Annotated in this window: 55 protein-coding genes, 5 tRNA genes, 1 pseudogene and 1 riboswitch; of the genes and pseudogenes, 28 read left to right on the top strand and 33 right to left on the bottom strand. The window is 37.1% G+C overall.

Annotation, left to right across the window (positions count from 1 at the left end; translation table 11 throughout):
* A pseudogene (locus tag HBN50_RS17490) lies at positions 1-842 on the bottom strand (hypothetical protein); the annotation flags it as partial.
* A 197-nt stretch (positions 843-1,039) separates the two neighbouring features.
* Between HBN50_RS17490 and HBN50_RS17485 the strand changes: the two are divergent.
* Positions 1,040-1,633, top strand: coding sequence for a hypothetical protein (locus tag HBN50_RS17485; RefSeq protein ID WP_273872211.1), 594 nt, complete (start codon positions 1,040-1,042; stop codon positions 1,631-1,633).
* A gap of 15 nt (positions 1,634-1,648) precedes the next feature.
* On the opposite strand, the gene HBN50_RS17480 is transcribed toward HBN50_RS17485, so the two are convergent.
* The 4 genes from HBN50_RS17480 to HBN50_RS17465 are packed head-to-tail and all read right to left on the bottom strand — an operon-like array spanning position 1,649 to position 4,828.
* Positions 1,649-2,155 carry a DUF507 family protein gene (locus HBN50_RS17480; protein WP_273872210.1) on the bottom strand — a complete coding sequence of 169 codons (507 nt, stop codon included), beginning with the start codon at positions 2,153-2,155 and terminating at the stop codon, positions 1,649-1,651.
* A 28-nt stretch (positions 2,156-2,183) separates the two neighbouring features.
* Complete coding sequence (gene murJ / locus HBN50_RS17475) at positions 2,184-3,746, bottom strand: murein biosynthesis integral membrane protein MurJ (RefSeq protein WP_273872209.1); 1,563 nt, start codon at positions 3,744-3,746, stop codon at positions 2,184-2,186.
* A 20-nt stretch (positions 3,747-3,766) separates the two neighbouring features.
* Complete coding sequence (locus HBN50_RS17470; RefSeq protein ID WP_273872208.1) at positions 3,767-4,135, bottom strand: CoA-binding protein; 369 nt, start codon at positions 4,133-4,135, stop codon at positions 3,767-3,769.
* A 9-nt stretch (positions 4,136-4,144) separates the two neighbouring features.
* Entirely contained in the window at positions 4,145-4,828 is a 684-nt protein-coding gene (locus HBN50_RS17465; protein ID WP_273872206.1) for a hypothetical protein, read from the bottom strand.
* A 75-nt stretch (positions 4,829-4,903) separates the two neighbouring features.
* Between HBN50_RS17465 and HBN50_RS17460 the strand changes: the two genes are divergently transcribed.
* The 5 genes from HBN50_RS17460 (at position 4,904) to HBN50_RS17440 (ending at position 10,178) form a co-directional block, all read left to right on the top strand.
* Positions 4,904-5,464 carry a deoxycytidylate deaminase gene (locus HBN50_RS17460; protein WP_273872205.1) on the top strand — a complete coding sequence of 187 codons (561 nt, stop codon included), beginning with the start codon at positions 4,904-4,906 and terminating at the stop codon, positions 5,462-5,464.
* A gap of 110 nt (positions 5,465-5,574) precedes the next feature.
* Positions 5,575-5,808 carry a FeoA family protein gene (locus tag HBN50_RS17455; RefSeq protein ID WP_273872203.1) on the top strand — a complete coding sequence of 78 codons (234 nt, stop codon included), beginning with the start codon at positions 5,575-5,577 and terminating at the stop codon, positions 5,806-5,808.
* A gap of 6 nt (positions 5,809-5,814) precedes the next feature.
* Positions 5,815-7,791: a ferrous iron transport protein B gene (gene feoB / locus HBN50_RS17450; protein WP_273872202.1), complete on the top strand. Its 1,977-nt coding sequence runs from the start codon at positions 5,815-5,817 to the stop codon at positions 7,789-7,791.
* Positions 7,792-7,957: 166 nt separating this feature from the next.
* On the top strand, positions 7,958-8,905 hold the full coding sequence (locus tag HBN50_RS17445; protein ID WP_273872201.1) for a hydroxyacid dehydrogenase: 948 nt from the start codon (positions 7,958-7,960) through the stop codon (positions 8,903-8,905).
* Position 8,906: 1 nt separating this feature from the next.
* Positions 8,907-10,178 carry an adenylosuccinate synthase gene (locus HBN50_RS17440; RefSeq protein ID WP_273872198.1) on the top strand — a complete coding sequence of 424 codons (1,272 nt, stop codon included), beginning with the start codon at positions 8,907-8,909 and terminating at the stop codon, positions 10,176-10,178.
* A 30-nt stretch (positions 10,179-10,208) separates the two neighbouring features.
* Here the strand turns inward: HBN50_RS17440 and HBN50_RS17435 are convergent, their stop codons facing one another.
* Positions 10,209-10,820 carry a hypothetical protein gene (locus tag HBN50_RS17435; RefSeq protein ID WP_273872196.1) on the bottom strand — a complete coding sequence of 204 codons (612 nt, stop codon included), beginning with the start codon at positions 10,818-10,820 and terminating at the stop codon, positions 10,209-10,211.
* Between the two features lie 191 nt (positions 10,821-11,011).
* On the opposite strand from HBN50_RS17435, the gene HBN50_RS17430 reads away from it, so the two are divergent.
* Positions 11,012-11,569, top strand: a complete 558-nt coding sequence (locus HBN50_RS17430; protein ID WP_273872193.1) for a hypothetical protein — start codon at positions 11,012-11,014, stop codon at positions 11,567-11,569.
* 284 nt (positions 11,570-11,853) lie between these two features.
* Positions 11,854-12,225 carry a hypothetical protein gene (locus tag HBN50_RS17425; protein ID WP_273872191.1) on the top strand — a complete coding sequence of 124 codons (372 nt, stop codon included), beginning with the start codon at positions 11,854-11,856 and terminating at the stop codon, positions 12,223-12,225.
* On the opposite strand, the gene mtaB is transcribed toward HBN50_RS17425, so the two are convergent.
* A complete protein-coding gene (gene mtaB, locus HBN50_RS17420; RefSeq protein WP_273872190.1) occupies positions 12,222-13,529 on the bottom strand; it encodes a tRNA (N(6)-L-threonylcarbamoyladenosine(37)-C(2))-methylthiotransferase MtaB in 1,308 nt (435 codons plus the stop codon). The two genes, HBN50_RS17425 and mtaB, sit on opposite strands and share 4 nt — an antisense overlap.
* A 194-nt stretch (positions 13,530-13,723) precedes the next feature.
* On the opposite strand from mtaB, the gene HBN50_RS17415 reads away from it, so the two are divergent.
* A tRNA-Lys gene (locus HBN50_RS17415) sits at positions 13,724-13,800 on the top strand.
* Positions 13,801-13,838: 38 nt separating this feature from the next.
* Positions 13,839-13,916 (top strand) — tRNA-Glu (locus HBN50_RS17410).
* A 438-nt stretch (positions 13,917-14,354) separates the two neighbouring features.
* On the opposite strand, the gene HBN50_RS17405 is transcribed toward HBN50_RS17410, so the two are convergent.
* The 6 genes from HBN50_RS17405 to HBN50_RS17380 all read right to left on the bottom strand — a co-directional run bounded on the left by HBN50_RS17405 (position 14,355) and on the right by HBN50_RS17380 (position 18,646).
* Positions 14,355-15,017, bottom strand: coding sequence for a hypothetical protein (locus HBN50_RS17405; RefSeq protein WP_273872188.1), 663 nt, complete (start codon positions 15,015-15,017; stop codon positions 14,355-14,357).
* 447 nt (positions 15,018-15,464) lie between these two features.
* Positions 15,465-15,833: a cupin domain-containing protein gene (locus HBN50_RS17400; protein ID WP_273872185.1), complete on the bottom strand. Its 369-nt coding sequence runs from the start codon at positions 15,831-15,833 to the stop codon at positions 15,465-15,467.
* Positions 15,833-16,864 (bottom strand): GNAT family N-acetyltransferase, encoded by a 1,032-nt coding sequence (locus tag HBN50_RS17395; RefSeq protein WP_273872183.1) that lies wholly within the window; start codon positions 16,862-16,864, stop codon positions 15,833-15,835. The genes HBN50_RS17400 and HBN50_RS17395 overlap by 1 nt, the downstream gene beginning before the upstream one ends.
* Before the next feature lie 100 nt (positions 16,865-16,964).
* Positions 16,965-17,240, bottom strand: a complete 276-nt coding sequence (locus HBN50_RS17390; RefSeq protein ID WP_273872180.1) for a hypothetical protein — start codon at positions 17,238-17,240, stop codon at positions 16,965-16,967.
* A gap of 37 nt (positions 17,241-17,277) precedes the next feature.
* Complete coding sequence (locus tag HBN50_RS17385) at positions 17,278-18,162, bottom strand: hypothetical protein (RefSeq protein WP_273872178.1); 885 nt, start codon at positions 18,160-18,162, stop codon at positions 17,278-17,280.
* 82 nt (positions 18,163-18,244) lie between these two features.
* Positions 18,245-18,646 (bottom strand): response regulator, encoded by a 402-nt coding sequence (locus HBN50_RS17380; protein ID WP_273872177.1) that lies wholly within the window; start codon positions 18,644-18,646, stop codon positions 18,245-18,247.
* 322 nt (positions 18,647-18,968) lie between these two features.
* On the opposite strand from HBN50_RS17380, the gene HBN50_RS17375 reads away from it, so the two are divergent.
* Entirely contained in the window at positions 18,969-22,850 is a 3,882-nt protein-coding gene (locus HBN50_RS17375; RefSeq protein WP_273872176.1) for a hypothetical protein, read from the top strand.
* A 148-nt stretch (positions 22,851-22,998) separates the two neighbouring features.
* The gene (locus tag HBN50_RS17370) at positions 22,999-23,649 is read left to right on the top strand and encodes a hypothetical protein (RefSeq protein ID WP_273872173.1); all 651 of its coding nucleotides are present in this window, start codon (positions 22,999-23,001) and stop codon (positions 23,647-23,649) included.
* Here HBN50_RS17370 and HBN50_RS17365 read toward each other — a convergent pair.
* From HBN50_RS17365 to HBN50_RS17355, 3 genes are all read right to left on the bottom strand, one after another.
* Positions 23,629-24,240 (bottom strand): hypothetical protein, encoded by a 612-nt coding sequence (locus HBN50_RS17365; RefSeq protein ID WP_273872172.1) that lies wholly within the window; start codon positions 24,238-24,240, stop codon positions 23,629-23,631. The genes HBN50_RS17370 and HBN50_RS17365 overlap by 21 nt on opposite strands.
* Before the next feature lie 70 nt (positions 24,241-24,310).
* Positions 24,311-24,712 carry a hypothetical protein gene (locus HBN50_RS17360; protein ID WP_273872171.1) on the bottom strand — a complete coding sequence of 134 codons (402 nt, stop codon included), beginning with the start codon at positions 24,710-24,712 and terminating at the stop codon, positions 24,311-24,313.
* Positions 24,713-24,779: 67 nt separating this feature from the next.
* Positions 24,780-26,177 (bottom strand): hypothetical protein, encoded by a 1,398-nt coding sequence (locus tag HBN50_RS17355; RefSeq protein WP_273872169.1) that lies wholly within the window; start codon positions 26,175-26,177, stop codon positions 24,780-24,782.
* Positions 26,178-26,351: 174 nt separating this feature from the next.
* On the opposite strand from HBN50_RS17355, the gene HBN50_RS17350 reads away from it, so the two are divergent.
* From HBN50_RS17350 to HBN50_RS17340, 3 genes are all read left to right on the top strand, one after another.
* Positions 26,352-26,428 (top strand) — tRNA-Lys (locus tag HBN50_RS17350).
* 34 nt (positions 26,429-26,462) lie between these two features.
* Positions 26,463-26,540 (top strand) — tRNA-Glu (locus HBN50_RS17345).
* A gap of 367 nt (positions 26,541-26,907) precedes the next feature.
* Positions 26,908-27,519: a 2OG-Fe(II) oxygenase gene (locus HBN50_RS17340; protein WP_273872166.1), complete on the top strand. Its 612-nt coding sequence runs from the start codon at positions 26,908-26,910 to the stop codon at positions 27,517-27,519.
* Here the strand turns inward: HBN50_RS17340 and HBN50_RS17335 are convergent.
* Genes HBN50_RS17335 through HBN50_RS17320 form a run of 4 tightly spaced genes read right to left on the bottom strand, consistent with a single transcriptional unit; the run spans position 27,516 to position 30,179 of the window.
* A complete protein-coding gene (locus HBN50_RS17335) occupies positions 27,516-27,971 on the bottom strand; it encodes a copper chaperone PCu(A)C (RefSeq protein WP_273872164.1) in 456 nt (151 codons plus the stop codon). The genes HBN50_RS17340 and HBN50_RS17335 overlap by 4 nt on opposite strands.
* Positions 27,971-28,564, bottom strand: a complete 594-nt coding sequence (locus tag HBN50_RS17330; protein WP_273872162.1) for an SCO family protein — start codon at positions 28,562-28,564, stop codon at positions 27,971-27,973. Before HBN50_RS17330 ends, HBN50_RS17335 begins: the two co-directional genes overlap by 1 nt.
* Positions 28,554-28,991 (bottom strand): hypothetical protein, encoded by a 438-nt coding sequence (locus HBN50_RS17325; protein WP_273872161.1) that lies wholly within the window; start codon positions 28,989-28,991, stop codon positions 28,554-28,556. Before HBN50_RS17325 ends, HBN50_RS17330 begins: the two co-directional genes overlap by 11 nt.
* A gap of 48 nt (positions 28,992-29,039) precedes the next feature.
* On the bottom strand, positions 29,040-30,179 hold the full coding sequence (locus HBN50_RS17320; protein WP_273872160.1) for a sensor histidine kinase: 1,140 nt from the start codon (positions 30,177-30,179) through the stop codon (positions 29,040-29,042).
* Between the two features lie 151 nt (positions 30,180-30,330).
* Between HBN50_RS17320 and HBN50_RS17315 the strand changes: the two genes are divergently transcribed.
* A complete protein-coding gene (locus HBN50_RS17315; protein ID WP_273872159.1) occupies positions 30,331-31,113 on the top strand; it encodes a dienelactone hydrolase family protein in 783 nt (260 codons plus the stop codon).
* Here HBN50_RS17315 and HBN50_RS17310 read toward each other — a convergent pair.
* From HBN50_RS17310 to HBN50_RS17295, 4 genes are read right to left on the bottom strand one after another with little or no spacing between them, the layout of a single operon-like run.
* The gene (locus HBN50_RS17310) at positions 31,110-32,099 is read right to left on the bottom strand and encodes a hypothetical protein (protein ID WP_273872158.1); all 990 of its coding nucleotides are present in this window, start codon (positions 32,097-32,099) and stop codon (positions 31,110-31,112) included. The genes HBN50_RS17315 and HBN50_RS17310 overlap by 4 nt on opposite strands.
* The gene (locus HBN50_RS17305) at positions 32,100-32,825 is read right to left on the bottom strand and encodes a phosphatase PAP2 family protein (protein ID WP_273872156.1); all 726 of its coding nucleotides are present in this window, start codon (positions 32,823-32,825) and stop codon (positions 32,100-32,102) included.
* Entirely contained in the window at positions 32,822-33,715 is an 894-nt protein-coding gene (locus tag HBN50_RS17300; RefSeq protein ID WP_273872153.1) for a hypothetical protein, read from the bottom strand. The genes HBN50_RS17305 and HBN50_RS17300 overlap by 4 nt, the downstream gene beginning before the upstream one ends.
* A 47-nt stretch (positions 33,716-33,762) precedes the next feature.
* Entirely contained in the window at positions 33,763-34,119 is a 357-nt protein-coding gene (locus HBN50_RS17295; RefSeq protein WP_273872151.1) for a response regulator, read from the bottom strand.
* A gap of 225 nt (positions 34,120-34,344) precedes the next feature.
* Between HBN50_RS17295 and HBN50_RS17290 the strand changes: the two genes are divergently transcribed.
* Entirely contained in the window at positions 34,345-36,069 is a 1,725-nt protein-coding gene (locus HBN50_RS17290; RefSeq protein WP_273872149.1) for an ABC transporter ATP-binding protein, read from the top strand.
* A gap of 119 nt (positions 36,070-36,188) precedes the next feature.
* Positions 36,189-37,184 (top strand): YheT family hydrolase, encoded by a 996-nt coding sequence (locus HBN50_RS17285; RefSeq protein ID WP_273872148.1) that lies wholly within the window; start codon positions 36,189-36,191, stop codon positions 37,182-37,184.
* Here the strand turns inward: HBN50_RS17285 and HBN50_RS17280 are convergent.
* Both HBN50_RS17280 and HBN50_RS17275 read right to left on the bottom strand, forming a co-directional pair.
* The gene (locus HBN50_RS17280) at positions 37,170-38,642 is read right to left on the bottom strand and encodes a potassium/proton antiporter (RefSeq protein WP_273872147.1); all 1,473 of its coding nucleotides are present in this window, start codon (positions 38,640-38,642) and stop codon (positions 37,170-37,172) included. The genes HBN50_RS17285 and HBN50_RS17280 overlap by 15 nt on opposite strands.
* A 15-nt stretch (positions 38,643-38,657) precedes the next feature.
* Positions 38,658-39,611, bottom strand: coding sequence for a LysR substrate-binding domain-containing protein (locus HBN50_RS17275; protein ID WP_273872146.1), 954 nt, complete (start codon positions 39,609-39,611; stop codon positions 38,658-38,660).
* 211 nt (positions 39,612-39,822) lie between these two features.
* Here HBN50_RS17275 and HBN50_RS17270 point away from each other — a divergent pair, with 211 nt between their 5' ends.
* From HBN50_RS17270 to HBN50_RS17250, 5 genes are all read left to right on the top strand, one after another.
* Positions 39,823-40,140 (top strand): 5-fold beta-flower protein, encoded by a 318-nt coding sequence (locus HBN50_RS17270; protein ID WP_273872145.1) that lies wholly within the window; start codon positions 39,823-39,825, stop codon positions 40,138-40,140.
* Positions 40,141-40,204: 64 nt separating this feature from the next.
* Positions 40,205-40,313, top strand: a riboswitch (TPP riboswitch).
* A complete protein-coding gene (locus HBN50_RS17265; protein ID WP_273872144.1) occupies positions 40,307-41,725 on the top strand; it encodes a sodium:solute symporter family protein in 1,419 nt (472 codons plus the stop codon). Its footprint overlaps the riboswitch before it by 7 nt.
* A 101-nt stretch (positions 41,726-41,826) precedes the next feature.
* Positions 41,827-44,124, top strand: coding sequence for an NADP-dependent malic enzyme (locus tag HBN50_RS17260; protein WP_273872143.1), 2,298 nt, complete (start codon positions 41,827-41,829; stop codon positions 44,122-44,124).
* 11 nt (positions 44,125-44,135) lie between these two features.
* Positions 44,136-44,519, top strand: coding sequence for a RidA family protein (locus HBN50_RS17255; RefSeq protein ID WP_273872140.1), 384 nt, complete (start codon positions 44,136-44,138; stop codon positions 44,517-44,519).
* A gap of 7 nt (positions 44,520-44,526) precedes the next feature.
* Positions 44,527-45,177 (top strand): YdcF family protein, encoded by a 651-nt coding sequence (locus HBN50_RS17250; RefSeq protein ID WP_273872138.1) that lies wholly within the window; start codon positions 44,527-44,529, stop codon positions 45,175-45,177.
* On the opposite strand, the gene HBN50_RS17245 is transcribed toward HBN50_RS17250, so the two are convergent.
* The 5 genes from HBN50_RS17245 to HBN50_RS17225 all read right to left on the bottom strand — a co-directional run bounded on the left by HBN50_RS17245 (position 45,174) and on the right by HBN50_RS17225 (position 50,606).
* Positions 45,174-47,360: a RelA/SpoT family protein gene (locus tag HBN50_RS17245; RefSeq protein WP_273872133.1), complete on the bottom strand. Its 2,187-nt coding sequence runs from the start codon at positions 47,358-47,360 to the stop codon at positions 45,174-45,176. The genes HBN50_RS17250 and HBN50_RS17245 overlap by 4 nt on opposite strands.
* 12 nt (positions 47,361-47,372) lie before the next feature.
* Positions 47,373-47,948: a guanylate kinase gene (gene gmk, locus HBN50_RS17240; RefSeq protein ID WP_273872131.1), complete on the bottom strand. Its 576-nt coding sequence runs from the start codon at positions 47,946-47,948 to the stop codon at positions 47,373-47,375.
* Positions 47,949-47,965: 17 nt separating this feature from the next.
* Positions 47,966-48,841, bottom strand: coding sequence for a YicC/YloC family endoribonuclease (locus HBN50_RS17235; protein ID WP_273872129.1), 876 nt, complete (start codon positions 48,839-48,841; stop codon positions 47,966-47,968).
* Between the two features lie 10 nt (positions 48,842-48,851).
* Entirely contained in the window at positions 48,852-49,826 is a 975-nt protein-coding gene (locus tag HBN50_RS17230) for an acetyl-CoA carboxylase carboxyltransferase subunit alpha (protein WP_273872128.1), read from the bottom strand.
* Positions 49,827-49,967: 141 nt separating this feature from the next.
* Positions 49,968-50,606, bottom strand: a complete 639-nt coding sequence (locus HBN50_RS17225) for a hypothetical protein (RefSeq protein WP_273872127.1) — start codon at positions 50,604-50,606, stop codon at positions 49,968-49,970.
* A 223-nt stretch (positions 50,607-50,829) separates the two neighbouring features.
* On the opposite strand from HBN50_RS17225, the gene HBN50_RS17220 reads away from it, so the two are divergent.
* A complete protein-coding gene (locus HBN50_RS17220; protein ID WP_273872125.1) occupies positions 50,830-51,696 on the top strand; it encodes a hypothetical protein in 867 nt (288 codons plus the stop codon).
* Here the strand turns inward: HBN50_RS17220 and HBN50_RS17215 are convergent.
* Positions 51,682-52,986: a sigma-54-dependent transcriptional regulator gene (locus HBN50_RS17215; protein WP_273872122.1), complete on the bottom strand. Its 1,305-nt coding sequence runs from the start codon at positions 52,984-52,986 to the stop codon at positions 51,682-51,684. The two genes, HBN50_RS17220 and HBN50_RS17215, sit on opposite strands and share 15 nt — an antisense overlap.
* Positions 52,987-53,134: 148 nt before the next feature.
* Here HBN50_RS17215 and yihA point away from each other — a divergent pair, with 148 nt between their 5' ends.
* Positions 53,135-53,824: a ribosome biogenesis GTP-binding protein YihA/YsxC gene (yihA, locus tag HBN50_RS17210; RefSeq protein ID WP_273872120.1), complete on the top strand. Its 690-nt coding sequence runs from the start codon at positions 53,135-53,137 to the stop codon at positions 53,822-53,824.
* Between the two features lie 11 nt (positions 53,825-53,835).
* Here the strand turns inward: yihA and HBN50_RS17205 are convergent, their stop codons facing one another.
* Positions 53,836-54,180 (bottom strand): hypothetical protein, encoded by a 345-nt coding sequence (locus tag HBN50_RS17205; RefSeq protein ID WP_273872119.1) that lies wholly within the window; start codon positions 54,178-54,180, stop codon positions 53,836-53,838.
* 155 nt (positions 54,181-54,335) lie between these two features.
* Between HBN50_RS17205 and HBN50_RS17200 the strand changes: the two genes are divergently transcribed.
* From HBN50_RS17200 to HBN50_RS17190, 3 genes are all read left to right on the top strand, one after another.
* Positions 54,336-55,193, top strand: a complete 858-nt coding sequence (locus HBN50_RS17200) for a lysophospholipid acyltransferase family protein (RefSeq protein WP_273872116.1) — start codon at positions 54,336-54,338, stop codon at positions 55,191-55,193.
* Entirely contained in the window at positions 55,193-56,155 is a 963-nt protein-coding gene (locus HBN50_RS17195) for an NAD-dependent epimerase/dehydratase family protein (protein WP_273872113.1), read from the top strand. The genes HBN50_RS17200 and HBN50_RS17195 overlap by 1 nt, the downstream gene beginning before the upstream one ends.
* 105 nt (positions 56,156-56,260) lie before the next feature.
* Positions 56,261-56,346 (top strand) — tRNA-Leu (locus HBN50_RS17190).
* Positions 56,347-56,478 lie beyond the last annotated feature (132 nt).

Below are 56,478 nucleotides of genomic sequence, written 5' to 3'. Positions count from 1 at the left end.
CCACCGCCGATTCCGATTCCAATTCCAGGATATCCACCACCGATTCCACCAGGGTAACCGCCGATTCCGATTCCAGGATATCCACCTAAACCTCCACCGATAGTAATACCGCCAGAGATTCCAATACCATTACCGTAACCACCAAGACCTCCAAGAGATCCACCGATTCCAATTCCAAGTCCAGGATACATTCCACCTGAGCCAGAGAAATATGGCCCCATCATTCCACCTAAGAATCCAGGAGTGTAGCCGGCGCTAAGAAAAGGATTTCCACCCAGTCCACCAAAACCACTTCCATAGATTCCACCAAAGCCAGCGAAGTCTCCGCCGCCAACAAAGTTACCATTACATTGCATCATGCTCTGAGCATCTTCAGCAACAATTGGAGTGGCTCCTCTTTCGATAGAATAATCAAGATATGAGTTAAAATTTGATTTACATGCTTCGTAACCAGAGTTGTAGTAACCCTCGTAGGCATTGGCCCATGCTTTATTTGACTTGTATCCGAGATAAGCTGATCCAAGTAAACCAACTACAGGCATGACTGCATTTAATCGTTCAGACCAAACGTCATTCTTCGGTGGCTGCATCATCAAACATTCCACGCAAACTTCCCCACCAATCGAAGCAGATTGTCTTAGCAGATAACAACGATCTCTACTATCTGAGTCTGCGATAAACTGACAGTCGTTTGATGCTTGTGCGTTTGGAGCACTCGATCCCGAATCATTATAATAGTCTTCAAAGCTAGAGTCCGAGTATGGATCATTTGCAAGAGTTCCTCCCACAAGTGACGTCATCAACCAGACAACAAATAAAAGCTTTTTAGTACCAAATTGCATAAGGTCCTCTCATCTTATGTATCTTAACCCGAGTTCATTAAATATTTTAAACAGGCCAAGATTTTTTATCTCATTCGCTTTACGGTGATTACTTGATAAAACTTTAACTTTATTTGATGAAAATCCTTAAACTCTTGAAATTACGTCAAACATGATCAGAATGAGTATTTACTGGAAAGTACTTTAAAGCTATCTTCATGCCTATGAATGGATATGGAACACTATTTGAATGGCTTATCGTAATTGGGGTTATCCTCGCTCTTATTTACACGAGCTTCATTATAAAAAATGAAAAAAATACGTTTTTAGAAACGGCATTGCCGATAGATTTTCATGGCTACCGTTTTCTCATCCCCTCTTGGTGGGATAAAACTTTAGATGAAGTAGACACGCTTACATTTGAAAGAACTGACACTCGCTACGACTGGAAGGCCACCTTTACATGGATGCCATTTGAAGGTGAAGGAATGCTCATTGAAGATAAATTCAAATCTCTTATGAAAGAGAGAGAAATCCTCTTTGATCCCGATACAGGAGACATCCTTAACCCGGCTGACTTTTGCGATCACCCTCTAAGCACGAGTAGCCCCTCAACAGAAATGGTACGAATAGAAGGCATGGCAACTCAGGAACAAGTTGATAGAATCTACTACGACGCCTTCCTTCTTAAAGATAAAGAGCAAAAAGCTTTTCTATTGTGTGAATCGAGAAGTTCTATTTTGAATGGCCTCGTAGAAGGGCCCTATTTTGAAGAGGCAATTTTAAGACTAGACATAAAAAAAGCCACCTAAGAAGGTGGCCTTTAATTAATTCTTTTTAGAAGAGAATTGACGAATCTTTCTAATGAGAAAAGCTTGAAGCTCTTCATCACTTCCAAAAACATCATCAATAAAATCGCTACTCAAAACGAAATCATTCATTCTTTTAGAAATCTGATTAAGAGACTCTACAAGGTAAAGTCCACTAATATTCTCACCACTGAAAGACTTAATAATTTCTTTTCTGGCGTGGTTGAACATTTCAGTTTCAGTAATGTCTTCAGGAAGATAATCATCTCCCATTTTCTCTTGCACTTCTTCTACAGCTTGCTCACGAATATCTTCATCAGTAGCAAAACTAACACCATATTCAGTGGCCATTGAATCAATTAAAGCTTCACGGTTAGCAATGTCGAATTCGATCATCCCTTTGGCCTTAAGATTATCAATTGTGTAACTCGCAAGAGTTTTTAGTGTTTCAAAATCAGTTCTCATATTGAAAAACTCCAAATACTTGTAAAATCTGTCTTTTAGTGTACCCCATAAATCTTGCATCTAACAAGTAACTTTACAGAATTCCTCACTATTTACGCTTAATTAATTTTAAAAGGCTTTTAAATTCTCCTAGAACCCCTAGAATTAACGCATAAGCCAAAACACCAGAGATCCCACTTAAACAGAAATAAAGGGCCCTTTCTAAATAAATTGCCTCTCTATCATAAAATAGTTGAGAAACATTCTCAGCTGCTAGATAGCATCCAATCGCAGCAATGAAGATTTTAAAAATTCTTGGATAGAGAAAGAAGCGAATCCCTATGTCGAGATACTTATTTAAAAAGATCGATTGTAAAAGAGTGATGACAAGCATCGAAAGACTTGTCCCTAGAGCAAGAATCTTAAAACCGTAAACAGGAGTTAAACTCACACAAAAGATGATATTGCAAAAGATGGCCAGCACAGAAATAAGAACCGGAACTTTTGGTTTATCTAAAGTAAAAAACGTTGGAGAAAAGATTTTATAAAGTCCATAAAAAGGAAGTCCAACTAAATAGTAATTCAGAGCACTCGTAACCATGGCCGTATCTTGACCACCAAAACGACCACCTTCAAAAATCAATTGAACCGTTTCACTTGCAAGTGCAAATAAAAGAGCAAAGGCAGGCATCACAGTGAGAAAAGAAAAGAAGTAACCCGTTTTCAAATGCTCAATACTTCCGATGCGATCGCCCTTTTTCCAGGTTTCAGAAAAATGGACAAGATTCGAGTTAGCAATCGAAACGCTCAAAATTCCAACAGGAAATTGAAAAAGGCGAAAAGCATAATTTAGCCACGTCACTGCTCCAACCATTGTTGAAGTAGCAAGCATTGTCGTGATTAAAATGTTGATCTGAGTTGCAGCAATACCGATCGTACCAATACTAATTCGGTTCATGATCTTAGTCGTTGCTTTGCTAAAGAGCTTCACTGGACCTAGTGGTCCATAGGCCTTTTTAAATAAAATCGGAAGCTGAATAAGCATTTGAACAGCACCACCGATTAATACACCGAAACCTAGAGCATAAGCTCCATTCATTCCAAAGTTCTCCATAACACTTGGACCAAAGAGGATGGCAAGAATCATCACTACATTGAAGAAAGCCGGGGCCATTGCTGGAATGAAAAATACTTTAAGTGTATTGAGCGCACCCATAAAAAGTGCCGCAAGAGAAACAAATGTAAGAAAAGGAGCCATGATGCGAATGAGCATCACTGTAACCTCTACCCTCTGAGGGTCTGATGTAAATTTCTCATCAGTCATAAGATGAAGAATTTCACTGGCAAAACCCATAATAAAGAGAGAGATGAACCCAGTAACTGTTCCAAGAAGGAGAAACATCGACCATAGAAGTCTTCTTGCTTCCTCGTCACTAATCGTACGAATTTCTGTAAAGACGGGAACAAATGCCGATGAAAAGGCACCTTCAGCAAAAAGGTCTCTCAGCATATTGGGCAATCGATAAGCGATGGAATAAGCATCAGTGATACCAGAGGCACCAAAGACATGGGCAAGGGCTTTTTCTCGAACAAGTCCAAGAACTCTAGATGAAAATGTAGCCAGGGCCATTTTTAAGGCCGAAAGAATGAATGACTTTTTATCTTTACTCATAGAGCTCTATCATAAAGCTCTTAAAACTGGTCTGTCGATAGAAGAACGAGAGTACAAGCTCTTTCAGTAGAAATATTATTCTTAGTGAGTTCACTTTCTAAAAAATCATTTTCAGTGCCTGGATTAAAAATAACTCTTCCTACATCCAACTTTAATATTTCATCTTTTAACTGCGAGCTAATTTTAGAATTTACATAAACAGTAAGAGTGTCGTACTTTCCTTTCAGTTCACTCAGAGAAGAGAATACTTTTCTCCCTTCAATCTCACTGAGTTTTGGATGGACTAAAATCGTCTCATGCCCATGGTCTTCAAGCATCTTCATCGCTTTATAAGAATAGCGATCAACACAGTCCGAAGCACCAAGAATAATAACTTTTTCACTACTCACATGAACTCCCTAATTAAAAACACATTGAGTAACTCCATTTGGAGTTGTAATTTGTGCCTCTTTTATTTTACCACCAATCTTTTTAATGAAGACCTCGCCTCCATCAAATTTAAGAGATTCTGCAAGTTCATCATATAAGACCTTACCGCCATTCACATATTTTTGAATGACTTCAGGGGTTGGATTATAGACATCTTTAGGGTCAATTTTAACAGGAACTGGAAAAGTATCTGTATCTTCTTTATAGAGAACTAACCTCTTTACTTCACCATTTTCTGCATCGTCCATAAAAACTCTCAAGCGAAAGACATCCCCCTGCTCACTTTCAAAGTGAATATTTTGCCAAGAAAAAGAGCTCTCTTCGTAAGCACCAAGCTGTTTGGCCATGAAGGTTTTAAAAGTAACAAGATCTTCAAAGCCACTATTCACATCTTGGTTTACTTCATAACAACTATCTAAAACCGACTCGATAACACTCATTTCATGGTGCTTAAGGTTTTTTATCTCCGAAATTGCCGAGCGATTTCCACTGGGAGTAAGACCATTAGAATTAGACCTTTCAACACTATTTGAACTTTCCACAATTCCATTGCCCACATCATCTTTTCTCTCTTTCATGATCACCAAAGTATAGGCACCATAAACACCAATGAGAAAGAGGACCGCAATTACTTTTCTTACAACATTCTTCATAATTTTAACCATTTACAATTTTCAATATCGATAAAACAGCTTTTCAAACACAGTTGTCTAAGCTAGTAATTTAGCATGGATCAATTAGAAAGCTTTGAAAATAAAAAAGAATATGAATTCAACTTTATCGAACCCTCAAGTGCTCTGAACTGGGACGAATACTTCATGCTTCAAGCAATGATGGCAAGTTTCAAATCCAAAGATCCTGCAACTAAAGTTGGATGCGTCTTCGTTGACGAAAACAATCATCAAATCACCTTTGGCTATAACGGCTTTGTCGCTGGTATTGACGAATCGAGCCTTCCTTGGGGCAAAGATAAGACTGCCCCTTTAGAGTATCAAAAATATGGATATGTCGTGCACGCTGAGGCGAACGCCATCCTTCACTCAACAAGAGGCCTATCAAATTCAAGATGTTATGTAACACTTTTTCCTTGCCACGAGTGCGCTAAGCTTCTTGCCAGCTCAAAAGTTAAAGAAGTTATCTATCTTTCAGACAAACATGTTGGGACTGAGTCCAACCGCATCTCAAAAAGAATTTTTGAGTTATGTGGAATTCAATATCGACGCCTTGAGCTACAAGACAGAGTCCTAGTTGAGCTAAGTCAACATTTACAGGCCCTCGTCCAAAGCTAACCTAAGCTCACTATAAGTTTCATATATTTTGTATGGTATACTATTGTTTGAATAATAAAACTGTAGTAATACCAGTAGTAAGCAGACAAAATCTAACAAAGAAGAACGTTATGGTCCTTTCCAAAATCAAAAAAGGTCAGATTGTAAAAATCAAATCATTCAACGATGCTTTCGATGCCAAAGCACTTATGGTTGGAGTTGGTCTTTTACCTGGTGACGAAGTTACTATCATTAGCCAATCTTTCTTAGGCTCTCCACTTACCATTCGATTGAAACATGGTGAACTCATTGCGATGAGAACGAAACAAGCTGAACTAATTAACGTTGAAGTGATTGCAGGATAAATTATTATGAGTACAGTTTTACTACTGGGCTGCCCAAACTCTGGGAAGACAGCTCTCTTTAACATGCTCTCAGGAGCAAACAGAAAAGTTGCCAATTATTCAGGAATTACAGTCGACACAGCAACTGCTGCATTAAGAAGTAATAAGAAGAATGAAAAGCAAATCAACATTGTTGACCTACCAGGAATTTATAGTTTAGTTCCCTCATCAATTGATGAAGCTGTTACGGTCTCGACTCTTGTCAAAGAAAACCCAAGACTAAAAGAATATGATGAAGTTGTCGTTGTTATTGACTTAACAAGACTTGAAGCTTCTCTCGCTTTAGCCCTGGCCCTAAAGGACTTCTACGAAGGTAATATCAAAGTTATCTTTAATAAATCAGATATTGAAGTTGCTAAAAACCTCGACCTAGAAGGACTTGGAAAAAACTTAAATGTTCCTTTTATCATTACAAGTACGATCAAAGGAAACGAAAAAGAACTCGACGCCTTTCTAAGAAATAATCTTGCAGATAAACCAGTTTCTCTATCTAAAAAGATTATTCTTTCTGAAGAGTCTAGTAGCTATAACCCATTTGATACTGACTATAACAGCAACGAATTTATTGACCTAGGACATAACGAAGTTGATACTCTGGCCATTGTTGAATCTTACCAACGAAAGTCTCGTGATCTTAAGGCCAATTACACAATTGCCAATCACGATAATTATATTAAAACGACAAATAGAATCGACAATCTAATTCTCCATCCATTCTTTGGAGGAGTAGTTTTCCTCGGTATCTTTTACTTCATCTTTCACGCTCTTTATACATTTTCAGGTCCTATCATGGACTTTATTGATGAGAATATTGGAGCTCTTGGAGAATTTGTCGCTGCAACTCTTCCAGAGGGAATGCTCAATAGCTTTCTCGTAGATGGAGTTATTGCGGGTGTAGGAGGAGTCGTTATCTTCCTTCCACAAATTATGATTCTCTTCTTTCTTTTAAGCCTTCTTGAGCAATCAGGATATATTGCAAGAGCATCAATCCTAACAGACAAGATCATGAGTTACTTTGGTCTTAACGGAAAGGCCTTCCTTCCGTATATGTCGGGTTTTGCTTGTTCAGTTCCAGCAATCATGGCCACAAGAACAATTGCCGACAAGAAAGAGAGACTTGCAACGTTAATGACGATTCCACTCATTACATGTTCTGCAAGACTTCCAGTTTACATTCTTCTCATTGGTACTTTTATTCCAGAAAAAACTGTACTTGGAGTCTTTAATCTTCAGGCCCTTTCTTTTTTCTTTCTATACTTTCTAGGAAGTATCGTTGCTTTAATTATGGCAAAGATTTTCAGATTGACTCTTTATAAAGGGAAGACGAATTCATTTATCATTGAGCTTCCTCTTTATAATAGACCTTCATTTAAAACGGCAATGAAATCCTCTGTCTTAAAAGGAAAGGTTTTCTTAAAGAAAGCAGGAACAATCATACTTGCCCTATCAATGGTGATCTGGGTTCTCTCAACTTTCCCTAAAGTCGATGATTCAAAGCTTGAGGGCATGACAGAAGCACAACAAGCGTCTTACAGTCTTGAATATTCAACGATGGGTCGCCTTGGTAAAACAATCGAGCCTGTTATCGAACCACTTGGTTATAATTGGAAAATGGGAATCGGAATTCTTGTTGCCTTTGGTGCGAGAGAACTTTTCGTTTCAACACTTGGAACAATTTATGCTCTTGGAGATGTTGATGAAGAATCAACGACACTAAGAGAGCGATTGCAATCAGAAATTAATCCAGTGACTGGTAAGCCAGTATTTAATTTTGCCGTTGCTTGGTCTCTATTAATTTTCTTTGCTTTTGCAGCTCAGTGTATTTCAACTCTGGCCATTGTAAAAAGAGAAACAGAATCATGGAAAAGTGTATTAGGAATGACTGCATACCTAACTCTTCTTGCTTACGGCGGAGCCTTTCTGACCTATCAATTACTCATTTAAATAGCTTACTAAAAAAGGGTGGAATTTCTCCACCCTTTTTATTTTCTAATCTTAACAAAATCCTATTATTTATCCTCTAATTTCTTCCCAATTACACCAAGACAAAAAGTCAGTTCCCCCCTATAATCTTTAATGACTTTAACACCTACACCATACGGAGAAATACATGAAACCGTTTATCGTTGTATCAGATGGAATGGACAAAGATGTTTTTGCTAATTTACAAGAACAAGCTGAATTTGAAGTTCATCCAAAAGCAAAACTCACACAAGACGAATTAAAAGAACTGCTTCCTAAAGTAAATGCTCTCGTCATTCGTTCAGCGACAACAGTTGATGCAGAATTACTGAAAAGTGCACCTAACCTCAAGTATGTTATCCGTGCTGGAGAAGGAACTGATAATATCGATAAAGTGAAATGTGAAGAATTAGGAGTTAAAGTTTCAAATACTCCAGGTGCTAATAACAACTCAGCCGCAGAGCACGCCATTGCTCTTATGATGACAGTTTTAAGAAAGACGGCCTATGCCCACTCTACGATGAAAAATGGTGGATGGGATAAATCAAAATATACAGGTTTAGAATTGGCCAATAAGAAAATTGGTGTCGTTGGATTTGGTCGTATTGGTCAGATCGTGGCGAAGAGACTTTCTGGGTTTGAGCCAGAAGTTCTTTTCTTCGACCCGTTCCTTGAAAAATCAGATATTCCTTATGCGACAAAAGCAAAAGACCTTGAAGAAATCTTCTCAACTTGTGATGTGATTACTCTTCACACTCCTTTAATGGATAGTACGAGAGGACTAGTTGATGAAAAACTTCTAGGACTAATGAAACCAGATTCAGTCCTTGTGAACGCCTCTCGTGGTGGAATTGTTAATGAAGAAGCTCTCTTTAACATTCTGAATGAAGGAAAAATCAGAGGTGCTGGATTTGATGTTTATGCAACAGAGCCACTTGAAGAAAACTCTAAACTTAGAACTCTAGAAAACCTTGTTATGACTCCGCATTTAGGTGCTGCAACAGAAGAGGCGCAAATTAGAGTTGGGGCCATGGCCTTTGATCAATTAAAAGAATTCTTCCTTAACGAAAACCTCGTTAACGAAGTAAAGGCCTAATATGCAATCGCTAGCAATTATTGGCTCCCAATGGGGAGATGAGGGAAAAGGCAAGATTACAGATCTACTTGGTGCAAAATGCGATGTTGTCGTACGCTATCAAGGCGGAAACAATGCTGGACACACTATTATTGTAGGCGACAAGAAAATCGTTCTTCACCTTATTCCTTCAGGAGTACTCCACTCTCACTGTACTTCAGTGATTGGTCATGGTGTTGTCTTCGACCCTGAAGCCTTTATGGTTGAAATGGAGAATGTTTCAAACTCTGGAATCAATCTCACGAGTGAGAATCTAAAGATCTCATCAAATTGTTCAATCATTACTTACTACAATAAGCTTTTAGATGGTCAAAGAGAAGCCAAGGGTCCAGTTAAGATTGGAACAACCGGAAAAGGTATTGGACCAACTTATGAAGATAAAATTTCAAGAAAAGGAATTAAGCTTCGAGATCTTTTTGATTTAGACATACTAACAACAAAGCTTGAAGCAAATCTCATTGAAAAAGAAGCTCTTTTTAAAAATCTCTATAGATGTGACTACCCTAGCGCACAAGAAGAAGCGAAAAGACTCTATGAACTAGGTAAAAAGATTAAACCATTTGCAACTGACACATTCAGTTTTCTCGATCAATCAATTCGTGAAAATAAGAAACTTCTCTATGAAGGTGCACAAGGAGTACTCTTGGATATTGACTATGGTTCTTATCCTTTTGTTACTTCTTCAAATACATCTTGTGGTGGGATCTACACAGGAGCAGGTCTTCCAGGAAAATCGATTTCAGAAGTCTTGGGTATCACAAAGGCCTATACGACAAGAGTTGGCGAGGGACCTTTTCCAACTGAGTTATTTGATGATGTTGGTGAATTTATTCAAACAAAAGGTGGAGAATTTGGAGCAACGACTGGCCGAAAAAGACGATGTGGCTGGCTAGATCTTCCACTTCTCAAGTACACGGTAAAAGCATCTAATCTAACATCTATCGCGCTGACAAAAGTCGATGTTTTAAGTGGAATGGATACTCTTAAAGTTTGTTATGCCTATGAATACGAAGGTGAAACAATTGACTGTGCTTATCCTGGTATCGATCTCTCTAAAGTGAAACCACTTTATAAAAAAATGAAATGCTTCAGTGATGACTTTAAGTCAGACACTCTCTCAAAAGAATTGGAAGACTATATTAAAGAGGTTGAACAATTCATTGAAATCCCCGTTGGAATTATTGCTTACGGGCCTGAGAGAAGTGAAATTAAATTCAGAAAAGACTACTTCTAGAAAAAGAAGGGGAGTATTCACTCCCCTTTTTTATTTCTCCTTATTTTTTTTCTCTTTTAACTCTCTTAATGCCTCTTTACTTGGCTTCACATCTAGCTTGCCAATTAAGGTGTGTAGGCGGTTTATATTGAGTCCCGTATCTTGAATAATTAACGTACTAGCAAGCTTGCTTTCGATAATACGTCCGTATCGACTTATGAAAGGACGGAGGGCCCTTGCTATTAGCGCTCCGCTATTAGGATGTGTGAGTGTGTAGGATGCCATGAAGAAGTCATGGGTCTTAGGAATCCCCGTTGAGTCACTCTTTGTGTTCACGTTCATTATTGGGAGAGATTGATAGCGAACATCTCGTGACTCAACAATCTTGTACGTCTTTTCATCAATAGGTACTCGAATCAAGTTACTTTCAAATAGTAAACTTGTAATTAATTTGTCTGCATTACTTTGATTCCATTTTAAATCATCAGAATTTGTAACACCTCCTTGTAGTTTAATCGTCGTTGTATACGATTTACCTGTTAATTTACTCGCAAGATCTAAGCACTCTTTCACTTCATTACAACTTTCAGCTGCGCTACTATTTAATGGGAAGATTGAGGCCAAAAGTACAAATGATCCTAAAAGAATTGCTTGTTTTTTCATCTAAACTCCTTGTTTGTGATGATCTTGCTACGTATTCCATGATGAACTTTCCAAATGTAAATTGTGTCAAAGAAATGTCAAAAGTTGAACGTTTTTGTTTAAAGTTTAGACAATTCCTTCTTTATAAAGTGCTGAAATTAAGAAAATAGATATGGCAACGATCTTGCTTTATAAACACAAAGGAGTTTTTTATGCTTAAGAAAGTCACGGCGCTGACCATCTTGGCCGTATCATTTCATTCTTATTCGTTTGGGATTGGAAGCTTTAAAACAAGCTACCTTCAATCACTTATTTATAGAAACCAAACGATAAAATCAGATGATTCAACTAAATCAAAGGGGAAAATTGACCCTTATACCTACTGCTATGGAATTTTCTTATCTCAAAAAGAAGTTTGGGAAAAAGAAGTTCAAAAACAAGAGGGACAAACTCAACTTGTTCAACAAGGTGGAATTTCTAGGCCCTTTACACTAGATGAAATCCTCAATATGGAAGAGAAACATCCTCATTTGAAAACAAATATCAGAGGTACAAATAGATTAAAAGATACTTACTCAATCCTTGGAAAACCAAGATTTCCTCATGCTCGAACAACATGTTCAGACTTCTTTGAAGAAGAAGTTCAAGTTAAGCAAATTGATGGGAAACTTTGTCGTGAAGTTCGCTTTACCACACCAGAAGACCCTTCCATGATTTATTACCAAGTCTACTGTGCTAACGATTATAGCTTATACATAAAGTTTGAATGATCAAAAACTACAATAAAACAATCCCCCTATTAATAATGATTTCCCTACTGCTGCAAATAAAGTGCGCACTAGGGAATTCTCTTTTCTGTGAAGATGAAAATCGTTTCATCCACAAGGGAATCTCTTGCTGTAAAGAACTCTAAAATCAAAAACAATGTAAGGATATAATTGATAATCAATTATCAAATGAATTAGTTGAAACAATTCAAAGGGCACAAAAAGAAATTGATGATGAAATTCACCCTGCTGGAGCCTACCCTAATTGCCATTGGCTTTCTTTATATATGAATGAGTCAACAAGCTATCTTAATCCAAATTATCAGTCGGCCGTTATCCTTGAAGACTATGTCTCAAACTTAACGAAAGTTAAAAGAGAAGATCTAAAAAAAGGCGATCTTATTTACTTTGAAGAACACTCGAAGTCTCGCTATACAGAAAATGGAAAGAATTACTACAGAAACCTACCACCGAGACCTGCCCATAGTGCAACCTATATTGGAAATGGGTTTATTTTGCAAAAGGAGAATGTCTTCAACAAGATATTCTCTCTAGCTCCGCTTTCAAGCTCAATACACGCTTATGAGAAAGGTCTTAACTCTAGACCTCAAATTAAACGTGGAACGATTAAAATGCGCTATTTTAGAGCGAAGAATTAAAGAATTTCACCATAGAGTTTATTCTCTTTAAACTCTTTTAAATAAACTTCTTTAATCTGATTCTTTAGATCATCTTTGCTATCAACAAAGACGCGAACATAATTTGTCGTATAACCTTCCCACAGACCGGCCTTATTCTTTCTTTCAAAAAGAACTTCACTCGTGCTACCTACCTGATCCTCAGCAAACATATTAAGCTTAGCTTCACCAAACATATTCAAGGCACGAACTCTTTCTTTCTTTGGTCCGTGCTGGATGTGGTTATCCATTTTTGCAGCCGTTGTGTTCTTTCTCTTTGAATAAGGAAAGACGTGAAAATGGGTAATAGGTAGCTCTTTTAAAAGCTTAAACGTATTTTGAAACTGCTCCTCTGTCTCACCAGGGAAGCCACAAATTATATCAGCACCAATTCCAGCATTTGGAAAAGCTGTAATGATTTTATTAATAACATCTCTATAATAAGAAACATCATACTTTCTTCTCATATTCTTAAGAATCTCATCATCACCACTTTGAAGTGGAATATGAAAATGATCCATAAATTTAGGAGAAGATTTAAATACTTCTAAAAGTTCATCTGTAATCGTATTTGGTTCAACTGAAGAGAGTCGTAGCCTTTCAAGACCCTCAAGAGATAGAAGTTCTTTGATAAGATCAGTGAGCTTCTCACCACTATTGGCCTCATATTCACCAATATTAACACCAGTTAAAACAATTTCTTTAAAGCCTCTTTCAAGAAGTGCTTTTGCATTAGTCACTGCTTCTGCAACACTGATGGCCCTTGAGCGCCCTCTTGCAAAAGGAATAATGCAAAATGAGCAAACATAGTTACACCCATCTTGAATCTTTAAAAAAGCTCTCGTATGTCCTTCGGCAGAAGTTGTCGCGGCCCCGTAAAACTCGTGAGTCTTATCGATATGAATAACATCATCACCTTCTTCACTAAGGTAATCAAAAACTTTATATTTTTCAGTCGTCCCTAATACAAGATCAACTCCTTGCATTTGAGCAATACGTGGAGCATCCATTTGTGCGTAACAACCAGCAACGACAATCTTTCCTTCAGGACTTGCTTTATGCGCCTTACGAATAAGGTTACGACAAGTAGAGTCCGCACCATCAGTTACCGTACAAGTATTAATAAAAGTAACATCAGAACTCTCACCGAAATCAACAACTTTATAACCACGATCAACAAACCCTTGAGCGATTGATCCTGTTTCTGAAAAATTCAGGCGACACCCAAGCGTGTGAAAGCTAACTTTTTTCAATGATTCATTTGTTAATTCTGTTTCAGTTGTCATTTCTATTAGACCTATGCCCAAGCTAAATAAGAGGCTAAAAAATACGTATTTTGAACTGACTGAAATTTAACACGAAGTGCCCAATTTTCAAGAAAATCATGCAGTTTTTAGAAAAAAATATACAGAAGCTAAAAAAGTCCATTGACTTTTATCCATCAATTTCTTAGTATCTCTTTCACCGAAATGACGGATGTGGTCTCGTAGCTCAGTTGGTTAGAGCATCTCCCTTTTAAGGAGAGGGTCCTGTGTTCGAGTCACAGCGAGATCACCATTTCGATTTGAGTATAATCTAAACAAATTTCAGATAATGCTCCCATCGTCTAGCCCGGTCTAGGACACCGCCTTTTCACGGCGGTAACAGGGGTTCGAATCCCCTTGGGAGTACCAAGTTTATAAAAAGCCTAATCTTCGGATTAGGCTTTTTTTTGCCTTATAATTCCATTAATATAGAAGTTTTGACTTGATGCTCGGTCTGCCGCGCCCTTGGCTTGCATACCTTAGTCTCAAACATCTCCACTTCAATGCTTGCCACTGGCAACCATTGCCGCGGGATGCCCCTTGGGAGTACCAATTTATAAAAGAAGCCAGTCTATGACTGGCTTTTTTTATTTCTAAAAACGTTTGCTCGTTATTCGGGAAGTCCTCGGTCGGCAGTGGAAAGAATCTCAAATTCACTATCGATAAAAGCGACAGACTATTTCTAAAACCGTTTATATTTTAATTCTTTGTCTTTCTATTCACTGATCGAAAAACTCGCTTTTTCGATCAAAATTTATTTTTTGTATTTTAAGTCTGAGCCTTTTCGCGCAGACTTAGTTCATATTCCTATTTATTAAAAATTATTCTCTCAACTTGTGAAAGTGTATAGTTACTCATTAGTCCCTTTTCTGTCTCAAAAATATATTCATCCTCTACTCTGTTCTGTGTCTTTGGAATAAAAGCGACGAGCTTTTTCCTCCCATATTTTGTTTCAAATTCATCTCCAATACATAGAGATTCTCCAAAACAAAACCCTTGATTATCCACTGCAACGACAAGGCGGCCAACAACCTTTTGATCTTTATCATCTTCAAATATGGCCAAGTCTTCGTCTTTTAGATTTATACCTACCTGACTAGCCTTGAAATATGTTCTTCCAGACAAGAGACCCTTGTAATACCAAACAGGTGATTTTCTTAATACTTTCTTATAAACTTTAAAAGGGTCTAATTCTTCAAGGTCAACTTCCTTTATGTCTCCTTGTTGGTTTTGGAGCTGCAATTCACTTCTATCTTTTCTCACTACTTCATATTCATTCAAGGATTTTATAGCTACACTTTGCTCTTCATTTCTCCCATGCATATAACGACTAATCTTGTGTGCAAAACTTAAATCTTCTTTAATTATTTTGTTTTCTACTAAAAAAACAGAGTCGTTCTCTGCAACTTCTAAAGATGCATAAGATGAAATAGACGTTAGAACAATAATTCCAAGTAAGATGTTTTTCATTAAGTTTCTCCACTCATTTAAGTAATGTTTTTCTAAATACCATTACTCATAATTTCTTTATTTAAAAGTTTGACTATATACATGCAATACAAATGCCGGTTGTTAAAACTAAATATCTAGTAGTTATATAACAGTGATTGTTGAGCGTTTTGGCTGGTGTTTAAACTTTATACGAAACCTAGGGATATAGTGTAGCAGAGTATAATTTTGTGAGTTTCTTTGAAAGAGCGTATTTGATTTTTTTTAAATAAGTCCCGATCGATCACAGTAAATTCTGCTCGCTTTTGCACGTCGATAGCGATGAATTAACATGAAAAATGATGAAACTGAATTTGAATACGTGGAAAATTCAGCGAAAAAGGAGAAGTGGTAAGTCTTTGATTTAATGCTCGCTCTGCCGCGCCTTTGGCTTGCATACCTAAGTCTCAAACATCTCCACTTCAAACTCTAATAATGAACATCACTTTTTTTTGTCGAACGCCTGATAATAAAAAACTCAGCATCTAAATTTGACCTATTTTCTAAATAGTGTTTTTCCTCGGATTTAGCATGAAAACAAATACTATCACCTTCTCTTAGCACAACGCACTTCTCGCCTTCATATGCGTACAACTCACCTTTTGTAATATAAGCGACTTCATCAATGGCCGAGTGGATATGAGGAGCTGAGGCCTTAGTGCCTGGCCTTACTTTCTCTGAATAGATAAATAATTGATTCGTATGAAAAATTTTATCCGATAGTGCATATGGATAATCTTCCTCAGTTCTCCCTTCAGGTAACTTGTGCTGAATTTCCGTTTTTCGTTTAATATCCATTAAAGAATCAACTCCATCGGCTGCCCCTCAATATCAGCACCATTTATTGGACTTAGTTCAATATTACCGACTCGCTTAAATCCCATTCTTTCGTAGAAACCAATGGCCGTCAGAGTTGAAGTTGCTTTAATTTTTTTCTTATTAAGAAGTATGGACATATCAATCATATAATCCATTAATGTTGAACCTAATCCCTTAGATAAAACTTCAGGAGTTAGATATAATCCGTAAATTTCAACGGTAGAATCTTTTTTTGAATCGAAAATAAGAGCGTAACCTTCAATTGAATTATCTTGTTCAACAACCCACAAATGATGATTCAAAATGGCCTTTTTTCTTTTTTCACTATGAAACTCTCTATTTCCCCAAGCTTCAATTTGATCAGGGCGATAGTCTTTAGCATTAACTTGTTGAATGGATTTCATATGGGCTTGATGGATTCCTTCTTCATCTCCAATTCGTGCTCTTCTAATGTATGGACCCTTTTTAGTAGACTTCCATTCTTCTAAAAGAAGAGAAGTTACTTTTAAATCCCAAGAACGCTCTCTGTGATAAATAGCATTTCGAAGAATTCCTTCATAGGTGAAGTTTAATTTTTCCATCACACGAAAAGATGCAATATTTTGAACTTTGCATCGACATTGAATTCTATCGACTTCAAAAAAACTAAAGCAATAATCGATGACTTTTTGTGCAGCTTCAACAATTAGACCTTGCCCCCAAAACTCATCATTTAAAGCGTAGGCCAATTCCATATGGCGATTGGTTTTAGAAACCCAAAAACAACCAACAGTTCCTATTACTCTTCTCGACTTTTTCTCTACGATTGCGAATGGTTCAGGCGCACCTTCTTCATAAGAAGATTGAACATATTCAGAGATAAAGTCTTCACTGTCCTTTATCGTTTGATGTGGTTCCCAAAGAGTATACTCAGAAATATGCTTCTTTTTTGCATAAGCAAAGATATCTTCAGCATCATCAATATGAAGTTCTCTTAAAATTAATCTCTTTGTTTCTAATGTTGGTGGCATCCACATAAGAAGGCTCCTTTACAAAAGGATAGATTACTTTATTTGCAAAAGAAGCCAACAAATTTGTTCCTAAATTATCTTACAACATCTCTCATTTTTTTTAGAAGTTACCTAAGATTTGATCGACAACGTACTCAACTGTAGCCGATTGAGGGTAAGTCGGTTCATCTCCTATAAACGTCAATTCGTTACATTTTCCGAGTCGAATTGTTGCAATAGATAATTCTTTTCTCAATTCATCAATCTTCAAAGAGAGCTCGGCATTTGCCTCTTTACAGCTTACCTTACTCGAAACGTGAATATCTTTTTTCATAATAATCGTGGCAAAACTTGGCATTGAGCTGAGTAAAATTAAAACCAGTAAAAAATTCTTCATTTTTATCTCCTATCTACTTTTAGTATGTTGAAATTCATTACAATGTATTTATACAACTTATAAAATCCTTGTATCCGACCGTTGCATAACGACAAGCTTTGACAACAGAAACAGGATTTGAAAATTTTCTAGTTTCGACCGCTTCAATGCAACCAACGACTTCACTACCAAGAACAGCCCTGCCACAGGCATTAATCAGCGAGACATTTGTGTTATAAAATTTTACGACTTTCAAACATGAAACAAGAGAATGCTGTGAAGTCGTTCTACGACTACAAGCTCGAACTTGATCTGAAGACAATTCTCTTGGACCAGGGTTTGGATTTTCCAACTCTTCAATTCTCTTCTTCGCTTGATTTAAGTTTTTAAGACAAGACTTATTAGATTTTTCAAGACCTTTGTTTTCAACAGTAATGTTGTAGAGATCAATTTTAAGCTCTCGAACAGTTTCCTCACAATTACCAATTGGTCCTCTATCTTCTAAATCTTTTACTTTCTCTCTTAAATAAACAATTTCTTCTTTTTTCTTTTTCAATCTTTGTTTTAAGACTGAAATTTTCTTTTTCAATCGCTCAATATACTCTCTCTCAGTCTCATCGCGATTTTGTTCACCGTTCACAGCCTGCTCAATAACATTCGAATTTCTCTTTTCGCACTCAACATTTTTATCATTGCTACAAAAAATACCACATTCATTGAGTGCATCACTCTTTGCTTCGGCCTTTGTTCTACCGATTCCAGTATATGGTCCAAAGCCCTGATCTAATGTTTGGCAAAACCATGGTTTATTGAAATTGCGAACACCATCGGCCACTCGTCCTTCTATGACAGAGCCTAAAAAATCTGTATTTAAATTGATGGCATAAGCTAATGTTGGATTAGCAAGTATTGAAAATAATGTTAAAGCTTTTAATGTTTTCAAAAAAAATCTCCCTTATTGAGTTGATAAGAGAGATTTAATTTAGGATAGAGTTGTTCTCAATGAACAAAAGTGAACAAGTTTCTTAAAGCTGTAATTTTTCCACAATAAGTTCATCGAGGTGATTCTTAGAGATAGGTTTGCCGATAATTGTATATTCAGAATCTTCGATATCATCACCACCAAGAGCAGTGATAAAGATGATTGGCGTGTCTTTTAAAGCAAAATGGAGACTTAACCCACTTTTATCAGGCATTCTCACATCGGAAATAACAAGGTTTGGTAAAACCTTAGTAGAATTGATCTCGTCTGTTACTTCTTGTACAGACTTAAAGGTAGAAACAGCGAAGCCCCATCTCTTTTCAATGTGGCGCTTTAAAAAGGTAATAATGTCAGGGTCATCATCGACTAAATAGACAGAGATATCTTTGATATTCTTATCCAGCTCATCAAAGCTTTCTTCTTTCTTCTTAAAAAAATCAAACATACACATCACCTCTTTCATTTTGTAAGTTCATTTTCCCACTAAATCGTTCTTATTTTTGTTTATAAAAACGAAATTAAGGTGGAATTAAATTTAAAGTCCAAAATATAAGATAGTACGATTATTCAGAAGTTTACGTATTTGGCGATTTCTTTAAACTTTTCTCAATTTCTATTTTTTTCAAAGTCAAAATTCCAAAAAAACAGCACCTTGCCACTTTATTAAGGCACTCATCAAAAAAAATTGGATAAATAATTTCATTATATTAGCAATTAAACCGATAAATATTATCAGAATATTAAGTTCCTAGGTGAAAATGGCAGAGATGTTAAAAATATTAATAATTACTCTATTTTCTTTTATCTCATTTAGCTCAGTTGCAGCTAACAAGAGCTTTCCTTCTTTTACTAAGAAGGAATTGCAAAATATGTCGCCCCTAAAACTTAAGTCCATCTACAATGAGTATCAAAAATTTCTCATTAGGGCCGAAAGAAACTCAGGTTATCCAAAACAAATTCCAAGTAAGAAAGACCTTTTAAAGAAGTTCTCAGAAGTCTTTACACTTATTGACAGTGCTTACGCTTTCGATGGAGCTCCTTGTTACTATGGTGGATACAAAAGTATAATTTCAAAGGGTGAATGTGTAAGTCCAATTTCTTCTAGAGTTTCAGGATACAAAAGAGGTACTTGCTCAGCTTGGCAATTTCACTGTAATCCTACTCTTTATAAAGAGAATACTTGTATTAGTGGAATCAATAGTTATTCAAATATTGCAGGTCAATGCCTTAAGAGGGGAAAGCTAAGCCCTGAAGAACTTATAGAAAGAGAAAAAGATAACAAATTCAGTGATTTCATGAGAGAAGTCGATCAATACTGTTCTCAATTGTCGATAGATGGAACTGAAGAGTGCCAAATTCTAAAAGACTCATTAAGTAAGATCAAAAAAGAAAAAGAAGAGCCTGTTGATCAAAAGAAAGTCATGCAAGAAGTGACTTCGAGCCTTGAAAAAGTTCAAAGTTCAACAGAAGTTCCAAAAGGGTGTTTTGCAACGACTGATAAAAAGTATTGCCCAGAAGCTAATACTGATTCACTTGATAGCCTTTATGCTTCAGGGATTATCGGTTTTTTCACAGGAGATACTCCTAGAAAGAAATGTTCTGATAAACTTCCAAAAGGTATTGATCAAAAGAAATTATTAAAAGAACTGAAAGAGCGATATCCACATGATTTTGTCTTAACTGACTTTGCTAAAAGCTGTTTATCTAAGGCGCATGATGAAGTTGACTCTGACTACGAAAAAACGGATAAAGAACTAGCTCCAAGTTATATGATGGTCGATTACAATGTTAAGGCCGATAAAATTCAAAATGCTATCAATGACCTTCTCGACTCAAAAGATGTCATTAATGCAACTCTTGGTGATCAATCAATGAATTGTGAAGATCAAACAACAAAGAGAAATGCTGAGAGATGCTTAGAAATTAAAGGTTGCTCTCTAGGTAATCAAAATGAGCTATTCGATAGAAAATTAACTGATATTGAAATGGCCATTAAGTCGATTCAACAGCTTCAAGAAGAAATTAATACTCTTGCATCATCGTATTCATCTAGTAGGCTCTCATACAATACAAATAACTATAAAAAAGAAGCTAAAAGAAGAGAACTCGCAAAAAACATTCAAAATATTCTCGATAACAATCCTATTCTTAGAGGGAAACACTTCAACTCTATAATTAATGCCAATAAAAAGAAATCTTATGGTGGGTATTCATACAAAACACCTCTACCAAATAGAGAGGACATGAGAATTGCCCTTAAAAAACAAATGAAAGACACAAGAAGTCACATTAACGATATGGTTTCAGACTATCAAAATGCCCTTGCTTGTCTCCAAGGCGACTCAGATGACGATTGTGATGAAGTAGAAGATATTGTTAGAAGAACTGACTATAGATCAAAGTTTAAAGATGAAATTGATGAAAATTCGCAACTTTCAAAGTTAATTAATTTCCATGAATGTTCACAAGAAGAAAAACATAAAAGAGATGATGCCGATGATCTCATCATCGATATTGGCGCCAGTATTGCTTTAAGTTTTACTCCTTTTGCCGCTCTCAATGCTATTCGAGTTGCTGCAACGGCGGGTAAACTCTTAGCAACAACAGCTAGAACAGCTTCAGTTGCAACAAAAGCGGCAACTCTTTCAGCCGATGTTGCTTATACAGCTGACCAGACAAGCCAAGTTTACAAAGCTTGTCAAAATTCACAGGCAAATTACTTACAAACAACAACAACGCAATCACAAAGATCACTTAGTTGTGATGAAAGAAAAAAACAATCTATTGCAGCAACAAATCTTAATCGCTGTTCTTCAAGTGCAATCCTAACTGCCGCGATTGGTGCTCCAGTAGCGATTTCAGGATTTAAACTTTTAGATGTTGATACATTTACTGATGTTGCAAAAGTTGCGACAAGAAAAAGTGAAGTTCCTTTAATTACTGATCAAGCAACTAAAGGAATTGTAAATGGAGCCGGAAAAGAAATAAAAGCTTCTACGACTAAACTTCCAGCAGTAAAAACTGATCCTAAGCCTCCTGCAAAAGTCGAGACGACTTCAGTCTCTCCAAAAGCCGAAGCGAAAACGGGAGAGATAGTTACTGATACCCCAGCTATTTACAAGCAGAAGGAAGGAATTGAGTTAAGTCCTATTCAAGGGGAAGCAAAAGTTGTCCAAGAAAGGCGACAAATAGGAAAAACACCAGTTGAAGGTGCCTACGATATTAGAAAGCCCCTTTTACTAGAGAGTCCAAAAGGCACGGCAGTAATACCAGTAGATACGAAGAAACTTCCAGCGACCTTATCCAAAGATGTTTCCACATCGAGAACTGTCACTGGAGAGCTTATGCCTGAGCAAGTAAAAATTGGTTTAAAAAGAGAAGGCATTGAAAAAGCTCCAATTGAGGGACAGTTTAAACGTATTGACGATGATGCCTTAATCAGTCAAAAAGGTACACAGATTGTTCCAGCTCAATCAAAAGAATTAGTGAAGGCTACTTCAACAGATGTTGTGCCTAAGAAAGTACTCACAGGTGAGCTTATGCCTGAACAAGTGAAAATAGGTGTTAAAAGAGAAGCAATAGAAAAAGCTCCAATTGAAGGAAAGTTTACTCGCGTTGATGATAATAAGATTTCAGCACCTGTTCCTAAAATTGAAAATACACCAACTCCAACAAATAAGAAGGCTCTCTCTCTTACAAGAACAACGGCTTCTGCACCAAAAAAGATAAGAGAGATTTCTGCACCAGTTAAGCCGACAAAGCCATCTTCTACTGTAAAAGGATATCAACAGAGAACAGCAGCGGCCTTGAGACTAGGCTTCACAGGAGCAGCGAATGCACAGCAAGCTCAATACCCTGTTCGAGCTCCTTTAAAAGAAGGATTTCGTTCAGAGAAACCAGATGCAAATGATTTTGAAATTGACTATGCTGTTGATTATTCAAATTTAGGATTTGGAAGAGTTGTGGCCACGGCCATAAAAAAACCAGAAGGTTCAACTCCTGTTTTCTATATTGGTTGCCATCCAGATAAAGATGCACAATGTGAGTCAGGAATTAAACTCATCCCTCTTGATGCTGTTAACGAATTGAAAGGGACAATCTTTGCTAGAGCGATTAAAGGTGGAAAAGTTGTAGCTACAGCTTCAATGAATTATTCATTAAATTCAGCTGCTGATGCTATTGTAAGTGAAGTGATTGTAGAACCGATGGAAGGTAAGCCATCTAGAGAAGAAGATAACACTCCGTCGAATGATGATGGGGAAAAGAATACTCTAAAATTCTCATTAAAAGTTACTAAAACAACTGATAAGTACTATGAACTCGAAGTTGTAAAATCAAAGGAACTAAAAGAAGATCACGTATGGTCTTGTGTTCCAGAAAAGTTATGCAAAGAAAATAAAGGGAAGAAGAAATTAAAATTCCCAAGAAAAGAAAAAACTTATCGAGTAAAAGTGTCACAGCTTTTCCCTGGAGACAAAGAACCTAGGTCACTTACGAAAGATATCAGAAAATGTGATTCAGAAGCTTGTCTATTCCAAGACCAAGCTCTACCAGGATTTCTTCCACCAACGGGAACGAATACTCCTGGTCAAATTCAAATGCCGACACCTAAAAAGCTTAATATCTTAATTAATCAGGGATTCAACTAGAATCCCTGTCATTTTCCTTAAGATATAAGACCTAACCTACTAAACCCTCGTAATGTAAAAAGATTATAAATGTTCTTTCTTTGCATTTCGCTTGCGCAAAGTAAAATAACGTACCATGCTGCTCTCATTGTTCTTAGAGGAGAAAACAATGCGTCTATTTTTACTATTTTTTCTATGCTCTATTCATTTTGCAAGTGCCGGAGAAAATCCACATGAGCGCATTCATGCGGTTATTGAAAATCAACTAGAGCTTACAAGCCTGGGACAGAAGCTATCCAGTCAAGTGCAAGAGAAGTCTCCTCTCTTTCTTTTCAATTGTCTCACTGATGATAGTAAAGACCTTCCCGTTTGTAAGAAAAGTTATCAAGTAAGTGAAAATGAAATTCAAATTAATGGTCATTTTCAAGATTCAGCGGATGAGTATTTATCATGGATCATCTTTCAGGCTCTTTATGAGTATAAAATGCTTTATATCGATTCATTCAAAATTCTCCCTACAACGGTTGAACTTAAACGTTATATCTTCAATCAATCAATGAAGTACACACAATCCTTATTCAGCACCTGTGAAAAGAGAATCGACTTCTATGCTCACCCTGAAAACGATTTTGCAAGAGTTGTCGATATGTCACTTTGTGAATTTTTTAATCTAAGTGCGAGTCAACAATTACTAGATGATAGAATTGATCTTCGAACGAGAACATTATTAGAAATTGAAGTAACCGTTCAACATATTTTAGAATCTGATAAATTTTCTAAAGAACAAAAGGAAAAGGCCTTAGAGCTTCTCAAGCTTTAATGCTCTTTCAATAAACCTTTTAGCATCACGAGTTCCAAGCCACTCAACTTCGATGTGACACTCTTTGCCTCGCTTTTTACAGTAAGATGTTAGATCAATATTCTCGCAATCTTCGAGTTTACGACCGTGAGCAAAGCCTGTTGTTTGATAGTAGTTGATACATTGTTTAGCGAAAGGCCTCTTTTTATAAGATCCAATTGGTTTTCTTACTCCATCGACCATAACGACAAGTCGAGCAACTCTCCCACACTCTTCTTTATAGAGCTTAGAGAGTTTATATGTATTTGAAGCACCCCAGCTATTTCCGATGATAATGAGTCCGAGATCATCATTAAGCTGTCTCCCATCTTTACAATCAAAAAGAGAGAGAGCATTTAAGAGTTCTTTTTTCTTAGAATAGTGAACGAGTTTATGAGTTTCTACAATTCGATAGCTGTTAGGAAGATTTTCGTGAGCTCCACTTGGTTGCCAATAATTTTCAGTCGCACGTCGAGTTCCAAAGCCACTAATTCCAACCACAACATATTCAAATGGTGCTGAAAGTGCTGATAATGCGAAAAACCCCTGTAAGAGAACAAAAATTAATCTCATAGAACCCCCCCCTATAATGAGGTTCTATTCATAACATCCTAGAAAGATATCTCAACAAGATCTGAATTCTTTACAGTTTTCGGGACTTATCTTTGGCCAAAACTTTCATTACAAGTTTCATTCCATCATCCTGCTCAATAGATATTGTTGCAGGAACACCGAGTGCTGTAATAACTTTAGGTTTACCAATTAACGTTTTCTTTCCGTTATTCAATTGGAAAACGCGAGTCGTGAGCATGATTAAATCTTTGGACTCGATATCGATCGTCGATGATTTAAAGTCGGTCGGAGAAACTTCTGTGAGAATATTATTGTTTTCAAAAACAAAAGACTCTCCAAGCTTACTTGTTATCTGAGAGATACTCTCTTTTGTCTTTCCATTTTCAGTATATTGAACATCGAGATCAAACTCGATCATTTTTGCGTTTGCACTAAAAGCTAACAACATCATCCATAAAGTAATTAATTTCATTAACAAACCTCATCTCTTTGAGAGTAAGATTTTATTGAAAGCGTAAAGTCTTGTCTATTTATTTTCTTTATTCAAGATACTTGCGAAAAAGATCCGAACAACGAGTGAGTTCATGATCAATACAAGCTTTAGAAAATTCTAACACTAATGCTTTAGCAACATCTGGATCAAAGTCTTTTAACTTCTGATTAAGACCAGCAAAATAGAGAGAACGAAAGACATCGCTTGAATGCTGCCTTTTGATTCCATAATAACTGCTCTCACCAAGTTCCATCTCAAAACCTGGTCCCTTAAAGAGTTTCATCTGCTTATCATCAAAAGTCGCTTCATCTACAAAACGAAACTCCGTAGAATAGGCCCTTTGTTCGAGAAGAAACTTATGAAGGATCAAATAGAACTCTTCATCAAACAGGTCTTTTTCATGAAGAATGGCACTCGTTTTACTCATAGTTTCATTAATTGCTTTAGTTACATTATCTTCGAAATGTCTTTGCTCATGAATGATCGTCGCCGTATCAGCATTCGGCGTTAGAGTAATGGTCGCCTTTTTAGCATATTTCGTTCTTTCAACAATCAGAGCTTGATTATAGTGCGAATTTGCATTGGCATGAAAGCCATAGAATCCCTTTTGGTTAGTCGTCCAAAAAAGAGAGAGATCCTTATCAAGAAGCTCTTTTGATTTTTTATAACTTCTGTGGTCATTGAATACAAAATCAAAGTCTTCACCCATTCTCTCAAAATCAGGTAAATCTTCGACATAGATATAAAGTCCACGATAACTTAATTCATTCTCTACACGAGGCTCATAGTAGAAGAGCTCCCCTTTTCCTCCGTTAGAAAAAAAGCTTTGCACAAGATTTTGTTCATCATTAGTTAAAAAGAAGTTGTGATCGAAAATCTCTCCCCAACTGACAACTCTCTTTTTCCCTTTTCTGTGACGAATATTGATTTTATCGCCTTCAATATCCATGATCTTCCAAGGAGTATAATAACTATCTAAAGTGACACTCTTAGATACGGAAGGCATTAAAATAAAATCACCGCGATTAAACTCATAAGAGAAATTCTCAATATACTTCTCTTTTAAAAGCTCCACAGGATAACGACTTAAGATAAGATCATCAGGAGATTCTTTGAAATTGATATAGAACTGCCCGTCTTGCTTAACTGGCCGACCGTAGATTTCAATTAAGTCATACTCTCCTTCAGAGTTAGGAACAGCAACCTGACTAGCGCGGTCAAAGACTCTAGCATTTTGATCAATCAAAAGATTGCGAACACCTAAATTCTCTCGAAGAGCTAACACACGGCCCTCTAGTTCATCCCTCGAAAGTTCAGAGTGAAAGATCCCCACCTTCTGAAAACACGAACTTCCAGTGCTCGAAGGAGCTCTAAAGGAAGTCTTTTCAATAAGTGAACATCCAGAAAGTATTAATGTAAGAAGTAATGCTAATTTTTTCATCATCTCTCTCATCGACATCTCAGATTATCACATAAGTCAAAGTACCATGAAACCTAAGCCCCGAAGAGTTTTCCTAGCTAAACCCATAATAAAACAGGACTTGTTTATCACTTTTATTAAAAATTAATCTTGACAGTAATGGTTTCCACATTTATATTCGATCCTGTCTTAAGAAGTGGTCTCGTAGCTCAGTTGGTTAGAGCATCTCCCTTTTAAGGAGAGGGTCCTGTGTTCGAGTCACAGCGAGATCACCATTTTTTGACATGAGCATAATTTAATCTAGATAATGCTCCCATCGTCTAGCCCGGTCTAGGACACCGCCTTTTCACGGCGGTAACAGGGGTTCGAATCCCCTTGGGAGTACCAATTTTATAAAAAGCCTGATCTTCGGATTAGGCTTTTTTTTTGCCTTTTAATTCCATTTATATAGACGTTTTGATTTGATGCTCGGTCTGCCGCGCCTTTGGCTTGCATACCTTAATATCAAACATCTCCACTTCAATGCTTGCCACTGGCAACCATTGCCGCGGGATGCCCCTTGGGAGTACCAATTTTATAAAAAGCCTGATCTTCGGATTAGGCTTTTTTTTTGCCTTTTAATTCCATTTATATAGACGTTTTGATTTGATGCTCGGTCTGCCGCGCCTTTGGCCTGCAAACCTTAGTAAAAAACTAAGCGATTCAAGAGAAATAACGATTATTCTTTTATTTAAAAGACGGATATTCAATTTAGATGGATCAAACTCTATCTGAAACTCAAGGACTCGCATTAATTGAAAACGGCTATCTCGTTTGCGACACTCTCTTTCAAGATCAATTTGCAAGCTCACTTAGAGACTATGCTCTCACTCTATTTGAAAGAGATCAGTTTAGATCTGCTAAAACAGGACAAGATGTTTTTGAGAAACATCGCCCAGAGATTAGAAGTGATCAAATCTTTTGGATTGATGATTGGAATAAGAATCTACTCTTAAATGAACTTAATCAAACACTTGAATCTTTGAAAGAAGAGTTCAATCAACTCTACTATCTGTCTTTAAGGCGATTTGAAGGTCATTTCTCAGTTTATGAAGATGGTGCCTTTTACAAGAAGCATCTAGATGTTCACAGAAATCAAAGGCACAGAAAGATTACTGGAATTCTCTATTTAAATGATCTCGAAGATCAGGGTGAATTGGTTCTTTATAAGAGAGAGAATAAACAGGAAGTTGAGAAGATTATATATCCTAAGACAGGAAGACTTGTTCTTTTTCGAAGTGAACAATTTTATCATGAGGTAAAAGCAAGTTACAAAAAGAGATCTGCCGTCACGTTTTGGTTTCGTGACGACATGGAATTATTTTAATGATGATGAGAGTGGTCGTGATCATGTGATCCGTGGCCACCAAGCTTTTTTACAGGGGCCATAACTTTCAACTTCTCCCCATTAGAAAATTCAAGAGTTATATCCACCTTATCTTCTTTTCCAATTTTCTTTTTCAATCCGATAAGCATTAAGTGATTTCCCTTAGGCTCTAACATCACCATTCCCTTTGAAGGAACTGGTAATTTTGAAACTTTTCTCATTTTCATGACACCTTTATCATTTACATGAGTGTGAATTTCAACAACTTTTGAATAAGAAGAACTCGCTTTAACAAGATCAACCGACTTATCAGTTTCATTATGAATATGAAAATAAGCGGCACTCATTTTAGAACTTGCAGGAACTGCCTTTACCCATTCGGCCATAGTAGAGAGTCCAGAAGCTAAAGTCATATTTGAGACAAAGAATAGTGCGAAAACAATTTTTTTCATTATAATCTCCCGATTGAATTTTCTAAAACTTTCATAAATTTTGGATCATTTTGAATATCGCTAAACATACCGACAAGCTTAGAGTCACCATCAATAACAAAGTATCGACTCGTATGATCAACAGTATAGCCAAGTTCTGAGTCCTCTAAATCAACAAAGCTATAGTAAACGGAATAGAGCCTTGTCACTTTATCAATTTCATCACGATTTCCCGTCAAACCAACAATGTTTCGACCAAAGAAGCTAGCGTATTCTTGAGTCTTTTCTGGTGTATCACGTTTCCAATCAACACTTACAAAGATCGTCTGTATTTTATTTTGCTTTTCTTCATTGAGAGAGCTTAACTTTGATCTCAAGTGAGAAAGGGCCATTGGACAAACATCAGGACAAGTCGTAAATCCAAAATAAAGTATAGAAACTTTCCCCTTAAAGTCTGATAACTTCACTTCTCCCTTATTACCCTGTAGAGAAAAATCTCCTCCAAGATGAGAAAGGTCTGAGATAGGTTTCATTTTCAACGCTGTATTAGCAAGATAAGCAACAACAATCGCAAAAACACTTATAAGTATGGCAAAGACAATTTTATTTTTCACGTTTTACCTCAAAGTCAAAATTAGTTTTCAACAACTGCTTCTCCCCTTTTACACTAAGGTGTACTCGCCATGTCATGGCCCTCTCCGTGCAAATTGGAAAGTCTCTCTTTGCTCTAAATGAACCAGGCGCAATTTGCTCCATTTCAATAATCTCATTATTCATAAGCATACTCTGCCCGTGGAGATAAATAATGGCATTTGGATTTTTAAGACCTTTAACATCAACCTCATAAAAGACTGGTGTTCTTTGTTCAATTGGAGAGGCTCCAGTAGAAAAACGTAACTGAACGCCATCTTGCTCAAGCTGACATACTTGTTGTGTAATATCGCATTCATGTTTAATGAAGATTTCCTTTGGTGTTAAATACCAAAGAGTTCCAGAAAGAACGGCCAAGAATAGAAAGATAAAGGGCAAATAAGCTTTCATGCCGCTATCTTAGACTCTTTCGCCCAATATGACTATTAAAGTGCAACATTATGCTGCAGTGTAGGCAGGTAAGGTAATCCTAAACTCAGTACCTTTTTCAGGCTCAGAAACAACCTTTATTTGACCGTAATGATTTCTTACTGTTTTAAAGATAAATGGAAGTCCTAAACCAGTACTAGCTTCTCCACCGGTTCCAATTCTAGCATCAACTTTTTGCTCCATCATCACCTTTTCAACATCTTCAGACTTCATGCCGACACCATAGTCTTTCACAGAGATAACAATCTTTCTCGCCTCTTTTGAGATCTCAACATCAATGTGAGATCCTTTCTGTGAAAATTTAATGGCATTAGTCATTAGATTTTCGACGACTCTTTTAAGAGCGCGAAAATTTCCCATGACCTGTACTCTTTCATCAATAGAACTTTTAATTTCAATGTTCTTTGCTTTGGCGATAACATCTAAAACACTAAAGGCACTCTCATAGGCCTCGGCGACTGTGACAACTTCATAACTCATTCCCGTTTCATTCGAATCAACGGCCTCTTTTACTGTCTCTCCGATAATTTCTTGAACAGCAATTGAACTCGTATGAATAACTCTTAACAAGTCTTTTAGTTCAGTTTCATCAATATCATCTTCTTCGAGTAAAATATCAGAAAGCGAGCGAATCGCGGCAATAGGATTCACAAGATCATGACCTAGCATTTTTAAGAGAGACTCTTTGCTAACGTTTGCTTGTCTTAACTTCTCAAGCATTAATCTTTCATTTAATTGATTTTTAATTATCGCTGTTTGATCGTGATAAATTAAACTTGCACCGACAATATTTTTCTTATCATCATACATTGGCCAACCACTACAAAGTAGCCATGTTCCTTGCGATCTACCCGAGTGAACGACATATAACTTTTCATTCGTAACAAGCTCACCTTTAAAAACACGTTTTGCTGGTAAATCTTCATCTTCATAAACGGTGACCCCATCGCCCATATAAGTGATGTAGTCAAAGTGGGGATCCGAAGCAATAAGAAAACTTTTAAGTCGAGAACCAAAAATCTCTTCACTCGCATCATTAAAGAATAAACAATTCCCTTTTGTATCTACTGAAATAAGAGCATCTCCAATTGTCTTGGCCGTTAGCTCTAATAGTTCTTTGAAATTTTGGAAGTCATTGTTGTAATACATAGGCAGTTCTCAATCTTAATTTTCTTTTTGTTTCTTATTATTTATCGTCCTTTCAACTATTTAAGTTGATACCTTCCCTCTACATTTTCAACTCTTTTTATATTAAAATTCCAAAACAACATTAATTTAACTTTAACTTTGGAGTCCAATTATGAGGATTATCATATTATCAGTATTGGCCATGTTTTTAAGTTCATGCTCAACATCTGACAAAAGACATCAGGATCTTAATTATGAGGTAGATGGAACATCTTATAAGGCCTACATAGCAAAGCCGAAAAAAGAGAACGATAAAAAAGTAGGTATCATTGTCGTTCACGAATGGTGGGGTCATAACGAATATGCAAGGAAGAGGGCCGACAAGCTGGCAGAACTTGGTTATACGGCTTTAGCACTCGATATGTATGGTGAAGGTAAAGTTGCAAATCACCCAAAAGAAGCGGGTGCTTTTGCGGGTGCCGTATTCAAAGATCTCAACTCAGCTAAGAAGAGATTTAAAAAGGCCATTGAAACACTAAAAGAAAATAGCACAATTAATCCTGATAACATTTCTGCTATTGGATATTGTTTTGGCGGTGGAATCGTATTGAATATGGCAAGACTAGGTCTTGATCTCGATGCAGTTGTTAGTTTTCACGGTTCTCTTGGTTCACCAATTAAAACAAAACCAGGGATGATTAAATCAAAAGTCTTAGTTCTTAATGGTAAGGCAGACCCGATGGTTAAAAAGAAAGATATTAAGAACTTCATGAAAGAAATGAAAAAAGCAAAAGTTGAATACAAATTTTTTAACTATGAGAATGCAAAGCACGCATTTACAAATCCAATGGCAACAGAACTTGGTAAGAAGTATGGACTCCCACTCGCCTACGATAAAGATGCAGACGAAAAGTCTTGGGAACAAATGAAAATGCTTTTTGATGAACTCTATTAGAATTTAACTCCAATACCAATAGGAAGTTTCCATTTAAGACCGAGCACTAAGTCTCGGTCTTTTTTTTGACCTATTAAAAGACCATACTGACCGAGTCTCTTTGTCTTTAAAAATTCTGGATGCAAATTCAAGCGATAGCGATAATCCTCACCTCCATTGATAAAGAGTGAGGCGTTTAGAAAGTCATCCTTGTCATAAAACATTCCAACGACAAAACGACCTTTTTGTTTCAAAGGATCAGTAAGCGCCATTCCCGCAGCAAGTGTATAAAACTTCTTTTCTTCCACTTCATAACTAACTCCGGCAAGAGTTTGCATACCGAGAAATAGAAAAGGGCGAAAATTTGTTTTAAAAACGTTAGGTCTAAAAATATAATTCAAACCAGCATTTGTGACATTAAATTGGTCGAGCTCTAATATCGGCTGAGAGTGCCAGTGATTCATCGAAAGTGTATCTCTAAAAAACTTAACAACATCATCATTTTGAAAAAGATAAATTGCCGCAATATCAAAAACAAAGAGATCCGCAATATTATCGTGGCTCGTGATATTATGATTCGTTAATTCAAGTGCTTCATTTCCAAAGTGTGCTAGATAAGAAAAGGTTATAGCATAGGCCAGTGGAAATTCAGCTCCCTTATATTCAAAGTACTCTTGCATAAGCCTAACATCATAACCTCCACCAATGAGATGAAGAGTTAAATTGGGCACAACCCTAGTCGTCGTAAACTCATCTTGAAAGAACTTCTTAAAGCCTCCATCCTTTTCAATAGAATGAATGGGCGAACCAATCCGCTTAAATAAGGTCTCATGCTTTTTGAAAAAATTTTCTTGAGAAAAGTAGTATGGGTTCTGAATGACATCGTAAGCGCCATTCACATAATATTCTAGCGGGTCAATATTTGGTCGATCTGGCTTATAGAGAAGATAATCTTTTGCAAAACTCATTTGAGAAAATAGAAGCAAAATAAAAAAGATAAACTTCAATTAAAACTCCATCGCAAACGTTGCTCCCACTCCCTTAGGAGTTGGTATTACCGTTAAAAAGTACGGGCTACCATTCTCATACTGATGATATAGTCCCCATCCATAAGAAGCACCAATAGTCATCCCAAATAGGACATCATGAAGATAATGAAAATCATCGTTAATGCGACTTAATGACACAAAAGCCGCTGTCGTATATGCAAGTCCACCCCAGTACCAGCCATGCCTTGCAGCTACAACAGAGGCAAAGGCAAAGGATGCCGAAGAGTGTCCAGAAGGAAATGAATCAGGATCGTCTGGATAGCCTGGTCTTTTCTCATCAATCATTTTCTTAAGGGTTATAGTTACAGCAGAAGAATAAAAAGATGCCTTGGCCATATGTTCTGCAGCTTTTAAGCTTTCGACATCATTATAATACTTCCCATAAGAATAAGCAGAAACGGTGTAGATAACATTTAAAAAGCCCCACCCTAAAGTTTCACCAATAAACCCATAGTTGCCAAAAGGTTGAGCATCTTTAAAAGACTCCCTCTTGCGATATGTTCTTGCATTTTTATTTAAATAAACAATCGTCGCTGCACTTAAACCACCAAGCGTGATGTACTTCGCATCGGTTGTAAATGGACTTGAGAGATCATCAAGTAGACTAAAGCTTTTCGTCTGAGAACTCTCCATGGCAAAAAGCCCTTGGGAAAATAAAAAGAGTGATAAAACTAAAATCTTCAAAACAACCACTCCAGCTTTAATGTCGTATATTTTGTTTCATATTCAAAATCCACCTCACGAGATAGATCCTCTTCAATCGAGTTGAATACATAAGACTTCGCAATCGATTCTAAGACAATTTTAAACTGAGGGTTTCCATATGTGAGAGAAAGGCCACCATAGATAGTAAATCCCTTGTCACTTAATCTCGCAAAATCCTTATTTCGCGTATTATAGTCAGTCGTATTGCTTGTCCCACCAAGAAGATGAAAAGCAAAGTGTTTAGTAATAAACCCCGGCTTTAAATCAATTCCAACTTCACTAAAGTTACCAGTAATTTCTTGTCCACCAAGCCTGCGATCAACTCTCTTTCTTCCATAAACTTTAGTATAAATTTCTCCGGCAAATTCAAAAGAGGGACGACGATAAGAGAACCAATATCCTAGAGAGGCCTCGTGGCGCCCTGAGGCATAATTACTTTGATGAGCATTAAAAATTTTAGGATTGTAAGTAAAGTGGAGACCATGAAAATAATGTTGATCCATTGAATGTTCAAAGTAATTTCTAAAAATAAGAGTTGGTTCACGAAATCCATGCACGTTGATCGTGCCATCAGGTAAACTTTCAAGATCCTCAGAAAATCGCTCTTGGTATTCACCTTTTATAAGGTAATCAAACTCGAGCCCAAGAAAATATTTTCCCTTGATGAAGTAACCATAACCAATTTTTATTCCGCCACCTTCATAGTTTAACTCTTCAACGACGGCAGAATCTCTTTCAAACTCTCTCTCTTCTTCATAGCCAAAAGCTGATATGGAAAATTGTTGTTTTCCTTCGCTTGGAAAATAGAAATTATAGAGGGATGCATTTGCACTTACTGAAACAAAAAGTAGAACGAATAGTATTTTCACAATGTGATAATTATCGATCTCATTTCAATAAGACAAGGAAATTCGGATTAGGCCAAAAGCTCTTCAATTTGAACTATTAATTTCTTGAATCGAATAGGTTTCTTCACAACTTCTTTTACGTTGCTTGGAAGATCGCTTCCAGCTGAATCGATATAACCCGTAAGAATGATCACTGGTAGAGACTCTCCAAATTTATCATAGAGTTTTCTTGATAATTCAAGGCCATCTCCATCGTCCATACGAAGGTCACTAATCACCAAGTCAAAAGACTCGTTTTCAGTTAGAGTGAATGCCTGATTTCCAGATGAAGACGGATAAGCCTCGTAGCCTTTACCTAAAAGAAGGTCGACAAGTGCTTCGCGGATTAATTCTTCGTCATCAACTACTAGTATTTTCTTACTCATTTGTTCCTTTATACACTATTTTTGCAGACATTCTTATTAAATTATTCAATAATATTTAGTAAGAACACGGGAATATTAAATACTTACATCATAATAAACTGCTTTCATAAATTTTTCTATGGTGGTAATTTTATAACGCAGATCAACATGCGTTATCTTGATTAATTTGGTAAGAATTTTATTCACATGCGACATTATTAACGCAAAGCAGGGTTAGAATTATTTATGTCAGAATCACTACTTAGTATCAAGAATCTATGTATCGACTTCCAATCGGAAGGAAAAACTGTTCACGCAGTTAAAAGTTTAAACCTTGAAATTCCTAAAGGTAAAACAGTAGGACTTGTTGGTGAATCAGGTTCGGGAAAATCTGTTACATCACTTGCTGTTATGGGACTTATCCCTAACCCTCCAGGAAAAATCTCAAGCGGAGAAATACTATTCCACGGAGAAGACTTAACAAAAGTATCAGTCGAAAAAATGAGAAAGTTACGTGGTAACAAAATCGCTATGATTTTCCAGGAGCCAATGACTTCACTAAACCCAGTTTACACTGTTGGTAATCAGATTGATGAAGTTCTTATGCTTCACCAAGGTATGGATAAGAAACAATCGAGAAAAAGAACGATTGAACTTTTCGAAGAAGTTGGAATCCCAACGCCTTCTGAAAGTGTAAATAAATATCCTCACCAAATGTCTGGTGGGCAAAAGCAAAGAGTTATGATCGCAATGGCCATGGCCTGCGAACCAGAACTTCTCATTTGTGATGAGCCAACGACAGCTCTAGACGTTACAATTCAAAAGCAAGTTCTTGACCTTATGCTTGAACTTCAAAAGAAACACGGAATGAGTATGCTTTTCATTACTCACGACCTCGCCGTTATTGCAGACATCGCTGATGAAGTAGCTGTAATGTTCCGTGGTGATCTTGTTGAACAAAATACGACAAGAAAGATTTTTGAAAATCCACAACACCCATATACAAAAGGGCTTCTAGCTTGTCGTCCAAGTTTAGACTCTAACCCTAAGAGACTTCTTACTGTTGATGACTTCCTAGAAAATGACGGAAACATCACTGATCCAAGTAAGACACAAGATAAGCAACCAAGAGCTGTTGATGAAGAGAAAAATCCTGTTCTTCTTGAAATCTCAGATTTTCAAAAGCACTTCCCTATCAAGGGTGGAATCTTTGGAAGAACTGTTGATTGGTTCAAAGCTGTTGATGGTGTAAACCTTAAAGTTAGAAAAGGAAGAACACTTGGTCTCGTTGGTGAGTCAGGATGTGGAAAAACGACTCTTGGTCGCGCAATCCTTAGACTAATTGAACCAACAGGTGGAAAAATCGTTTATAACGGAAGAGACATCACAAATATCAGTGCTCCAGAAATGAGAGATATGCGTGAAAAAATGCAAATCATCTTCCAAGACCCATACTCATCTCTAAACCCAAGAATGACAATTGGTGATATCGTAACAGAGCCAATGGTTATTCACGGAATTGGAAAAGATAAGAAAGAAAGATATGAAATGGCACAAGAACTACTCGAAAAAGTAGGACTTAAAGGTGACCACCTAAATAGATACCCACACGAGTTCTCAGGTGGACAAAGACAACGTATCTGTATCGCAAGAGCTTTAGGTCTTAAGCCAGAATTCATTATCTGTGATGAGTCTGTTTCAGCACTTGATGTGTCGGTACAAGCACAGGTTCTAAACCTTCTTCAAGACCTCCAAGATGAGTTTAACCTCACTTATATTTTCATTTCTCACGACCTCTCAGTTGTTAAGTACATCTCTGATGAAATCGGTGTAATGAATAAAGGTCAGATTGTTGAGTTTGCAAGTGCAGAAGAAATCTACAAGTCTCCAAAAGATGACTATACGAAAAAACTTCTTAGCGCGATTCCAAAAGGTGTTCCTAAGGAATTACTTGCTGAAAGACAAAATTAATTTCGAATAAGAGCTCCAAATGGAGCTCTTTTTTTTTCCTTACTACGACAAAATTATCATCTAGATTCACGGCTCATTTTAAGAGATAATAAAGAGTACACCACAGGAGGAGTTGTGAAATGCCATTAGTAGATAGTTCGACATACAAAGCACCAAAGCTATTTAAAAACGGTCATATTCAGACTCTCTATCCCTACTTCTTTAGAAAAATAGATGATCTCAATTACAAGCGAACAAGAATAAAAACTCACGACGGTGACTTTCTCGACATTGACTATTCTCCAGTAAATTCTAATAAGCTTGTTATTCTTTCGCATGGCTTAGAAGGGAATTCTTCTCGTCAATATGTTCTAGGAATGGCGAGACATTTTAATAATATTGGTGTCGATGCCCTTGCTTGGAATATGAGAAGTTGTAGTGGGGAAATGAATAATACCTCTCGCTTCTATCACGCTGGAGATGTTGAAGAGCTCGATTGTGTTATTAAATATGCAAAGACACTCAAGCAATATGAAGAGATTTATCTTATCGGCTTTAGCCTCGGAGCGAACCTTACGGCAAGATACTTAGGAGACATGGGAGAAGCTCACGATCCTCTCATTAAGGGCTCAACAGTATTTTCAGCTCCCTGTTGTCTCAAAGGCTCGGCCTCAGTTTTACAAAAGCCAATGCAAAAGATCTATCTTCAAGACTTCATGGGAACAATGAAGAAGAAATTGCTTGAAAAAAGTAAAGTCATGGATCTTTCAATGGTTGATATAAAAAAGATTGATGATGTTAAGTCCTTTTTCGAATTTGATACACACTTCACGGCTCCTCTTCACGGATTTAAAGATGCTTTTGACTACTACGATAAAGCAAGTTGTAAACCAGTTCTCCATAGAATTAAAGTTCCAACTCTCATCATTAATGCCAAGAATGACCCTTTTCTATCAAAAGAGTGTTACCCGATAAAAGAAGCGCACCGTAATAAGAATCTCTTTTTAGAAATTCCAAACTCCGGTGGACATATTGGATTTGTTACTTTTAAGGAACAACAATACTGGACAGAACTTAGGGCCGAGCGCTTTCTACTTCATAGAGATAAAAAAGGTTTTGATCTAGCCGTTGGCTAATTTATTTTCAGGAATACCGACAGTAAATATTCTATTCACAAGTTCTAGATCGTCAGAATTTAGGCAAAGAATATGACATTCATCAAGCTCTTCTAAAATAGTCGCCCCATGAGGAGTAAAGTACTTCCCGGCCCTCTTTATGCAAACGATAAGAGTTCCCGATGGAAGTCTTAATTCAAAGACATTCTTACCAACAGCGTAGTGATTAATATGAATGGTTACTATTTTATAGGAATCCCTTATTAGAGAAACATCATCAATCTCAGGAAGAGTTTCAGGAAGTGGGGACTCAGTAAGCCCTAAGAATTTTGCCATCGGTTTCAACGTCCATCCTTGAGTCAAGGCCGAGACAAGTACGACGAAGAAGACAATATCAAAGAGAAAGTAAGCGGCCTGTCCCTTTTTAACAGCAACTAAACAAGCAAAAACAATAGGAACGGCTCCTTTTAATCCTGCCCAAGAGATGAATAGTTTTTCTTTGAAGTTAAAAGAGCTAAAGGCCAGCGAAATAAAGACACTTAATGGTCTTGCAACAAAAATCAAAAAGATGGCGATGAAAATACCTTTAGAAGACGCCATATAAAGTCTACTTGGAAAGACGAGAACTCCCAAAAGAATGAAAAGCCCAATCTGCATTAGCCATGAAGTTCCATCGATGAAATTCAAAGAGGCCCTCTTATGAGGAAAACGACTTGAACTAAGCATGAGGCCTAAAATATACACGGCCAAGAAACCATTTCCATTAAAGTAATTCGTTACAGAATAGGTTAGAAAAAGCGTTGAAATAGTGAGCGTCATATAAAGCCCAGGAAATCCCAAAGTAACTTTACTTACAAAGAAGATAAACATCTTTGAAAAGAGATAACCCCCGACTGCGCCAATCGCCATACTCCAAACAAATTGACCTACTCCCTCCAAAGGAGAAAAGATAAATGTACTTGAAAGTAAGACAACTAAAAAATAGGCCATGGGATCGTTACTCCCACTTTCAAACTCAATAACACTTTTTACTTTTTTAGATATATGAAGGTTAAGCGATTTAAAGATATTAAAAACAGCGGCGGCATCAGTCGAAGAAAGAACCGCTCCGAGTAAGAGAGACTTCTCCCAAGTAATACCAATAAAGTAATGAGAAAATAAACTCACAAGTCCGGCGGTTAAGAGAACACCAACATTTGCAAGGGATAGCCCTCTGCCGATAATAGGTTTTATATCTTTAACATTAGTCTCAATTGCACCAGAAAAAAGAATTAAACAGAGAGCGACAATAGATATGGTGTAAGACAATTCATAATTTTCAAAATCAATTCCTCCAATCCCTTCACTACCAGCAATCATTCCGAGAGCAATAAAGAGGATTAGAATTGGAAGACCTAACTTAGAGGCCTTACTAAAAAGAACGGCAACAAAAACTAAGCTTGCTGCAATAATGAGCCAAACATCAATAGATTGTAACAACTCTTTCCCTTGTCTCTAGCGTTGAAAAATTTCAACAATTTCTAACTTATTACTCTTTAGAGATCTCACTTCATCAGGTAGTGAATGAATAATCTCGTCAACAAGAGCATTAATAATTCTTTCTTTCAAAAAGCTTCTTCCGTGCACAAGAGACACTTCCCTTGAAGGTGTATTTCCAGAGAACTTTCTTAGCATTTTGATTTCGTTAGAATTTAGATTTCTCGTAGCTAGTTCTGGAAGTAATGTAAAACCATCTCCAGAAGAAACAATATTCTTCAATGTCTCTAGATTTCCACTTTCAAAGTGAATATTTTTTTCTTTACCAAGTCCTTCTTTTTCACGAGAACAAAGATTCAAAACTTGAGTTCGAAGACAATTTCCTTCATTTAAAAGCCAAATCTCATCTAGATTCAAATCAGATTCTTTAACTTTCTTTTTCTTATAAAGATCATTTTCTTTTGAAGCAAAGACATAGAACGGTTCATAAAAAAGAACTCTTTCAATCAAACGGTCTTCGTGAAGAGGTGTGACGAGAAGACCACCATCAATTTCATCCTTATCTAACATCTGAATAATATCTTCGGTCTTGGCCTCTTCTATCTTTAAATTAAGATCAGGATATTTCCGAGTAAATGGTTCAAGAAAAAGTGGTAATAAATAAGGAGCTAAAGTTGGGATGACTGCTAACTTAAAGTCACCAGTGATACTTTCTCCGTCGTCTTGAATAATGTCAGAGATTTTATTGAACTCTCGAAGAACAATTCTTGCTTGTTCAATCAATTTTGCTCCTTCCATTGTAGGAAGAGTAGGACTTTTAGAACGATCAAAAATAATGATTCCAAGTTCATCTTCAAGCTTTTGTAACTGCATACTTAATGTTGGCTGTGTTACATGACATGCCTTAGAAGCTTTTCCGAAGTGACGGAATTTATCAACAGCGAGAACGTATTCTAATTGTGTAATTGTCATTTATTTCCTCAGAAATGATATTGTACTCTAATTAATTTTATAATTTCTTCGACCAGCTTACAAATTTTAAAGATATTAATCTTCCTTATCGTTTTTTTTGGACTTTTAACTTAGCACATATTTCAAACTCTTATTGATTTTTCTCTCAAGCTCACTTCAAGTCCAATCAGTGATATAATGGCGTAAGGCTTATCACAAAAGGAGTTCTCCTATGTCGTCTTTCAAAGATACAAGTTATTTTGATATCGGAACCGTTGATGGCAACGATATTAAGGTAGGTAGCCGAGTCATTGGTCACGTTGCCAACAATCAGGTAACAGATGCAAATGATCAAATTCTTGGTTACGTAGTAGGCAATACTATAGTCAATCTAAGAGATAGCGTTATGGCCTATTTTGATGATGGTGAAATCTATGATGGACATCATCACATCATTGGTCATTATGAAGGTGGCGACCATACAGGTGCCGGAGGTGCCGCCTATATGATTTTTCTCACCAAGAAAAAAGTATCCAAAAAAGCTTCCTAACAAACTCCCCTTCTGGGGAGTTTTTTCATTGCTCTTTTCTTATTTTCAAAGCATTGTTAGAGTCATAAAAAATCAGGGGAGCTAAGCGATCATTAGCTGAGAGGAAGAGGCGTCTTCGACCCTAAGAACTTGATACAGTTCATACTGTCGAAAGGAGATTTTCCAGATGCAAGGCTTCCAACAATCCGTTGATATTCAATCACTTATTTCCCCGTTAGACTGGGTCGTCTTTGCTTTTACTATCGCACTTACCGCGGCCAGTGTTCTCTATGGGAATTCCTTAAAAAAGAAAACGACTAATGAGAAAGACAATTTTCTCGACCTCTTATTAATGGGAAGGAAACTAACTCTCCCACTCTTTGTCTCAACTCTCGTTGCCACATGGTATGGAGGAATATTTGGCGTAACTGAAATTGCTTTTAATAATGGTATCTACAATTTTATCACTCAGGGAGCATTCTGGTATGTCGCCTATTTAATCTTTGCTTTCTTTATCATTCACAAAATTAAAAGCTATCAGGCCGTTACTTTGCCGGATCTGATAGGTAAAATGTTCGGTCCAAATTCGGCTAAGCTAAGTGCTCTATTCAACCTTTTTAATGTTTTGCCAATCGCTTACACGATCAGTCTAGGGCTCTTTCTACAAACTCTCTTTGGTGGCGAGCTACTCTTTAATATGAGTATAGGTCTAATCTTTGTTGTTCTCTATTCAATGTGGGGCGGACTTCGTTCTGTTGTCTTCTCTGATATCATTCAATTTTTTGTCATGTGCCTTGGTGTTTTTCTTGTCTTCTCAACATCCATCTCAACATTTGGTGGACTAGATTTTCTTAAGGCCAACTTACCTACCACTCACTTTGAACCTCTTGGAGGTCATGGATTAGCAACAACACTTGTCTGGGGACTCATTGCTCTATCAACTCTTGTTGATCCAAATTTCTATCAGCGATGTTTTGCTGCGGAATCAGAAAAAACGGCTAAAAAAGGGATTATTATATCAACGGGAATTTGGTTTCTCTTCGATATTTGTACGACTTTTGGGGCCATGTATGCAAGGGCAGTTCTTCCAGAGGCAGAATCATCAACGGCTTATTTAACTTATGCAGTTCAACTGCTTCCCGATGGTCTTCGAGGCCTTTTCTTAGCAGGAATACTTGCGACAATTCTTTCAACTCTCGACTCTTATCTCTTTTTAGCTGGAACAACTATCACATTTGATCTCCTTCCAATTAAGTGGAGAGAAAAAGTCAGCATTCACCATTTAGGGGTTCTCTCAACGGCCTTCATTTCACTTATTTTAGCCTATCACTTTGATGGAAATATTAAACTTGTTTGGAAAACCTTAGGAAGTTACTCGGCGGCTTGCTTACTTCTTCCTGTTCTTTTTGGATATCTCTTTCCTGGAAAGATTTCAGACAAACAATTTCTCTTTTCTTCAATTCTAGGAATTGTCTTTACGACTTACTGGCGCAACGCGCCACTGCCCGGATTTTACGCCCAAATCGACGAACTTTACGCTGGAATTGTTGCAACTTCAATGGGTCTCATCATTTGTCGAACTTTAGCGAATTTTCGATCAAATTAACACAGGGCAAATATTGAAAAATCCTCTACATAACATGAAATTCTGATTCAGTTGGCGTATCCTATTAAGCAAATTCTTAAATCAAAAAAAGGATGCTTTTTATGGCAACTCATGATGAAAAAACGCAACAAGCTCTGGATTACCACTCAAACGGTAGACCAGGAAAACTAGAAGTTATAGCAACCAAGCCTTGCCTTACGGCAAATGACCTTTCAAAGGCCTATTCTCCAGGAGTAGCCTCTCCATGTTTAGAGATCGCAAAAGATCCTGAAGCGGCTTATAAGTACACAGCAAAGGGTAACCTTGTTGGTGTTGTTTCAAATGGTTCAGCTGTTCTTGGACTTGGAAATATTGGGGCCCTCGCAGGTAAACCAGTAATGGAAGGAAAAGGGATCCTTTTTAAGCGCTTCGCTGATATTGATGTTTTTGATATTGAAGTTAATGAAGACACTGTTGAAGGAATGGTTAAAGTTGTTAGTGCTCTTGAGCCTACTTTTGGGGGAATCAACCTAGAAGATATCAAAGCTCCAGAATGTTTTGAAATTGAAAAGCAACTTGTGGAAAAAATGAATATTCCAGTTTTCCACGATGACCAACACGGAACAGCGATCATCGCTTCAGCCGGTTTTATCAACGCTGTAGAAATCACTAAGAAAAACATTTCCGACCTTAAAGTTGTTTTCTCTGGTGCTGGTGCCGCTTCAATGGCATGTGCAGACCTTTTCTTTAAAATGGGTGTAAAAAGAGAAAACCTACTTATGACTGACTCGAAAGGAGTTATCTACAAAGGTCGTGAGTCTGGAATGAATAAGTACAAAGAAAAGTTTGCAGTTGATACTGATGCAAGAACTCTGGCTGATGCAATGAAAGATGCTGATGCATTCATTGGTTGTTCGGCACGTGGAGTTCTAACAAAAGAAATGGTTGCAACAATGGCAAAAGATCCAATTATCTTTGCTATGGCAAACCCTGAGCCAGAAATTTATCCACATGAAGCGCATGAAGTAAGAAGCGACGTTATCATGGCAACGGGACGTTCAGACTTCCCTAACCAAGTTAACAACGTTCTTGGTTTCCCATTTATCTTCCGTGGAGCTCTTGATGTGAGAGCGACAAAGATCAATGATGAAATGAAGCTTGCTGCCGTTCACGCTCTAGCGGATCTTGCGAAAGAAGAAGTTCCTGACGAAGTAAAAATTGCTTATGGAAATGAAGAGTTCACATTTGGTCGTGAATACCTAATTCCAAAACCATTTGATACAAGGGTTCTAACTCGTCTAGCTCCTGCTGTTGCTAAAGCTGCGATGGAATCAGGTGTAGCAAAACATAAAATCTATGATCTTAAAGAATATGCTGCTCAACTTGAAGATAGACTTGGTTCAAGTGCCGCTTTCATGAAGTCAATCAGAGATAGACTTTCTTCACACGTTCAAAAGCGTGGTAAGAAAGTTAAGACAGTTTTCGCTGAAGGTGCTAACACTCGTGTTCTACAAGCAGTTAGATCAATTCTTGAAGATGATAAAATTGAGCCAATCCTTCTTGGTGATCCAGAAATCATTAACAGAAAAATGGATGAACTGGGACTTGAATCTCTTAAATCAATTGAAATCATCAAGCCAAAAACGCATCCAAAATTCCGTGAATTCTATACAGAGTATAGCAAGCAAAAACAAAGAGAAGGTGTATCAATCTATCACGCAGAAGATATGATGATGCAAGAAAACTACTTTGGTTCAATGATGGTTAAAGAAGGGCTAGCAGATTCATTCCTTGCAGGTCCAACTCTTTCTTATCCTGAATGCTTTAAGCCTGTGATGAGAACAATTGGAACAGTTAACGATAAAAACGCCGCAGGTGTTTACGTTATGGTTTTCAAAAACCGAGTCCTATTCTTTGCAGACTGTACTGCTCAGATTGATCCAAGTGCTGAATCACTTTGTGAAATCGCAAACTCTACTGCAGAACTCTATAGAGACTTAATGAGAAAAGAGCCAAGAATTGCTTTCCTAAGCTTTTCAAGTTTTGGATCGAACTCTCATCCAAGTGCTAAGAAAATGAAAAAAGCAACAGAACTAACAAAAGAGAAATACCCTAAGCTAATCGTTGACGGTGAAGTTCAAGCTGATATTGCTGTTAATCACAATATCATGGATAAACTATTCAACTTCTGTGAATTAGATAAAGGTGCAGACATCCTTATCTTCCCAGAGCTTAACTCAGCAAACATCAGCTACAAGCTTCTACAGCAATTAACTGATGCCGATGCGATTGGGCCAATCCTAGTTCCGATGAAATCAGCGGTTAACATTATTCAACGTACAGCTCCGATTTCTGAAGTAATTAACATTGCTATTCTTACAGCTCTTCAAGCTTGTGAGATGGAAGCAACAAAGAAGTAATTGAGGGTATTATGACTTTTAAAAAGAATATTATTAAAACAGATAAGGCCCCGGCAGCAGTCGGGACTTATTCTCAAGGTGTTGAGCATAACGGAACTTATTATTTTTCGGGTCAAATTGGTCTAGAGCCAGAAACGATGACAATGAAAGATGATTTTCAGTCTCAAATGGACCAAATTCTAAAAAATATTGACGGATTACTTGAGTCTCAAGGACTTACGAGAGAGAATATTATTAAGACTTCTATTTTCGTAACTGACCTAGAAAACTTTGGTCTGGTTAATGAAGCTTATGTAAAATATTTTCAAGAGCCATACCCGGCGAGATCTTGTGTCCAAGTTCCTCGTCTACCAAAAGATGCCCTTGTTGAAATCGAGGTTATCGCGGCAAAGTAGAGTATGAATGTTTAAAAGCAAATACATTTTTGAAACTAAGAAAACGAGAACCATTCGCTATATTAAGAATGCTTCTTTTATCTTATTTTTCTCGTTTGTTTGCTATTCAATCTCGACGCTTCTCTTTCTACTCGTATCTAAAAATGAAAATACATTAACTCAGGAGGTCTTTTATAAAAGGCCTCCTGATTTGATTGTTGTCTTTACTGGCCATAAGGGAAGAATTCCCTACGCTGTTAGCCTGGCTAAGAAGTACAAACAAAACAGTCTCTTTATCTCTGGAGTGCATTCGAAAAATACAGTCGACACACTTATCGCTCCAATGAATTTAGATGGAAAAATAAATCCAGACCTACTTCACATTGATTATCTAGCAAGAAATACCGTTGAAAATGTTCTTTCAACTCTTCAGTTTCTAAGAAAGAAACCAGGATTAGAAACCATATTGATTGTCTCCCATGATTATCACATCATGAGAATCAAACATATTATGGATAAGCTTAGAACACATGATGATCGCTATCGTTTTTACTTTGCTGGTGTTAAGACACAATACAAATCCATGAGAAGTGTAAAGATCCTCTATAAGGAAGTCTTTAAATACATCAGGACATATCTCTTCCTACTCTTATGGGATAGCGATATGACGAGTTATTAAGCCCTTGTTACGGAGATAACTTCTTCAAGCGCTTCAATAGAGCTGATAGCTTTTAGCAATTCCGAATAGTCCTTAACTTCGATTTCAAAGATAAAAGAACCCTTTCTATCGTGTAGAGACTTAGCAAGCGCCGATCGAATATTTACTCCGATATTATTAATTTGCTTAGAAATCTGAGATAGAATTCCTGGCTTATCATGAGTAATAATTCGAATATTTACAGGATGCTTAAAGCTAAAATCAGGGTTCCATTCAATATGAATCCTTCTTGAAAGCTCACCTTCCATTCTATTACAGTCAGCTTTGTGGACAGTAATTCCACGACCTCTTGTAATATAACCTACAATAGGATCACCTGGAATAGGGTTACAACATCTTGCCATACGAACAAGAACATCTTCCATACCATCTACGATAACAGCATTATCTTTATTGGATTTTCTACGAGCTGATTTCGAAAGCTTTTTAGAAAGAGTATCAATTTCTTCGATCTTAGTTGTAGCTTCCTCTTTATCCTCTACTTCAATACTTGGAACTTTTTCAATAACCTGCTTAGGCGTGTACTTACCAGCACCAATGAATTGAAAGAGCTCATTCTCATCCTTACATTTGAATTCTTTAAGAACTTGTTTCATCTCGTGAGATTTCAAAAGGTGCTTAATATTAACAGAGAAAAGTTTCAACGCTTTATCAAGCATTTGATGACCTAGCTCTCTATTTCTATCTCTTTCAGTTTTTAATAACCATTGACGAATTTTTGCTTTGGCCTTTGAAGACTTAACAATATTCATCCAGTCTTTAGATGGTGTTTGAGTTTTACTTGTTAACACTTCAACAGTATCACCGGATTTTAACGTGTAACGAAGTGGAACCATCTTGCCATTTACTTTAGCACCAACACATTTGTTTCCAACATCAGTGTGAATAGAGTAAGCAAAATCAAGAGGTGTGGCACCATAGCGCAATTCTCTGACATCTCCAGTTGGAGTAAAGACAAAGACACCACCAATATCGAGGTCGTTTTTAACAACATCCATGAACTCAGAGTTGTTTTCAACGTTTTGGTTAAATTCGAGAAGCTCTTCAACCCAGTCTAGCTTTCTAGTACCACTAACCATTCCCTCTTTATATTTCCAGTGAGCGGCAACCCCTCTTTCAGCAACTTCATCCATGTCATGAGTTCTAATTTGAATTTCAATTCTCTCGGCCTTAGGACCAATAACTGTTGTGTGAAGAGACTGGTAGTTGTTAACCTTTGGAATGGCAATATAGTCTTTAAACCTACCTGGGATAGGTGTGAAGTGAGAATGAATAATACCTAATGTTTTATAACATTCAGTAATATTGTTAACGATTACTCTAAAAGCAAGAATATCGTGAATCTGTTCAAAGTCTACTCCTCTTGCTTTCATCTTTTTATAGATAGAAAAGAAGTGCTTGGAACGACCTTTAACAAAGGCCTTAAGAGAGTACTCTAAAAGTTTTTCTTCAACGTTTTCAAGAGTTTCTTTAATATAATCTTCACGCTCTGATTTCTTCATGGCGATTTTCTCGGCCAAGCGATAATAGATATCAGGGTGGAGGAATCTAAGGCACAGATCCTCTAGTTCCGTTTTGACAGAGTTAATCCCCAGTCTCGAAGCAAGAGGTACATAAATATCAAGAGTCTCTTGGGCGATCTTCTTTTGCTTGTCATCGTTAACATATTGAAGTGTTCGCATGTTGTGCATACGATCTGAGAGTTTTACGATAATAACACGAAGGTCTTTAGCCATTGCGACAACCATCTTACGAAAGTTCTCTGCTTGTGACTCTTCTTTAGTCTTAAATTTGATTTTTGAAATTTTTGTTAGACCAACTACGATTTGTGCAATCGCTGTTCCAAATTCTTGTTCAATTTCTTCAGGAGTAACATCACAGTCTTCAACAACATCATGAAGAAAACCTGCACAAATACTATCGATGTCCATGCGAAGTTTAATGAGAGTTGCCGCAACGTTCATTGGGTGAATAATGTATTCTTCACCAGAACTTCTCATTTGACCTTTGTGTGAGCGCTCAGCAAAAAGATACGCCTTTCTCAACAGTGCGAAGTCCGCATCTGGATAATAAGATTCTACTCTTTTAATTAACTCATCAATTGTCAGGTTTCTTTCGTGTGAAAAGTCTAATTGCTGAAACACGCAATGCCTCGCTTAGCTGTCTAAAATTGAACGTACCGTCGCTTCAAGCTCCGTGTAGGCCCTTTCTAACTCATCATTTATTATACAATAATCATAGTCATCTTTGCGTAAAATCTCTTTCTTAGAGTTAGACAAACGAATTTCTAATGATTTTTCAGATTCCGTCCCACGATTTTTGAGACGTTTTTCAAGTTCTTCTAAGCTTGGAGGAGCAATGAAAATTGCTTCGGCCTTTTCAGGAAAAGCTTCTTTAATGGAATCAGCTCCTTGTACATCGAGATCAAAAAGAAGGTACTTCCCTTCCTCAAGTTTCTTTTGAACAAAACCTTTTCCAGTTCCTTTGTAATCGTCGTGAACCTTGGCCCACTCTAAAAATTCTCCGGCCTCAATCATTTCTTCAAATTCTGTTTTAGAAATAAAGAAATAGTGGACACCATCGGTCTCACTAGGCCTTCTAGGACGTGTAGTATAAGAAATTGATTCAATTAGCTGAGGAAATTGTTCCTTCACTCTTTGAATCAAAGTAGATTTACCAGTCCCAGAGGGACCGATAATTACGACAATTTTACCGGTGCAATCATCACCCATGGATAAACTCTTCCTTGTTACTCCAAGTTGAGTCCCTGCTCTCTGATTTTCTCAAGTTGTACTTTCATTTGAACAACAGCTTCAGAAATTTCCTGCAGGCCAGACTTAGAGCCAATAGTATTAGTTTCTCTATTCAGTTCTTGAACTAAGAAGTCTATTTGTCTACCAACCTCTTTGTTAGACGACAAGAGACTATCCAATTTTTGCAGGTGCGAATCAATTCTATTGATCTCTTCATGGACATCAAGTTTTTCCATGTAATAGACCACTTCCTGCAGAAATCGAGGTTCATCAACTGAGAGTTCCTTACCCATATCGGCAATTCTTTTTTTAAGTTTATCTTCTACGTGATTTTGGAACGTTTCAGTAAGACCACTGATCGTTTTATAGTTTTCTTCATAGGTTTGACGGTGTTTTTTAATAACATCCACCATCTTAGAACCTTCTTGTAAACGAGATTCCTTTAAACCTTCAATAGCAGCAGCAAAAGCTTCTTTTGCAAGCCCTAAAGTTGTTTCATTTCTCGTCTCGTCCACATCTTTAAAAAATTCGGACCTAAGAAAGTCAGTCGCTGAGATTTGAAGCTCAACCCCTGAAGCTTGGGCCATAGACTTGGCCTTGCTTAAAAAGGCCTCAACTTTTGTTTCGTCAATATCGTCAAAGCGAGTCTTTGTATCAACTCTTTTATAAGAGAGATAAATATCAAAACTTCCTCTCTTAAAGACATTAAGAAGCATTTTCTTGAGGTCCAATTCAATCGAAGAGAACAGCGATGACATTTTGAAGCGTACATCTTTGAAACGATGATTTACTGATTTAATTTCAACAGTAACTGTATATTCATCGTTACTAGCTTCTCCACTTCCAAAACCTGTCATTGACTGAATGGCCACTCATTACTCCTTATTCTGTAATAGTTGTATTCCCCATAGCGCGGAATTTTTCGAATCTCTTTGTAAGTAGAGTATCGATATCATTTTTCTTTAAATTAGTGATTTCTTTTACAATAGCACTCTTAACTAAATCTGCCGCAAGCTCAGGGTTTTTGTGGGCACCACCAATTGGTTCTTTAATCATGTCATCAACAATCTTAAGTTCAAGAGCTTTTGCTGGACCAAGATTAAGTGCATTTGCCGCAGTCTCTGCTTTCTTTGGATCGGCCCAAAGAATTGAAGCACATGACTCAGGAGAAATAACTGAGTACACAGAGTACTCCATCATAAGAACGCGATCAGCAATTGCGATCCCAAGAGCTCCACCAGATCCACCTTCTCCAATAACAACAGAGAGCATAGGTGTTTTAATATCAAAAAGCTCTACGAGGTTCTCAGCAATAGCACTCGCCTGACCTCTTTCCTCGGCACCAATTCCTGGATAAGCACCCGGAGTATCAACAAATGTCACAACAGGAATATTAAAACGTCCTGCCATTTGAATTACTCTCAAGGCCTTTCTATAACCTTCAGGTCTTGGCATACCAAAGTTATGAGTTACTTTTTCTTTTGTTTTGCGCCCTTTCTCAATGGCCACAACAGCAACTTTTTCTCCACCAATTTTTCCAAAACCAGTGATAATTGCCTGGTCGTTAGCAAAGAATCGATCACCTGAAACTTCGTGAAATTCATCAACAATCTTTTCAATATAATCTACTGAGTGTGGTCTATTAGGGTGACGTGAAAGCTGAACTCTCTCCCATGGAGTAAGGTTTTCATAAATCTCAGTCATAAGAGTTGAGACCTTATTTTGCAGGGCCTTTACCTCATTCGAGATATCAATTTCAGACTTTTTTGTCGCTTCTTTAAGTTCTTTAATTTGATCTTCGAGCTCTTTAACTGGCTTTTCAAACTCAAGGGTGTAGTTATTGAGTAGGTCGCTCATAATCCGCTCCTGTTAATACCTTGAAAGTATGTTCTAAATTTAAACGAGAATAGTACGAATGGAGGCATAACTCAATGGATGACGCAGCGAAAAAGAGGTCTTTTGGCTATATTTTAGAGCGAAAAATAGCTATGACAGGCCTTATTCCAAGGCCCATCCTTGAACGACTCCACTCTCGAAATAAACGTATTGGAGTCTTCCGTTTTCGTAAAAGGCCCATCTTTCATTTTCATTGCTTGGATTTCCAGCAACATCAACTCTAACAGGTCTTCCCCAGTATTGAACGACATCATTTTTTCCCATACCAAGATGGAGTGCACTTTTTCTAATTGAACGTGACCCTAGAAATTGCATTCCTCTGGTTTCGCCATATGAACGCTCGATAATTCCCTTATCAAAAAGGTATTCTCTTCGCGATTGTGGATCTAAAGAGAGGTAGTAAATTCTCTCTGAATCGTTTTCTAGTGTAGATGCGATACGGCTATAATCTTGATAGTCTTTTTGAGAGAGTCCTCTCAATTTTCTTCTAAGTTCTAATTTTAAAGAATTTCTTCTCTCCCTCGATTCATACTCTCCAATCGAAGCGGGAGTTCTGTCATTAATTTCATTTCTTGTTCTAAAGGCCTGTCCACTGTCTCCTGGAACTTGATTAAAATCCCTTCCGGCAACAAAGAGGCCATCTGTTTCGCGGTCCATTTCATCAATAAATGTTCTTTGTGCCAAAAGTTCAGCACATCCTACAAATTGAGTAGCTAAAAACAGTAATAAAACAAATTTCATTTTCATCATAACTCCTTGGCCCTTTTTCAGGCCATACACACACTCTTCTCGAAATTGGGCAAGATCTCCTTAGGCTGGCATAAAAATTGGTCAAAACGCGGTCATATTTGCCTTTAGTAGAGCTTAAGGAGAGCAAAATCATCAGTTTTATTTATCTAAGCTATGATAGAAAAAGGTAATAAATCTCAAATTTAAGCCGAAAAGTAGAGAGAAGGAGTCGCTTTTGAAAATTTGGGTAAAAATAGAGAAATTAATAAATGATCTTTTAATGAGTTTTTTCTCATTGGTGGATTCATTTATTAAGAAGCTTACCCCTTCTAAAATCAAAAGAACTCTCTCTCAAAGCTCAGAAATTTTCGATAAGAGTAAAAAAGATATAAAAAGCAATATTGAGCAAGCTAAAGTTAAGGCCGCCAAAAAGGTTCTGACTTCCAAAGATACTGCACTGAAAAAAATTGAGAAGACGAAGGGAAAAGTTCAAGATGTTAAAAGCTATAATTGGAAAGCTCTTACTTTTCAAAAAGTCATCATTGCAATTCTCGCTTTCTTTAGTCCTTTAACTAACAAAATTAAATTATGGTATCTTTCTTTGAAACCAGCAACGATGGCCGGAATTATCATAACGGGAGCCGCTACAGGTTTAACAGGTGTAACGATCTATACCCAAACGAAAGAAATTATCGATAAGACCCAAGGAAGAGAACCAGCAAGTCTTCCAGCAGAGCTTCTTGAAAAATCTAAAAGAGGAAGGCTCCATCTTATTGATGAGAGAAGCCTTCGACTTTCAAATGTAAAAATGCCTGTCTATGTAGAGTCGAGAAAACATCTCAATACCCTTCTTATGGAATTTACAATTGTTTCATCAAATCGATATATCAAAGAATATTTTTACGAAATCGAAAATGAAACGCTTTTAAGAGATAAGCTCAGCACAAAAGTACATCCTTTCACTTCTGATTTTTCACTAGAAAAAGAAGGAAAAGATATTATTAGAAAAAAGATCAAAGAAGAGGCAAACGCTCTTATCAAAGAGCTTCAAATAAAAGGTGAAGTTCAAGAAGTTTACATTCATTCCCTACTTGCCAATTAACTTTCTCTTTCTAAGAATCGATCGTATCGTATTGGGACTAATTCCCAATATTTTTGAGCAGTCATTAATGCGACCACTGCTTTCAATATAAACTTTTATACAATAATCTTCTTTCACATTCTCAAGAGATTGATAGCCCTCTTTTCTAATTGATTCATCAATAAAGACATCACGATTTAAAAGCCCCTCATCCACAGAGTCGAATGAGAATTGAGAAGATTGCGATAGGATCCTCTTTTTCTCTAAATGCGAAATGAATTGTCTAATATTTCCAGGCCAAGACTGAGATTGATAAAATTTAATCAATTTTGGAGGAATGAAGACAGAATGATCATGAGAAAATTTATAGCATAGGCCTTCTATTTTATCGGGACTTTCTCGAAGAGATTTCATTGAAAAAGAAAAGCCCGACGAGATGCGAAAATAGAAATCTTTTCTCATCTTCTTTTGATCAACAAGATCTCTTAAAGAACGTCCAGAGGCACAGATCAAGCGGACACGACTTTTATATTCACGAGTTGACCCAACCGGACGAATGACACCACTATCGAGAAAGAGAAGAAGTTTCGTTTGTATGTCCATTGGTAATGAATCGATTTCATCGAGAAAAAGAGTTCCACCATTCGCCTCTCTCAAAGCTCCTAGCTTATCTTGACTTGCTCCAGTGAAAGAGCCTTTCACATGGCCAAAAAGCTCACTTTCAATTAGAGATTCAGAGAAGGAGGAAAGATTGATGTGAATGAAGTGACCAACGACATTACTTTTTTCATGAATCAATTTAGCATTATAAGTTTTTCCACAGCCTGTTTCTCCCTCAAGTAAGAGAGGAAGATTGCTTTCAACAATATTTTTTTCAAAGGGAATTTTCTCCTCTTCCAAAATCTTTACCGAACGCGCTTTGAAAACTAATTTATTATAACCAAAACTTAATTCATCCCCTCTTGAAAGAAATGCCTGATAAACCGGAAGGCCATTTAATTTTACGGGATCGCATCCAAGAACTCTTAAAAAAAATCTTCCGACATCTTCAGCATTTCTATTTGAAACACCTTTAACAAGTTCAATTTGAAATTCATATTTCTTTTCATTTACTTGATTGAAAATGAAGTTCTGATTCTCCATCTCAAAGTCGGCCCCTCTTTTCATTGAGAAAGAAAATCTCGTTCTCTTAAGTTCAATCTCTTTTTTTCGACCAAAAGCGGGGTAAATTTCAACAAGATCATCGAAGCGAACACTACGGCTTGTGAGCTCCCTATTCTTTTCTAGATCTAGTTTCTCAAGATTTTTCACTCTTCATTCTCCTGTTAGAGTCATTTTCTCTACTTATTCAACTTCTATGCCTAAAATTTCGATCATCTTTCTTGCACTTTTTCCAAACTCATGGGAAAAACACCTCTATTCAGTATGAATATTGAACTAAATGAAAAAGGAAGAGTGGATGGAAATTATCAAGGGCTCAACAAAATTCTGTTACGGAATGAGTAACCCAGAGCAAATGGCCCAGTGGCTTCAAGAAAACCCCGATGCAATTGGGATTAGCTTTGTTGGACGCTCAAATGTTGGTAAGTCTTCAACGATTAACTCTCTCTTTGGAAAGAGCACGGCAAGAGTTTCTAAGACGCCAGGTCGTACTCGTGAGATCAATATTTTTACTTTCAATGTAGGAGAAAAAGGAAAGGTTGAAGAAAGTCTTCCGCCACTCTATCTCTACGATTTACCTGGTTATGGTCACGCAGAAGTTTCTCGTGAAATGTCGAGAAACTGGGAAGCGCTCATGGGGAATTTTTTCACAGGAGCAACAGAGCATACACTCATGGTAAATATTCAAGATGCCAGACATCCAAATCAAAAAACTGATCAGGAGTTTCAATCATTTCTTAAGGGATATGGTTATGAGACTTTTGTTGTTTTCAATAAACTTGATAAACTAAAAAAACAGAAAGAGCGCGCTGCCCTTAATAAGCTAAAGCCAAAGCTTTTTAGTGAGTTTAAATGGGTTAAGCAAATCCACTTCACTTCAGCAGAACGTGGTGATGGGCTTCAAGTTCTGGAACAAGCTTTAATCAGTTATCTTTTTGATCGTATTGGTCTTTTAGAAAGAATGGAAATAGATAAAAGAGAGGATTAATCCTCTCTTTTTTATTTGTGATCTTGGTTTTTATTTTCTTCGTTATTTTCTTGGGCCGTATCGTCTGTATAAAATTTGATCTTATTCACATCTTTTTCAATGCTCACTAATTCAGTTTCACAATTTCTGATCTTACAAACAAGCTCTCTAACATCGGGATCTTCCCACTTCAAAGTTCCATTTTCTAACGCTTGAAAAGCTAAGCTTCCAAGTTCCTCAAGCGACTCATGCAGACAAGTATTTGTCTTTGAGGCACTCAACATTTTCTTTCCAATCTCGGTCGTTTTTTTCAATTCCTCCTGACAAGTGTTGAGGATATCGTTAAATTTGGAACGCCATTGTGGACTCTTTTGCATATGAACTCCAATCTCTCTAATGAAGATACTTTACTGAGTTAATTATCTACTAGGTAAAAGTATATGGCCAAAGGTGATTGTTGTGAAGAATTCGCATTCTGTTAAAATGAAGCCATTAAATAAAAAGTACGGACATTTGATAAAATAGGTCAAAAATGATTGAACAACTATCTAAAATCATTGATAAAACAAAAATTTCAAAAGAAGATCAGGTGCAAATAGATGCCGCCTTTGAGCACTTTTATGAAATGCTTCCAACAGGTGAAGACCCTTGGGGCCTAAACCTTAAGAAGGCCCGTAAAAACTTAGAGTTTATCTACCCAATCTATAAGAAGTACTTCAAAGTCAGAGTTTTTGGCCAGGAGCATGTGGAAGATAGGCCCTATATAGTGACCTCTAATCATACCGGACAAATTGCGATCGATGGAATGTTAATAGCAACTGCATTTGCCACAGAAATTAAGCCCCAAAGAATTCTAAGAGCAATGGTCGAGAGATTCTTCACTGGCCTTCCCTTCCTTGGAATGTGGGCACAAGAAGGTGGAGCTGTTTTAGGTGACCGCCAAAACTGTATCAATCTTTTAAATAAGGGCCATTCTGTTTTAGTTTTCCCAGAGGGAGTGAGAGGTGTCTCAAAGAGTACGCCTGACTTTTATAAGTTACAAAAGTTCACTCGCGGATTTTTTAGAATGTCTCTTCAAACAAAGACGCCCATTCTTCCTGTTGCCGTTGTTGGAGCTGAAGAAGTTTTCCCTTATGTTTATCAAGCAAAAGATCTCGCAAAGAAATTAGGTCTTCCAGCGCTTCCAATCAGTGCCAACTACTTCCCTCTTCCTTCTCCTATCGACATACATATCGGTAAAGAATATCAAGTTCCACAGGACGTTAGTTTTGACTCTCCTGATAAAGTTATTGATGAACATATTTATAAGATCGAAAGTGAAATTAAAAAACTTGTTGAATCAGGACTGAAACAGCGTAGAGAATTCTGGGCGAACCAAAAGAGTGAATAATGAAAAACAATGAAATAAAGAATATACTCATCGTTGGTGCCGCAGGCGGTTTAGCAAGAATCACTTGTGGTCTCATTTGCAAAAAATATCCCAATGCAAAAGTCATTGGAATTGATAATCGCAATGATTCGGACCCAATGAAAAGAGAAAATTTCACCTTTAAGAGAATCAAGTATACACGAGGAAATTTTGAAGCTCTTTTTCGCGAACAGGATTTCGATATCGTCCTTCACCTAGGAAGACTCAGTCATTCAAAAGGAACTACTCACGCATCAGTTGCCCAAAGACTTGATCTCAATGTAATGGGAACAGGAAGAATCCTCGATCTCTGCTTGCGCTACAAAGTTAAGCGCGTGATCATCTTAAGCACTCACCATGTCTATGGGGCCTTAAATGATAATCCTGTCTACATAAAAGAAGACTCTCCTCTTAGGGCGAGTATAAAGTATCCAGAACTTCGAGATGTAACAGAAATGGATCAGCTCTGTGCTAATTGGATGTGGAAAAACCAAGGTCAAATCGAAACAGTTATTTTAAGGCCATGCAATATTATTGGTCCTCAGATAAATAACTCTATTTCTCAATATCTTAAAACACCTTATGCTCCGGTCGGAATAGATTTTAATCCCATGTTTCAATTCATCCATGAGTTTGATATGGCGAGAATTCTTGTTAAGAGTATGAGAAAAATCCCAACAGGAATTTATAATATTGCACCCGACGAAAGTATCTCTCTTAGAGCTGCAAAAGAAATCATTGGCATGCCCATTCTCAATGCTCCTATCGTCGGCCTTGAGCCAATGGCAAAAGTAATCAAGAAGCTTTGGTCTTTTCCAGACTATCTTTTAGACTATATTAAATACTCATGCATTATCGATAATAGTGAGATCAAAAAGTATTTAAAAGATGACGGCTTCCGCTTTTCAACGCGAGAATCACTAGAGCTTTTGAAGTTGCAATAGTGTATTTTTGGATACTTAGAAGACGGTCTTAGGTAAATTCAATAGGATGGCCCACTAATTCAATTGACACATTCCCTGCTCTTTTTTATTCTCTACTCTCAATATGCCTTGGTGGTGGAATGGTAGACACGACGGATTCAAAATCCGTTGACCGCAAGGTCGTGGGGGTTCAAGTCCCCCCCGAGGCACCAGTTATTCAAAGATTACCTTTCTTCAAAAGCAGACAACGCTCTCTCAGCACTAACGTTTTTCGTTCGCTTTACGCAGCGTAAGCCCCAATTCATCAAAATACTTTTGTATTTTGCTGCATTGGAGAACCCCCC

It is taken from the genome of Halobacteriovorax sp. GB3 (genome assembly GCF_028649655.1).
GTDB lineage: Bacteria > Bdellovibrionota > Bacteriovoracia > Bacteriovoracales > Bacteriovoracaceae > BSW11-IV.
This window is presented reverse-complemented; position numbering and strand designations above follow the sequence as displayed.

What these genes read in the sequence shown, in the direction of transcription:
- HBN50_RS17485 (WP_273872211.1), top strand. Translation starts at nt 1,040, where the DNA reads ATGCCTATGAATGGATATGGAACACTATTTGAATGGCTTATCGTAATT.
- HBN50_RS17480 (WP_273872210.1), bottom strand. Translation starts at nt 2,155, where the DNA reads ATGCAAGATTTATGGGGTACACTAAAAGACAGATTTTACAAGTATTTG.
- murJ (WP_273872209.1), bottom strand. Translation starts at nt 3,746, where the DNA reads ATGAGTAAAGATAAAAAGTCATTCATTCTTTCGGCCTTAAAAATGGCC.
- HBN50_RS17465 (WP_273872206.1), bottom strand. Translation starts at nt 4,828, where the DNA reads ATGAAGAATGTTGTAAGAAAAGTAATTGCGGTCCTCTTTCTCATTGGT.
- HBN50_RS17460 (WP_273872205.1), top strand. Translation starts at nt 4,904, where the DNA reads ATGGATCAATTAGAAAGCTTTGAAAATAAAAAAGAATATGAATTCAAC.
- HBN50_RS17455 (WP_273872203.1), top strand. Translation starts at nt 5,575, where the DNA reads ATGGTCCTTTCCAAAATCAAAAAAGGTCAGATTGTAAAAATCAAATCA.
- feoB (WP_273872202.1), top strand. Translation starts at nt 5,815, where the DNA reads ATGAGTACAGTTTTACTACTGGGCTGCCCAAACTCTGGGAAGACAGCT.
- HBN50_RS17445 (WP_273872201.1), top strand. Translation starts at nt 7,958, where the DNA reads ATGAAACCGTTTATCGTTGTATCAGATGGAATGGACAAAGATGTTTTT.
- HBN50_RS17440 (WP_273872198.1), top strand. Translation starts at nt 8,907, where the DNA reads ATGCAATCGCTAGCAATTATTGGCTCCCAATGGGGAGATGAGGGAAAA.
- HBN50_RS17435 (WP_273872196.1), bottom strand. Translation starts at nt 10,820, where the DNA reads ATGAAAAAACAAGCAATTCTTTTAGGATCATTTGTACTTTTGGCCTCA.
- HBN50_RS17430 (WP_273872193.1), top strand. Translation starts at nt 11,012, where the DNA reads ATGCTTAAGAAAGTCACGGCGCTGACCATCTTGGCCGTATCATTTCAT.
- HBN50_RS17425 (WP_273872191.1), top strand. Translation starts at nt 11,854, where the DNA reads ATGAATGAGTCAACAAGCTATCTTAATCCAAATTATCAGTCGGCCGTT.
- mtaB (WP_273872190.1), bottom strand. Translation starts at nt 13,529, where the DNA reads ATGACAACTGAAACAGAATTAACAAATGAATCATTGAAAAAAGTTAGC.
- HBN50_RS17405 (WP_273872188.1), bottom strand. Translation starts at nt 15,017, where the DNA reads ATGAAAAACATCTTACTTGGAATTATTGTTCTAACGTCTATTTCATCT.
- HBN50_RS17400 (WP_273872185.1), bottom strand. Translation starts at nt 15,833, where the DNA reads ATGGATATTAAACGAAAAACGGAAATTCAGCACAAGTTACCTGAAGGG.
- HBN50_RS17395 (WP_273872183.1), bottom strand. Translation starts at nt 16,864, where the DNA reads ATGCCACCAACATTAGAAACAAAGAGATTAATTTTAAGAGAACTTCAT.
- HBN50_RS17390 (WP_273872180.1), bottom strand. Translation starts at nt 17,240, where the DNA reads ATGAAGAATTTTTTACTGGTTTTAATTTTACTCAGCTCAATGCCAAGT.
- HBN50_RS17380 (WP_273872177.1), bottom strand. Translation starts at nt 18,646, where the DNA reads ATGTTTGATTTTTTTAAGAAGAAAGAAGAAAGCTTTGATGAGCTGGAT.
- HBN50_RS17375 (WP_273872176.1), top strand. Translation starts at nt 18,969, where the DNA reads ATGTTAAAAATATTAATAATTACTCTATTTTCTTTTATCTCATTTAGC.
- HBN50_RS17370 (WP_273872173.1), top strand. Translation starts at nt 22,999, where the DNA reads ATGCGTCTATTTTTACTATTTTTTCTATGCTCTATTCATTTTGCAAGT.
- HBN50_RS17365 (WP_273872172.1), bottom strand. Translation starts at nt 24,240, where the DNA reads ATGAGATTAATTTTTGTTCTCTTACAGGGGTTTTTCGCATTATCAGCA.
- HBN50_RS17360 (WP_273872171.1), bottom strand. Translation starts at nt 24,712, where the DNA reads ATGAAATTAATTACTTTATGGATGATGTTGTTAGCTTTTAGTGCAAAC.
- HBN50_RS17355 (WP_273872169.1), bottom strand. Translation starts at nt 26,177, where the DNA reads ATGATGAAAAAATTAGCATTACTTCTTACATTAATACTTTCTGGATGT.
- HBN50_RS17340 (WP_273872166.1), top strand. Translation starts at nt 26,908, where the DNA reads ATGGATCAAACTCTATCTGAAACTCAAGGACTCGCATTAATTGAAAAC.
- HBN50_RS17335 (WP_273872164.1), bottom strand. Translation starts at nt 27,971, where the DNA reads ATGAAAAAAATTGTTTTCGCACTATTCTTTGTCTCAAATATGACTTTA.
- HBN50_RS17325 (WP_273872161.1), bottom strand. Translation starts at nt 28,991, where the DNA reads ATGAAAGCTTATTTGCCCTTTATCTTTCTATTCTTGGCCGTTCTTTCT.
- HBN50_RS17320 (WP_273872160.1), bottom strand. Translation starts at nt 30,179, where the DNA reads ATGTATTACAACAATGACTTCCAAAATTTCAAAGAACTATTAGAGCTA.
- HBN50_RS17315 (WP_273872159.1), top strand. Translation starts at nt 30,331, where the DNA reads ATGAGGATTATCATATTATCAGTATTGGCCATGTTTTTAAGTTCATGC.
- HBN50_RS17295 (WP_273872151.1), bottom strand. Translation starts at nt 34,119, where the DNA reads ATGAGTAAGAAAATACTAGTAGTTGATGACGAAGAATTAATCCGCGAA.
- HBN50_RS17290 (WP_273872149.1), top strand. Translation starts at nt 34,345, where the DNA reads ATGTCAGAATCACTACTTAGTATCAAGAATCTATGTATCGACTTCCAA.
- HBN50_RS17285 (WP_273872148.1), top strand. Translation starts at nt 36,189, where the DNA reads ATGCCATTAGTAGATAGTTCGACATACAAAGCACCAAAGCTATTTAAA.
- HBN50_RS17275 (WP_273872146.1), bottom strand. Translation starts at nt 39,611, where the DNA reads ATGACAATTACACAATTAGAATACGTTCTCGCTGTTGATAAATTCCGT.
- HBN50_RS17270 (WP_273872145.1), top strand. Translation starts at nt 39,823, where the DNA reads ATGTCGTCTTTCAAAGATACAAGTTATTTTGATATCGGAACCGTTGAT.
- HBN50_RS17265 (WP_273872144.1), top strand. Translation starts at nt 40,307, where the DNA reads ATGCAAGGCTTCCAACAATCCGTTGATATTCAATCACTTATTTCCCCG.
- HBN50_RS17260 (WP_273872143.1), top strand. Translation starts at nt 41,827, where the DNA reads ATGGCAACTCATGATGAAAAAACGCAACAAGCTCTGGATTACCACTCA.
- HBN50_RS17255 (WP_273872140.1), top strand. Translation starts at nt 44,136, where the DNA reads ATGACTTTTAAAAAGAATATTATTAAAACAGATAAGGCCCCGGCAGCA.
- HBN50_RS17250 (WP_273872138.1), top strand. Translation starts at nt 44,527, where the DNA reads ATGTTTAAAAGCAAATACATTTTTGAAACTAAGAAAACGAGAACCATT.
- gmk (WP_273872131.1), bottom strand. Translation starts at nt 47,948, where the DNA reads ATGGGTGATGATTGCACCGGTAAAATTGTCGTAATTATCGGTCCCTCT.
- HBN50_RS17230 (WP_273872128.1), bottom strand. Translation starts at nt 49,826, where the DNA reads ATGAGCGACCTACTCAATAACTACACCCTTGAGTTTGAAAAGCCAGTT.
- HBN50_RS17225 (WP_273872127.1), bottom strand. Translation starts at nt 50,606, where the DNA reads ATGAAATTTGTTTTATTACTGTTTTTAGCTACTCAATTTGTAGGATGT.
- yihA (WP_273872120.1), top strand. Translation starts at nt 53,135, where the DNA reads ATGGAAATTATCAAGGGCTCAACAAAATTCTGTTACGGAATGAGTAAC.
- HBN50_RS17205 (WP_273872119.1), bottom strand. Translation starts at nt 54,180, where the DNA reads ATGCAAAAGAGTCCACAATGGCGTTCCAAATTTAACGATATCCTCAAC.
- HBN50_RS17200 (WP_273872116.1), top strand. Translation starts at nt 54,336, where the DNA reads ATGATTGAACAACTATCTAAAATCATTGATAAAACAAAAATTTCAAAA.
- HBN50_RS17195 (WP_273872113.1), top strand. Translation starts at nt 55,193, where the DNA reads ATGAAAAACAATGAAATAAAGAATATACTCATCGTTGGTGCCGCAGGC.